The organism is Nonomuraea sp. NPDC049141 (assembly GCF_040648415.1).
Classification (GTDB): domain Bacteria; phylum Actinomycetota; class Actinomycetes; order Streptosporangiales; family Streptosporangiaceae; genus Nonomuraea.
Map to the genome: position 1 here is coordinate 55584 of NZ_JBEZDR010000024.1, position 57043 is coordinate 112626.

Consider the following 57043-nt stretch of genomic DNA (forward strand, 5'->3'; position numbering starts at 1 on the left):
CATGGTCGAGGTCTGTGACAGCTTCGAGGCCGAACTGGTCGAGTTCAACGGCGAGGATGACCACGTAACGCCTGCATCGAACAACAGCGCCGACCAACATGACCGATCCAACTCCGCACCACGCGCTCTGGACTGCCTCACTTACCGGCGGGCCATCCCCTAACGGGGATCACATTCATCCCTGGTCATTAGAAGGCCGAGTCTTTCTGCGGACCTTCGGTAAGGTGCGGCCATGTTCGCCGTAACCGCCACACAGACCGATCCCGACAACCCTCTCGCCGGGCTGACGCTCGGCGAGCATCCGGAGCCGCAGGTCCCGGACGGCTGGACGACCGTCACGGTACGTGCGACCGCACTCAACCACCATGACCTGTGGACGCTCAAAGGCGTGGGCATCAGGCAGGACCGGCTGCCGATCGTGCTCGGCTGCGACGCGGCCGGGGTGGACGCCGACGGCAACGAGGTCATCGTGCACGCGGTGATCGGCTCCGGGGCCGACGAGACGCTCGACCCGAAGCGTTCGCTGCTGTCGGAGGTTCACGACGGCACGTTCGCCGAGCGGGTGGCCGTGCCGCGCCGCAACCTGGTGCCCAAGCCGGCCGCGCTCACCTTCGAGGAGGCCGCCTGCCTGCCCACGGCCTGGCTGACCGCTTACCGCATGCTGTTCGACAAGGCGGGTCTCGAGCCTGGTTCCACCGTGCTCGTGCAGGGGGCGGGCGGCGGGGTGGCCACCGCGCTGATCGCGCTCGGCCGCGCGGGCGGCTACCGGGTCTGGGCGACCAGCCGCTCGGCCGCCAAGCGGGAGCAGGCCGTGAAGCTCGGCGCCGACCAGGTCTTCGAGCCCGGCGCGCGGTTGCCCGAGCGGGTCGACGCCGTCATGGAGACCGTCGGCCAGGCCACCTGGGACCATTCGCTCAAGTCGCTCAAGCCCGGCGGGCGCATCGTGGTCTGCGGCGCCACCAGTGGCGCGGTCCCGCCCGCCGACCTGAACCGGGTGTTCTTCCTGCAGCTCTCGGTGATCGGCTCCACGATGGGCACGCGCGACCAGCTCCAGCGGCTGGCCGTGTTCCTGGAGCAGACCGGGCTGCGCCCGGTCATCGACAGGACGATGCCGCTGTCGGACGCCCGTGACGGCTTCGCCGCCCTGGCCGAGGGTGACATTTTCGGAAAAATCGTCTTTACCAGATGAATAAGTGAAGGGTTACTTATGTGCACCCGGGATGATACAAAGAAGGTGAGGTTGTATCACCCCGGGAGGCGCCGTCATGGACGTCGAGCCGTTCGGCCCAGGCTCGTTGCACTGGGAGACCGCCGGTGAATACCGCAACCTGCTCGTGGCGGGCAGCGCGCTGGTCCTCCAGACCATGCATCCGGCGGTGGGCGCGGCCGTCGCCCAGCACTCCGTCTACAGGCAGGACCCGTGGGGCCGGCTCAACCGCACGCTCGCCTCGATCCACACCTGGGTGTACGGCGGAGCGGACGGCCCTGCCGAGGGCGAGCGGCTGCGTGAGCTGCACAAGCCGATCAGCGGGGTGGACGAACAGGGCCGGTGCTACCACGCGCTGAACGGTGCGGCCTGGGCCTGGGTGCACCTGTCGCTGTTCGAGCGCTTCGTCACCCTCAACCGCTACTTCGGCACCCCCTACACCGAAGACGGTGAACGCCGGCTCTACGCGGAGACGCGGCAGCTCGGCGCGATCCTGCGGGTGCCGGAGCGGGAGATGCCGCCGACCGTCGAGGAGTTCTGGTCCTACTTCGACGAGATGGTGGCCGAGCGGCTGGAACCGCATCCGACAGCGCTCGACGTGCTCGCCGTCATGCGGGGGACCCCGATGCCGCCCGGGCTGCCCCGGCCGCTGCGGCGGCTCTGGGCGCCGGTGGGTGCCGGGTCGGGAGAGGTCAACTACTTCGTGACCGTGGGGACGCTGCCGCCCGCCGTACGGGAGAAGCTGGATCTACCCTGGTCGGCGCGGGACGAGCGGCGGCTGCGGCACCTCGGGCGGGCGGTGGCGATGCTCGTCCCACGCCTGCCGGAGCGGTTGAGGTATATGCCGATGCCCTATCACGCACGCAAGGCCGCCCGGAGCGTGCGGGGCCTGGAGCGGGCTCTTCGCCCGGCGTAGCGGCCGGCCCCACCTGGTCATGGCTTCAGAGAGTCGCGGATCTGTCGGCCCCGCCTGATCATGGCTTCAGGGAGTCGCGGATCTGCCGGGCGGCCTCGTCGAGCGTGGCGCGTACCTCGTCGATGGCCTTGCGGGTGAGCGGGGCGGCCGACGCCTCGCGGCGGACCTGGGCGACGAAGTCGGCCAGGCGTTCGCCCAGCTCGGCGTCCAGCTCGGCGCGGCTGGGCGAGGCACCGCCCAGCGTGCTCCAGACCTCGGACCAGATCCGGCGCCACTCGCCGCCGAGCCGCTCGCCGTGGTCCTGCCAGTGTGTGGCGTGCTCCATCCACTGGCGCTTCTGCTGCTCCTTGAGCCGCTTGAGGTTGGCCTTCTGCTGGTCCTTGAGGCCCCTGGGGTCGTCGACGGCGCCGGTGCGGACGTCCTTGGCCATCCTGGTGAGCTCGTCGCGCAGCGACTTGACCGTGTCGCGGACGTCCTCCTTCACCTCGCGGGCGATGTCGCGCACCGAGGCGGAGATCTCCTGCTCCAGGTCGTCGAGCTCGTCGAGGCGGGCGTTGAGCTCGTCGCGGCCCCTGTCGGTGATCGAGAACACCTTCTTTCCCTCGACCACCTCGTGCGTCACCAGCCCCTCCTCCTCCAGGCGGGCCAGCCGCGGGTAGATCGTGCCGGGGGAGGGCGAATAGACGCCGAGGAAGCGGTCCTGCAGCAGGCGGATGACCTCGTACCCGTGCCGAGGGCTCTCCTCCAGCAGCTTCAGCAGATACAGCCGGAGCCGGCCGTGACCGAAGACAGGGCTCATCGCTTCTCTCCCTTGAGCAGCGTGACCTCGCCGGAGACCGTAGTCGCCGACACCGAGGCCATGCCGCCACCCAGCCGCCCGGACATCGACTTGGCGCCCGGACCGCTCGCGTCTGACAGGTTTTCGAATGTGCTGACCAGCCTGCCGGAGGTGGACCTCATGCTGACGTCCGCCTCCACGTTCTCGGGCAGCCTGACCAGGATGTCACCGGACACGCTGTGGAAGGTCACATATCCGGTCGGGCGCAGCTCCAAGTCGGCGGTGATCCGCCCGGACACGGTGTTGGCCCTGAGCCGGCGCGGCGTACCGTCGGCGACGGTGAGCTCGCCCGAGACGCTGGTGAACGTCAGGTCGCCGTCCATCGCCCGGCACTCGACATCGCCGGAGACGGTGGTGGCGCTCACCTCACCGCTCACACCGTCGAGCACGATGTCCCCGGAGACGCCCCTGACCTGGGTCGTCTTCTCGAACCCGGCCACGACCGCCGAGGCGGAGACGACCCCCGCGTTGATCGTGCACCTCTTGGGCACGGTGAGCGTCAGGACGCTCTTGCGCCGGTCACGCCGCAGCCAGCCGAGTAACCCGTCCCAGGTGAGGTCCTTGTAGGCGACGCTCAACTCCCCGCTCTCCTCGTCGTAGGTCACGATCAGCGGCGCGGAGTCGATCTCGGCCACCTCCAGCGTCGGGGGCCCGTCGCTGGCCAGCACGTCCACCCGTCCCGCGACGATCCGCACGTCGAGCGCGGTCACCGAACCGAACGTCAGCTGCTCCGGCCCCTCGATCGTCCACTGCCGCATGATCCCCACCCCTTCTGCCGACACATCTGCACATGAGACACGATATGTCGCGTCTGTCGAAAACTCAAGATGTATCGCGTCTGTCGGGCGATGAGTATGTCGCGTCAGTCGTCCTCGTCGTCGAGCCGGGCCAGCCAGGTGGCCAGGCGCTCGATCGGGGTCTCGAACTCGGGGTTCAGATCGACGAACTCACGCAGCCGCTCACCCAGCCACAGCAGGCTGACCTCTTCCTCGCCACGCCGCTCGACCAGCTCCTCGATCCCCCGGTCGGTGAAGTACATCGTGCTCCCATTCATTGATGACGCAGCCGCGACGTCAGGTCGTCGGCTGGGATCCAGGCGTCGGCACGCCCACGTCTGACTTTAGTCAGGAGTCCGCGCTGCTCGAGATCTCGTAGGTCGGTCCGGGCGGTCTGCAGGACGACCTGGTGGCTGGCCGCGTGGCCGGCGACGGTGTACTCGGCCACGGGGTGGCTGCTGGCATGAGTCAGCAGGGCGATCTGGCGGCCGTTGAAGGCCCCGGTCCGCCCTCTGGCCAGACTCGCCCGCACCTCACGGGCCTGCTCGGCCTTCCTGCCGAGGTAAGCGTGAAGATCGTCGACGGCCCGTCTCAGCACGCCGAGCTGGCCCAGGACGAAGTAGGTGAGGTCGTTCTCGTCCTGCTCGACGTGGAGGAAGCTGCGCCCGTAGCGGGCGGGGGCGTTCTTCAGGATGCGCGAGATGGAGATGAACTCGGTCAGCCAGTAGTCCTGATTGAGCATCGACCAGTAGAACAGGGCCCTCGCGGTCCTGCCGTTCCCGTCCTCGAACGGGTGGTCGTAGGCAAGCATGAAGTGCACGGCGATCGCCCTGATCACCGGCGGGATGTAAGCCGCCTGCGACACGCCGTTGGCGAAGTCGCAGAGCCGGCCCACCCGCTCGGGCAGTTGCTCGGCCGGCGGAGGCGTGTGGAGGACCTCGCCGTAGGTGTCGGCGACGACCACGCGCTCCTCGCCCGGGAGCTGGAAGCGCCCGGCCGCCGCCGGGTTGCGCAGGGTGCCTTCGGTGACAATCCGCTGGATCTCGCAGATCAGGGCGGGGGTGAGCGGTTCGTCGCGCAGCTCGCCGATCCGGCGCATGGCGACGTAGTTGTTGCGGATCATGGTCTCGTCGACGGTCTGGGGCTTCCGGCCGCTGCGGAGCATGTCCTTGGCCACCAGGTAGGTGGTCGCCGCGCCTTCCAGCTGACTGGAGGTGATGGCCTCCTCGATCAGCGAGCTGACCAGGTAGCGGTCGCGCGTCAGCGGGTCGGTGACCGGTTCGGGGATGCCGATGCGGCCGCTCAGGTCCCGGTTGAGCGCTTCGACTCCGCGAAGGACCTCATCGGGCAGCGCGTACGTGAACGACAGGCCGCCCGAGTCGACCAGCGGCAGGCCGCGGCGCATGCCCAGCCGGGCCATCTTGAGGCCGAGCCACCACTGCTCGTGCGTGAGTCCCGCTGGCGGAGTGCGCCGCCGGACCTCGTCCCAGGGGAGGTAGCGCTCCGCCGAGTCGACCGCCGAGAGCAGCCAGAGACTGTCGGCTTCGAGCCAGAGTTTTCGCCAGGGAGGCGGATCCTGTGGCCGCCGCATCGTTCCTGCCAAATTTAGTAGTTACTAGCAGCTAATTAGCTGCTAGTAACTGCCAATTTTAGCAGTGAGCCCCCACCAACGGCGGGGGCTCACTGGGGGATGCCTGATCTAGCCGAACAGCTCGCTCAGGATGTCCTCAAGCTCATTGTCGTGACTGGCGTGCGAGCCGGTCGCGGGTGAGCTGTTGGGCGTCCGCGAGACGCGGCGCAGCGAGCGGCCGCTCAGCAGGCCGGGGTCCTCGGCCAGCTTGAGCGTGAGGTAGGGCCACGGCCCCATGTTGACCGGCTCGTCCTGTGCCCACACCAGCTCGACCTGCGAGCCGTAGCGGGAGAGCTCGGCGGCGAGCTCCTCCGCCGGGAACGGGTAGAGCCGCTCCAGGCGGACCAGGGCGACGTCGTCGCGGCCCGACTTCTCGCGCCGGTCGAGCAGGTCGTAGTAGATCTTGCCCGAGGAGAGCACGACCTTGGTGACCTTGCCCGGGTCCACCGTGGTGTCGCCGATGACCGGCTGGAAGGTGCCCGTGGTGAAGTCGGACGCCTTCGAGGTGGCCCGCTTGTGCCGCAGCAGCGACTTGGGGGTGAAGACGACCATCGGCTTGCACCTGCCCGACTCGACCTGCCACCTCAGAAGGTGGAAGTAGTTGGCCGGGGTGGAGGGCTGCGCGACCGTCATGTTGTCGAGCGCGCAGACCTGCAGGAACCGTTCGATGCGGCCAGAGGAGTGGTCAGGACCCTGGCCCTCCATGCCGTGCGGCAGCAGCAGCACGACACCCGACTTCTGGCCCCACTTCTGCTCACCGGACGAGATGAACTCGTCGATGATCGTCTGGGCGCCGTTGACGAAGTCGCCGAACTGAGCCTCCCAAGCCACCAGGGCATCGGGGCGCACGACGCTGTAGCCGTACTCGAAGCCCAACGCCGCGAACTCGCTGAGCAGCGAGTCGTAGATGTAGAACTTCGTGGTGCCCTGGTTGAAGACCTTGAGCGGGGTGTGGTCCTCGCCGGTCACCCGGTCGACCAGCACGGCGTGGCGCTGGGTGAACGTGCCCCGACGGGTGTCCTGGCCGACCACGCGGACCGGATGGCCGTCGATGAGCAGCGAGCCGAAGGCCAGCGTCTCACCCATGCTCCAGTCGATCGCGTCCTGCTCGACCGCCTGACCGCGACGCTGCAGCACCGGCGCCAGGCGCGGGTGCGGCGTGAAGCCCTCAGGCAGGTTGAGCTGGGTGTCGACGATCCGCTTGAGCGTCTCGTCGGTGATCGCGGTCGGCGTCTCGTCGTGCGACCACTTGATCACCTCGGCGGGCGGCACCCGCATCGCGCCCGCCTCCAGCGGCTTCTTCACCGCTTCACGGGTCTCGGTGAACGCCTGCTCCAGCTTGGCCTGGTAGTCGCGGAGCGCCTGCTCGGCCTCCTCCACCGTGATGTCGCCCCGGCCGATCAGCGCCTCGGTGTAGAGCTTACGAGTGGAGCGCTTGGCGTCGATCAGGTCGTACATCAGCGGCTGGGTGAAGGCCGGGTTGTCGGTCTCGTTGTGGCCGCGGCGGCGGTAGCAGATGAGGTCGATCACGACGTCCTTGCGGAACGTCTGGCGGTATTCGTACGCCAGCTCGCCCACACGGACCACGGCCTCGGGGTCGTCGCCGTTGACGTGGAAGATCGGCGCCTGGATCATCCGGGCCACGTCGGTCGCGTAGACGCTCGACCTTGACGAAGCCGGAGATGTCGTGAAGCCGACCTGGTTGTTGACCACCACGTGCACGGTGCCGCCGGTGCGGTAGCCGCGCAGCTGCGACAGGTTGAGCGTCTCGGCCACGACGCCCTGGCCGGCGAAGGCCGCGTCGCCGTGGATGAGCACCGGCAGGACCGTGAAGCCCTCCTCGCCGCGCTCCAGCAGGTCCTGCTTGGCACGGACGACGCCTTCGAGCACCGGGTCGACCGCTTCCAGGTGGGACGGGTTGGCCACCACGGAGGCGGCGATCGTCTTGCCGCTGGGAGCGGTGAACGTGCCCGACGCGCCCAGGTGGTACTTCACGTCACCCGAGCCGTGCGCGGTGCGCGGGTCGATGTTGCCCTCGAACTCGCCGAAGATCTGCCCGTAGGACTTGCCGACGATGTTGGCGAGCACGTTGAGCCGGCCGCGGTGGGCCATGCCGATGACGACCTCGTCGAGGTCCTCGTCGGCCGCGTCGCTGATCACCGAGTCGAGCAGCGGGATCAGGGACTCGCCGCCCTCCAGCGAGAAGCGCTTCTGCCCGACGAACTTCGTCTGCAGGAACGTCTCGAAGGCCTCGGCCGTGTTGAGCCTGCTCAGGATGTTGAGCTGCTCGTCACGAGCCGGGGAGGCGTGCGGCTTCTCGACCCGCGCCTGGATCCAGGACCGCTCCTCGGGGTTCTGGATGTGCATGTACTCGATGCCGACCGTGCGGCAGTAAGAGTCGCGTAGCACGCCCAGGATCTCGCGGAGCTTCATCAGCGGCCGGCCGCCGAAGCCGCCGGTGGCGAACTCGCGCTCCAGGTCCCACAGCGTCAAACCGTGTGACTGGATGTCGAGGTCGGGGTGCTTACGCTGCTTGTACTCCAGCGGGTCGGTCTCGGCCATGAGGTGGCCGCGTACGCGGTAGGCGTGGATCAGCTCGATCACCCGAGCGGACTTGGCCACGTCGTCGTCGTGCGAGGTCGAGATGTCCTGGACCCAGCGGACCGGCTCGTAGGGGATCCGCAGCGCCTCGAAGATCTCGTCGTAGAAGCCGTCCTCGCCGAGCAGCTGCCGGTGGATCGTGCGCAGGAAGTCGCCCGACTGGGCGCCCTGGATGATCCGGTGGTCATAGGTGCTGGTCAGCGTCATGACCTTGGAGACGGCCAGGCGCGAGAGCGTGTCGGGTGCGGCGCCCTGGTATTCGGCCGGGTATTCCATCGCGCCGACGCCGATGATCGTGCCCTGGCCGGGCATCAGTCGCGGCACCGAGTGGACGGTGCCGATGGTGCCGGGGTTGGTCAGCGAGATCGTGGTGCCCGTGAAGTCGTCGACCCCGAGCTTGCCCGAGCGAGCCTTGCGGACGATCTCCTCATAGGCCATCCAGAACTGCCGGAAGTCCATGTCCTCGGCGCCCTTGATGGAAGGCACCAGGAGCTGTCGCTCGCCGTTGCTCTTCTGGACGTCGATGGCCAGGCCGAGAGCCACGTGCTCCGGCTTGACCAGGGTCGGCTTGCCGTCGACCTCGGTGTAGGAGTAGTTCATCTCCGGCATGGCCCGCAGCGCCTTGACGACGGCATAGCCGATCAGATGCGTGAAGGAGACCTTGCCGCCGCGACCCCGCTTGAGGTGATTGTTGATCACGATGCGGTTGTCGATGAGCAGCTTGGCCGGGATGGCCCGGACGCTGGTCGCGCTCGGGATGACGAGCGAGGCGTCCATGTTGGCGGCGGTGCGTGCGGCGGCACCGCGCAGTTTGACCTCCTCGGCACCCGCGGGCACCGGGGCCGCGGGCTGCTTCGGCTTGGCAACGGGGACCGGAGCTGTCGGCGCAGCCTTCGCAGGAGCCGCCGTCGGAGCAGGGGCGGTCACAGTGCCGTTCCCCGCCTCCTTGGCGGGCATTCTGCCCGGTCCGTAGTCAGGGTTGTAGTCAGCGAAGAAGTTCCACCAAGCCTTGTCAACAGACTCTGGATCTTGGAGATACTTCTGGTACAGCTCGTCGACAAGCCACTCGTTCTGTCCAAAGCTTGCCAGCGGGTTTGTCCGCGACGACTCAGACGACACGGCGGAAATCGCCCTCTTCCGCAGATCGGCGTTGATGTTAGAGAACCTGTCCAAGGTTACTCGTCTTGCTCGGTGGCGCGCGCAGGAGAGGCCATGCTGCCTCGTCTGATCCTCTCAGGAGAGTCCGAAGAGGTCACGACCCCCTAGTCAATCCAGGTGGTCTCGCAATTATCACCGTTTGGTATCAACAGTGGGGCAGCAGGTTTATTTCCCCCCAGACACCATTCTGCTGGCGATCCGCACCTCAGGGGACAGCTCGGTCAGCAGGTCCGCCAGCTCCTCGCCCGCCTCCTTGAGCTCCTCCAGGGACATGGGCTCCAGCCGCTCCAGGAGGAAGATCGCGTTGGTGGTCTCCTCGGTGAGCCGGGTGCGCGCGACCTGGCGCCAGTTCCACCTGCGGCAGGTGACGCCGAGGTCGTCGCGCCAGATCACCTCGCCGGGCTCCGGCTGCCCGAGCGCCTCTTCCGACTCCTCGCCGCCGCCGGCCCTGACCAGCCGCGCCGGGCCCACGTAGCGGTCGAGGTCCTCGCCGCCGATCGGCAGCGCGTGCTTCACGCTGATCGAGTTGTACGCGTCCACGGCCTGGTTGATCTCCGGCAGTGGAAGCCTGCGGGTCAGGGCGTCGACGGAGGGCCTGGTCTTCTGCGGCTTGGCGCCGAACGCGCGGTAGGCGTCCTTCCACGCGTCGATCTTCTCGGCCTGTACGGGCTGCTCCGCGGCCGCCGCGAGCCAGGCGCGGGAACGGTCGTCGGTCGGCCCGTTGCGCAGGTCGTACGCCGTCATGACCAGCACCGCGAAGTCGGGACGCAGGGCGAAGACCGCCTCGTCCACCCAGATGTCGTCAAGCATGCGTCCCAGCTTATTCGCTCCAGGAGATCGCAAAATTCCCTTTGCAAAATTGCCTTTGCGGTTTAGCCTTCAAGAATGGAAGAGAAGTTCAAGATCAGCGATCCTCGGGTGCTCAAGGTGGTGGCGCACCCCCTGCGGGTGCGGCTGCTCGGCCTGCTGCGCGCCGAGGGGCCCGCGACGGCCAGCGAGCTGGGCCGCGAGGTGGGAGAGAGCTCCGGCTCGACCAGCTATCACCTGCGCGAGCTGGCCAAGTACGGCTTCATCGAGGAGGACCCGGAGCGCCGCGACGGCCGGGAACGCCGCTGGCGGGCCCGCCACCGCTACACCTCCTGGGACAACCTGGAGATGGCGGCCACGCCCGAGGGGCAGGAGGCCGTCCGGATCATGCACCTGCGCCAGCTGGAGGCGTTGGGGCGGGCGTTCGAGGCGTTCGAGGCGGGGGAGTGGCCCGCTGAGCTGGTCGAGGTCTCCGGGATGAGCGACCATCTGGTGCGGCTGCCCGCGACGGCCGTCCGTGAGTTCAGTGAGCGCGTCGACGAGCTGGTGCGGGAGCTCGGCGACCGTTACGCGGACGACCCCGGCGCCGTGCCGATGAGCGTCTGGTCGGCGGTCTTCCCGCGCACGCCACAGGAAGAGCGGGAGAACTGATGACGCCCAGGTCCGCGCTGCGCCGCTACTTACTGGTCAGTTTCCTGACCTGGCTGCCCATTGGCCTGACGATGGCCGTCACGGTGCTGCTGATGACCGAAAGAGGTCTCAGCCTGGCCGAAGTCGGGCTCGCCACCACCGTGTTCTCGATGGTCACCCTCGGCCTCGAACTGCCCACCGGCGGCCTGGCCGACGTGATCGGCCGCCGGACGGTCCTGGCGATCTCGGCCGCGTTCACCGTCGTCTCGCTCGCGTTGATGGCGGTGTCGACCACGTTCTGGATGTTCCTGGCCACCTGGGTGCTCAAGGGCATCGGCCGCGCCCTGTCCAGCGGCCCCGCCACCGCCTGGTACGTCGACACGCTGCACGACCTCGAAGGCCCGGGCGCCGACCTCAAGCCGGGGTTGGCGCGCGGCGGCGCGATGGAGTCGTTGGCGCTGTGCCTGGGCGCCCTGGTGGGAGGGTTCGTGCCGCTCGCGGTGCCGCCGGGGGTGATGACGCCTCTTGCGGTGCCGCCGCTCCTGGGCGCGACGGCCGGGCTCGTGCTCCTGATGACGGTGCTCTTCGCACTCCCCGAGCCATCGCACGCGCGGCAGCCGGCCGGGGCGTCGAGCGCTCGGTGGTCATTGGGGCGGGTTCTCCGGGACGTGCCCGTGACCGTCGCGGGCGGAGTGCGGCTGGTGGCGGGTGCCGCTGTGCTGCGCCGCCTGATGCTGGCCGCCGCCGCTTCGGGCGTCGCGCTGGCCGCCGTCGAACTGCTCACCCCCGGCCGGTTGGCGGCGCTGGCGGGTACGGCGGAGCTGGGCAGCACCGGTTACGCCATCGTGGCGGCGCTCGGGTTCGCGGGCAGCGCGGTGGGCAGTGCGATCGCGCCCCGGGTGGCCGGGTTGGCCGGCGGTTCGGTACGCGGAGCGGTCGCGGGCGCCGTCCTGACCGCGCTGGCCATCGCCGCCCTGGCGGCCACGGCCGGTTTGGACGGGCCGCTCGGTTTCGCGGCCACCGGGCTGGCCTATGTCGTCATGTTCTCGGGGCTGGCGATGGCGGGGCTGCTGTGCCTGGAGATGACGCACAACGCCGTCACGGCCGCCCAGCGCACGACGGTGACCTCGACGAGCTCCCTGTCACTGCAGGCGGGGGCGGGGTTGTCCAATGTGATGTTCGGCACACTGGCCGGCCACGCCGGTCTCTCGGCCACCTGGTCGCTCGCCGCCGCGGTGGTGCTGGCCTCGGCGCTGCTGTTCGTGCGCATGCCCCCGTTGACCGAACCCCACCGGCTCACGAAGGGGGGCGCTCCGGTCAAGGATGCGCACGTCGCGGCGCCCAGCCCGGTGAACCGGAGGAGCGTGCCCCTGGAGGGAGACCAGCCCCGCACAGAGGGTGGGGCCGGCCACTGCCAGCCGTAAAAGGAGATGGGTTCTAGGGGAGAGCGGGCACCGACGGCGCGGCGTCGGTCCAGCCGACCTGGAACAGGGTCTCGGTGTAGGTCTTGTTCACGAAGAGCTTGCCGTTGAGCTTGGTCGTCTGGTTCTGGGCCAGCTGCACCATCTCGTCCGTGTCGACGATCATCTCGGTTCTGACCGAGTCCTCGTCGCGGGTCTGCTCCTGGTCGATGGAGACCTTCACGCCGGTCCTGCCCAGGCTGTCCTTGGCCGTCCCCAGGGAGCGGACGCCGGGCATCGTCAGCAACGCCTGGTAAGCAGCGGTGCGAACCTCCTTCGGCGCGGGAAGGTCGCGCAGCAGAGTGGGCAGCGCCTCTCTCACATTGCCCTCGACCCGATCTTCCGGAACCCTTGAGACTCGCGCGGCCTTCGCGAGCCAGGTCTTCAGCCCGCTCGGGTCTGCGGGCAGCCTCTGGACCTCCTCGAACGTCAGCTGCTGCCCGTCAAGGAAGAACGTGCCCGGCCCCTTCACGGCGCCGACGCGGCCCTTGTCCGGCTTGGTGGACAGGGACACGGTCCTGCCATCAGCCGTGCGGCTCCACTTGGTCGGCGAGCTGTCGCGGCGCCATGCCTTCTCGTCGGCCGCGCTCTTCGGACGTGTCCCCAGCGTCCGGAACCCGAACCAGGCCTTTCCATCGCGCGAGGTCCACAACTCCTGGAGTCGCTGCTCCTCCACCCAGTAGCGGTTCGAGCCGCTCCCGAGCTGCCGGGGATGGGTGGTCTTCCACAGGGTTTTCGTATGCCAGTAAGTGCCTTCCGCTGGAGTTGTCACAGTGGCGGTGAGCCGCAGGTCCGGCGCGTCCAGGAGGCCGGGCGCCGCCGGCGGGCCCAGCAGAGCGATGGCGCTCACCGCGGTCAGTCCGGTCCCGACGGCGATCATCGCCCGGATCGGGGTGGTCACGAGTTTCATCACGACTCCCTATACGCCTGGGCGAGCCGCGGGGTTGCCTGTGAGACAGCCGTTTGGCGCCAGGCAACGCCTGGCGCGGCCCAGGCGTATTAGAAGGCGTGAAATCGGACGGACAGGCGTGAGCGGCGCCGAGGAACAGGAATTCGCCGCGTTCGTGGCCGCACGCGGCACGAGCCTGCTGCGGGTCGCCTACCTCACCTGCGGCAACGAGGCTGAGGCGGAAGACCTGCTGCAGACGGCGCTGGAGCGCACATACCGAAACTGGGACCGGGTGCGGTACGCCAACCCCGAGCCCTACATCCGACGCGTGATCGTCAACACCGCCATCAGCCGGGCCCGGCGCCGGGCGATCCTGCACATCATCCCGGTGCACACTCCGCCGGAGTCGGCGGCGCCGGAGACCGACATCGACCTGCGCCGCATGCTCATGGACGCCCTGCGCGCCCTGCCTCCCCGGCAGCGCGCGGTGATCGTCCTGCGGTACTGGGAGGACCTCGGCGAGACACAGACGGCCGAGATCCTCGGCTGCTCGGTGGGCACGGTGAAAAGTCAGGCGTCGAAGGCGATGGCCAAGCTCCGTACGGCGCTCGGCGACGGAACAGTGGAAGGAGTGATCAGGAATGTCCACGCTTGAGGACCACCTTCGCCAGATCATGGCGGACGAGACCGCGAGGTTGCGGGCCGCGCCCGACCTCGTGGACCGGGTACTCCGGTCCACGAGGAGGAAGAAGCAGCGGGTCAGGCTCGCCGCCCTGGTCACGTCGGCGGCGGTCGCCGCTGCCGTGGTGCCCGCCTACCTGGTCCTCGGCCCGGGCTCCGTAGCGGTGCAGGGACCGGTACCCGGCCCCGGCGACCCGGCCGTGGCCTCTGAGACGTCGCAGCCGGACGTCCCCGCCATCGACGACACCCCACCCCTCCCGACCCCGACTCGCGATCTCGGGGACCTGGGCGACGGAAGGGCCTTCGGGCGCGTCAAAGTGGGTTACCTGCCCGATGGGCTGCAGTGGGGCCACTGGTCGCTGGATCACGGTGACAGCTACACGACTTCATGGAACTACGACGGTGACAAGCACGGTTTCTACTGCGTCCAGATCTTCGTGTACGAAGGCCAGGCCGTCCAGGAGGTCGATGAACGCACGCAGGAGTACCGCGACGAGAAGAAGGGCCAAGAGGTGGCCATCGGCGACCGGACCGGCTACCTGATCGTGCAATGGGTCGGCGAGGACGGTGGGAAGGGAACCCCGACTCTCTTCCTCAACATGGGCGAGGGGCGGCGGGCCGAGGTGATGATCAGCCCGGTCTACGCCAAGAAGCTCGGGGCCGCCAAGACGACCAGTGAGCTGAAGAAGATCGCCGCAGGGCTCACGGCCGACTGAGATCAGGCTCGTTCCAGTCGAGCAGCGGGCCCACCGGGACGATCTGGCTGGGGTTGATGTTCGTCTGCGTGACGTAGTAATGGCGCTTGATGTGGTCGAAGTTCGTGGTCTCGGCGAAGGCCGGGATCGCGTACAGCCTCCGCGCGTACGCCCACAGCGCCGGATAGTCGGTCAGCCGCCTGATCGAGCACTTGAAATGCCCGTAGTACACCGCGTCGAACCTGGCCAGGGTGGTGTACAGGCGGACGTCGCTCTCGGTCAGCGTGTCGAAGAGGTACGCCGACCCCGCCAGCCGGGCCTCCAGGAAGTCGAGGGTCGCGAAGACCCGCGACACCGCCTCCTCGTACGCCCCCTGGTCACGGGCGAATCCCGCCTCGTAGACGGCGTTGTTGAGCCCGTGGTAGAGCCGGTCGTTCATCGCGTCGATGTCGGCTCTGAGGTGTCGTGGGTAGAGGTCGGGGGAGGTGGACCACGACATTTCAAGATCTAGCGTGATCTGCGGGAAGTCGTTGGTGACGAGGCGCTTGTCCACGGTGTCCCAGACGCAGGGGACGGTGTAGCGGCCCGCGTATTCGGGGTCGGTGGCCAGGTAAAGCTCCGACAGGTACTCGCCGCCGGGCACCCGCCAGCCCTTCTCGTCACGGATCGGGTCCACGATCGTCACGTCCAGCAGGTCCTCCAGACCGAGGAGCTTGCGGACGATCAGCACCCGCTGCGCCCATGGGCAGGCGTAGGAGGCGTAGAGCCGGTAGCGGCCCGGCTCCGGCGGGCCCAGGCGGTCGGTGAAACGGTTCGGCTGCCGGACAAAACGCCCGTCACCGGCGATTTCTCGTGCCAGCTTCATCTCTTCAGTAGAACATGGTTCGGGCACAATGCTCTGCATGGCGAAGTTCGTGGTGACTCCATCCAGCGAGACCCAGCGCGCGGCGTGGCTCGGCGGAACGATTCCCGAGGTCGAGCGGGTGCGGCCCGGACTGTGGTCGGTCCCGGTGCCGATCCCGGTGAACCCCCTGCGTTACGTGCTGGTCTACGTTCTGGAACTACCGGACGGGGTCGCCATCGTCGATGCCGGATGGAACACCGACGAGGCCTACGAGGCGCTCGTCGCGGGACTGCGGGTCGCCGGGTACGCGATCACCGATGTCAAGGGCGTGCTGGTCACCCACATCCACCCCGATCACTACGGCCTGGCCGGGCGGGTCCGGGAGATGTCGGGCGCGTGGATCGCCCTGCACCCCGCCGACGCGCGCCTGGTCCACGAGCGGTATGACGACAGCGCCATCGACTCGCTGGTCCAGCGCGAACGGGCACTGCTCGTCCGGTCGGGGGTGCCCGAGCTGACCCTGGACGAGTTGGCCGGCGCCTCGATGATGATCAGGCACATGGTGTCGATGGCCAAGCCCGACCGGCTGATCGAGGACGGGGACCGGCTGGACCTGCCCGGCTGGGACCTGCGGGCGGTCTGGACTCCAGGGCACTCGCCCGGCCATCTCTGCTTCGTGTCGCCGTCCAGGAAGCTGCTGTTCTCCGGCGATCACGTGCTGGCCAAGATCACGCCGATGGTGGCCGTGCACCCGCAGTCCGCGCCCAACCCGCTGGCCGACTACCTCGACGCGCTGGCCGCCGTACGGAAGCTGGACGTGGAGGAGGTGCTGCCCGCGCACGAGTACCGGTTCCTGGAACTGGCCGAACGCGTCGACTACGTGATCGCGCATCACGAGGAGCGGCTGGGGGAGATCGAGCGGGCGATCGGGGCCGCCTCCGGCGGGGTCTGCTGCTGGGACATCGCGACCGGCCTGACCTGGGCGCGGCCCTGGGAGACGATCCCGCCGTTCATGCGGCGGGCGGCCAACAACGAGACGCTGGCGCACCTGGTGTGGCTGGAGTCGCGGGGGCGGGCGCGGCACGTTCCGGGCGAACCGGACCTGTGGTTCGCGGGCGCCTGACCTGCGGGCTCAGTAATTTCATGTAAACCCAGTAGGAAATGTTGACTTCTAGCGCGAGCCTGCGTAGCGTCGTCTGCATGAGCCCGGATCTGACCCGGCGCGCGCATGTCGACTTCTGCCGCGTCGTCAGCGCACAGTGTCACTGATCACGACTTAGTCCCTGTCCCCCCTTATTTGAGGACATCTCGTGATCAGACCTCTTTCCCTCGTCCCCATCCTCCTTGCCGTAACGGCCGTCACGGCGTGCGGCACCGCCCAGGGCTCCACCGAAACCCAGGAGCTGCGTTACCAGGGCAGTGTCGGCGCCGTCACCTTCCCCGAGCTGGCCGAGGAGCTCGGCTATCTCAAACCCGTCAAGCTCAAGTGGATCGGCAACACGACCAGCGGACCACAGGACATCCAGACGGCCGCCACGGGACAGAGCGACTTCGGCGGCGCGTTCAACGGCGCCGTGGTCAAGCTCGTCGCCGCCAAGGCCCCGATCAAGGCGGTCGTCAGCTACTACGGCAGCGACCAGTACTCCTACCAGGGCTTCTTCACCCTCCAGGACAGCCCGATCCACAGCGCCCGCGACCTGATCGGCAAGAAGGTCGGCATGAACACCCTGGGCGCCCACGCCGAAGCCGTGCTGAAGGAATACCTCAAGCGCGGCGGCCTGACCCCGGCCGAGGTCAAGCAGGTCGAACTGGTCGCCGTGCCGCCCGTCAGCACCGAGCAGTCGCTGCGCCAGAAACAGATCGACGTCGCCGTGCTCGGCGGCCTCCTGCGTGACAAGGCGCTGGAGCGCGGCGGTCTCAAGGCCCTGTTCAAGGACGTCGACCTGTTCGGCAACTTCTCGGCCGGGACGTACGTGCTCACCGACCGCTTCATCAAGCAGAACCCGAACACGACCAGGAAGTTCGTCGAGGCCACTGCCAAGGCCATCCAGTGGACCCAGACGCACAGCCGGGACGAGGTCGTGGCCGAGTTCAAGAAGATCATCGCCAAGCGCGGCAGGAACGAGGACGCCACCGCCGTCGGCTTCTGGAAGAGCAGCGGCGTCGCAACCAAGGGCGGGGTGATCGAGCCGCAGGAGTTCCAGCGGTGGATCTCCTGGCTGGAGGACGCCGGCGAGATCAAGCCCGGCCAGGTCAAGGCCCAGGACGTCTACACCAACACCTACAACCCGTTCGCCTCGGGAGGATCCCGATGAAGATCGAGTTCGTGTCCGTGACCAAGGAGTTCGCCGTGCGCGGCTCCGACCGGCCCTTCGCCGCCGTGTCCGACGTCTCGCTGGACGTGGCGGAAGGGGAGTTCCTCACCCTCGTCGGCCCCAGCGGGTGCGGCAAGTCCACCCTCCTCGACCTGCTCAGCGGCCTGACCCTGCCCACGCGCGGCGAGATCCGCATCAACGGCGTGCCCGTCTCGGGTCCGGGACTCGATCGGGGCATCGTCTTCCAGCAGTACGCGCTGTTCCCGTGGCGGACCGCGGTGGCGAACGTGGAGTTCGGGCTGGAGGCCAAGGGGGTGCCGCGGCGCGAACGCCGTGAGCGCGCCCGCGGCTACCTCGACCTGGTCGGGCTGCGCGGCTTCGACGAGCGCTACCCGCACGAGCTCTCGGGCGGCATGAGGCAGCGGGTCGCCATCGCCCGCAGCCTCGCCTACGACCCGGACATCCTGCTCATGGACGAGCCCTTCGCCGCCCTGGACGCCCAGACCCGCGAGTCCCTCCAGGAAGAACTGCTCCGCATCTGGAACAAGACCGGCAAGACCATCGTGTTCATCACCCACGGCATCGACGAGGCGGTCTATCTGGGGCAGCGGGTCGCCGTCATGACGCCCAGCCCCGGCCGTATCCGGGCCGTGGTGCCGGTCTCGTTCGCCTCCCGTGAAGGGGACCTGCGGGCGGATCCGGTGTTCGGCGAGTACCGGCACGCGATCTGGACGCTGCTGCGCGAGGAGGTGAGCTCCGTTGGCCAGACCCTCACTCAGCACGGCCGGCCTCTCGGCCTCCCCGCTTGACGACGATCACCTCCACCCGTCCGCCGTCACGACTCTCACGCCGGTCCCTCAGCCCGTGACGGGTCGGCGCCGCAGCCCCTGGGGCGTCGCCCGCCGGGTGTTCAACGCGTCCGCCGCGATCATCGTGCTGGCCGCCGTCTGGGAGATCCTTCCCAGGGCCCAGGTGGTGGACCCCACCTTCCTGCCGCCGCTGAGCGACGTCCTGGCCGCCTGGTACGACCTGCTCCGAGGGGGCGAGCTGGTGGACCACGCCCAAGCCTCCCTGGTCAGGTCGCTGGCGGGGTTCGGGCTGGCCATCCTGACCGCCACCCCGCTGGGCCTGCTGATCGGCTGGTATCGCCCGGTGGCCGACTTCCTGAACCCGGTCCTGGAGCTCTTCCGCAACACCGCCGCCCTGGCCCTGCTGCCGGTGTTCGTGCTGGTCCTGGGCCTGGGGGAGACGTCCAAGATCTCGATCATCCTGTACGCCTGCGCCTGGCCGATCCTGCTCAACACGATCGCGGGCGTCAAAGGGGTCGACCCGCTCCTGATCAAGTCGGCGAGGTCTCTGGGGCTCGGGCCGTTCCGGTTGTTCCAGAAGGTCATCCTGCCCGCGGCGGTGCCCACCATCTTCACCGGCATCCGCCTGGCCGGGGCGTACTCGATCCTCGTGCTGGTCGCCGCCGAGATGGTCGGCGCCAAGGCGGGGCTCGGCTACCTCATCAACTACGCGCAGTACAACTTCCGGGTGCCCGACATGTATGCGGGGATCATCACGATCTCGGTGCTCGGCCTGCTGTTCAACCTGCTCCTCGTGCGCCTGGAGCGCCGCTTCTCCACCTGGAGGACCACGTGACCATGCACCTGAACGCCTTCCTGATGGGCGTCGGACACCACGAGGCCGCGTGGCGGCACCCGCTGACCGAGCCGAGCCGCATCACCGACATCCGCCACTACCAGGAACTGGCCCGGATCGCCGAACGCGGCAAGCTGGACTCGGTGTTCCTCGCCGACGGCCTCGCCCTATGGGGAAATGTCCGGCACAACGCGCTGGGCGGGCTGGAGCCCCTCACCCTCCTCGCCGCCCTGGCCGCCGTCACCGACCACATCGGCCTGATCGCCACCGTGTCCACGACGTACAACGAGCCGTTCCACGTGGCGCGCAAGTTCGCCTCGCTGGACCACATCAGCGGCGGCCGGGCGGGCTGGAACATCGTCACCTCCGCCGGCGAGGCCGAGGCCCGCAACTTCGGCATCGAACGCCCCCCGCACGGCGAGCGCTACCGCCGGGCCGAGGAGTTCCTGGAGGTGGCGAACGCGCTCTGGGAGAGCTGGGCGGAGGGGGCGGTCGTCGGCGACCGGCGAAGCGGCGTCTACGCCGACGTCTCGCGGATCAAGCCGATCGACCACGTGGGCACGCACTTCAAGGTGCAGGGCCCGCTGAACATCCAGCGCTCACCCCAGGGCCGCCCCCTCCTCGTCCAGGCCGGGTCGTCGGAGGACGGCAAGGAGTTCGCGGCGAGGTTCGCGGAGGCGGTGTTCACCGCGCAGCAGACCCTCGAAGACGCCCAGGAGTTCTACGCCGACCTCAAGGGCAGGCTCCCCGCGTATGGGCGGTCGCCGTACCAGCTCAAGATCCTGCCCGGTATCTCGCCCATCATCGGCTCGACCGAGCGTGAGGCGCTGCGGCTGGAGAAGGAGCTGGAGGACCTCATCGTCCCGGCGTACGGCGTGCAGCAGCTCTCGAACATCCTTGGCGTGGACCTCACCGGCTACCCGTTGGATGGCCCATTGCCCGACATTCCTCCCAACCCGGACGGCCAGCAGAGCCGCATCAAGCTGATCAAGGACCTGGCGGGCCGCGGCGACCTGTCGATCCGCGAGATCATCAACAAGCTCGCCGGCGGCCGCGGCCACCGGGTCGTCGCGGGCACCCCTGAGCAGATCGCCGACCAGCTCCAGGAGTGGTACGAGAACGGCGCGGCCGACGGCTTCAACATCATGCCCCCGTACCTGCCCGGCGGCCTCGCGGACTTCGTCGACCAGGTGGTCCCCGAGCTGCAGATCCGCGGCCTGTTCCGCAAGGACTACGAGGCCCGCACCCTCCGCGACCACTACGGACTGGGAGCTGCCTCGAAGAACATCGTGACGTCAGGAGTGTCCGCATGAGCATCGTCACCGTCGTCGGCAACCCGCGTCCCGGGTCTCGCACGCTGGGGGCGGCGGTCGCGGCCACCGACGCCATCGCCGCCCGGCTCGGTCACACGGGCGCGAGGGACGTCATCGACCTGTCGGCCCTCGCCCCGACGCTGCTCCAGCCGGAGGCCGACGCGAGCGTGGAGCTCGCCCTCGAACTCCTCACCAGCGCCTCGGTGGCCGTCGTGGCCAGCCCCACCTACAAGGCGACCTACACGGGCCTGCTCAAGGCCTTCCTGGACCGGCTGCCGCCGAACGCCCTGGCCGGCACGGCGGCCCTGCCGATCCTCGTCATGGGCCACCCCAAGCACGCGCTGGCGGTGGAGGTCCACTTCCGTCCCCTCCTGGTGGAACTGGGCGCCTTCGTCCCCACCCCGGGTCTGGCACTGCTGGAGTCGGAACTCCCAGAGCTGGATGCGGCTGACGGGCCTCTGGCCCGCTGGGCGGATCAGGTCGTGCCGCAGACAGCGGATCACGTCGTGCCGCGGACAGCCGCCAGGGAAGGAGCTCTGAGATGACCATTTCCCTGGACACCGACCAATTCCGCACGGCCCTGGCCCAGCACGCCGCCGGCGTGGTGATCGTGACGGCCAGGCCGGAAGGCGTCCCGGTGGGCCTCACGGCGACCTCGTTCTCCTCGGTCAGCCTCGACCCGCCGCTGGTGTCCTTCTATGTCGACCAGTCGTCCACCACGTGGCCCTGGCTCCGGCTGGCCGACCACTTCGCGGTGAACGTCCTGGCCGGCCACCAGCACGACCTGGCCACCCGCTTCGCCCGCCGAGGCATCGACCGCTTCGCCGCACCCACGCGGTGGCGTCCCGGCCCGCACGAGACACCGTTGCTGGAGGACGTCTCGGCGCACCTCATCTGCATCCCGCACACAACCGTGGAAATAGGCGACCACACGCTAGTGGTGGGTCTCGTCACCGCCGCCTCCACCACTCCGGCCCGTCCCCTCCTTTATCACCGCGGCCAGTACGGGCGATTTCTTCCGCACAACTAACTTCTAAAACCGACATTCATTTCTTTTATTACGGCCGGCAGTGGCCAGCCCCACCCGCCGCACGGGCCTGGTCTCTGTCCAGGGGCACGCTCCTCCGGTGGAGCGGGCTGGCCGCCGTGACGTGCGCACGGTTGACCAGGGCTGCCGTCATTCGTGAGCAGGCGTCCTCGGCCATTCGTGGGCAGGTCCCCTCGGCCATTCGTGAGCAGGTGACTCCAGCCATTCGTGAGCGCGTGTCTCCGGCTCGACAACGCGGGAGACAGTGAGTCTCTTGTCCCGGAGGGAGGTGGGTTTTGCTTGGGGGTGGCCGTGGTCTCACCGTCTCGTCGCGGTGGCCGGCCCCGCACACCTCAGGAGCGTATCCCTGGACAGGGCCAAGCCCCGTGCAGTGGGTGGGGCTGGCCACTGCCGGCCGTAAAAGAAAAAGAAAGGAATACTCGCGCGTGACGCACCGATCGCGAGAGAGAAAAAATCATCTCTCTCTTCTATTTCGTGCGGACCCTGGCACGGGCGGTGGGAAGCGGGAGATCGAGGATGGTGCAGATGCCGGGCGGGGCGGCGCAGACGGCGGGGATGGCGTTGATGGCGTGGGCGGCTGCGGCGGCGAGGCCGTGGGAGACCTCGTCGATGGCCATCGTCATGTGCGGCACCCCCTCGATGTGGATCGCGAAGCCCGGGTCCGGCCAGCGATCCACCTTTCGGGCGTCGGCCTTGTAGATCACCTCGACCGTCATGAACGGCCGCCCCCGCACCAGGCCCGAGAACACCCAGCGCGACGCGCACACCGCGCCCTCCTCGACCACGCCGGACGCGATCTCGAACGCCTGCCCGGCCACCTCGAACTCGTCCCGCTCCTCCACCTCGTCGAGGTGCACGTCGAGCGCGTCGGCCACGAGTTGCACGCTCTCGGCGAAGAGGGCGCGCTGGAACGTCCGGAACGGCCGGACCGCCGCCGTGTAGTCCTTGGCCGTGCGGGTGAACCCGATCAGGTCCACGACGACCTGGCGGGACGGGTGGCCGCGGAAGTCCGATGATTCGCGCACGTAGATGTGGTCGACCCGGTCGGCCAGTCCGGTCAGGGCCAGCGGCAGGAAGTCGCTCATGAAGCCCGGGTTGATGCCGGTGCCGTGGAGCGTGGTGCCGCCCTTGGCGCAGGCGGTCTCGATGCGCTCCACCACCCGCGGGCCATACGACTTGGGGTAGACGAAGCCGGTGGTCGTGATGACGTTCTTGCCCGAGGCGAGCAGCGCGCAGATGGTCTCCAGGTCGAGGGTCCGGTCCGGGCCGAAGAAGGAGGCCGGCAGCGGCATGTGCAGGACGCAGTCGGCGTCGATGGCCATGACGCGTTCGGGGTCGGCCGTGCAGCACACGCCCGTATAAGGCAGGCCGACCAGTTCGCCGGCGTCCTTGCCGATCTTGTCGGGGTCATAGACCAGGACTCCCGTGAGCTCCAGCCCCGGCCTGCTGAGCACGCTGCGCAGCGCGTAGCGGCCGACGGCTCCGGTGGCCCACTGAACCACGCGAATGGGCGTGTTTACCGGCATGTCCGGCCTCCCAGGCCCGGTGGAGGGCGGACGGGTGCTGGAGGGCGCCGCCCGTGCGGAGCCCAGAACTCTAGCAGAAAATGAACTGTTCGATCACTATCCGCAACGATCAGTCACGGTGCAGCGGACTCGGGTTATTGTGCCATTACTAGAACGTTGTTCTCCTGCGCTGGAGGTTCGATGCTTCGGTTCGATGACAGGGTCGCGATCATTACGGGAGCCGGGCACGGTCTCGGCAGGTCGCACGCGCTCCTGCTGGCCGAGCGGGGTGCCAAGGTCGTCGTGAACGACCTCGGTGGCGCGCTCGACGGCACCGGCGCCTCCGCGGGTCCCGCCGCCGAGGTGGTCGAGCTCATCACCAAGAACGGTGGCCAGGCCATCGCCAACGCCGACAATGTGGCCACGCCGGACGGGGCCAGGGCGATCGCGCAGGCCGCGATCGACGCCTTCGGCAAGATCGACATCGTCGTCAACAATGCGGGCATCCTGCGCGACAGGTCGTTCGGGAAGATGTCGGTCGAGGATTTCGACGGGGTGCTGGCCGTGCACGTGCGCGGCTCCTACCTGGTCTCCCAGGCCGCCTACCCGTACATGAAGGAGGCCGGCTACGGCCGCATCGTCAACACCTCCAGCCCGGCGGGTCTGTTCGGCAACTTCGGCCAGGCCAACTACTCCACCGCCAAGATGGGGCTGGTCGGCCTGACCAAGACGCTCGGCATCGAGGGCGCCCGCAGTGGCATCAAGGCCAACGCCATCGCGCCGATCGCCTGGACGCGGATGACCGAGTCGCTGCTGCCGGCCGAGTTCGAGGCCAAGTTCACGCCCGAGCGGGTCAGCGCGCTGGTGGCGTACCTGGTTCACGAGTCGTGCGCGCCGAGCGGCGAGGTGTTCAGCGTCGGCGGCGGCCGGGTGGCGCGGGTGTTCGTGGCCGAGGGGCCCGGCTGGAAGTCCGACGACCTCACGCCGGAGTCGCTCGCGGACAACTGGGACGCGGTCATGGCCGAGCAGCCCTACGTGCTGTCGGCCACCGACTCGATGAAGGCCATGCTCTAGCGACGCCGGGGGCTACCTGCTCGACGGCGGGTAGCCCCCTGAGGGTCCGTCACAGCCGCTCGACGTTGGGACCCCGGCAGCGGTTGCGCGTGTCGAAGACGAAGGTGAGCGCCCAGCTTGCGCATAGTCCTGGCCACCTCGATCGCGGGGACTCGCGGCAGCCTCCCGCGTTCGTCTTGCAGGAGTCCGAGCACGACCACCCGGCTGCCCTTGATCGACCTGGAGCGCTGGTTCAGCGCGAGGGCCAGCCAGGTGTATGACGTGGTCCGGCGACGGAAAACCCCTGCCAAGGGTCGGTAAGCAACATCGCCGTATTCAGACACCAGGCGGTTGCCGCCGTCAGGCTTGCGCGCATGGCCGAAGCCCCACCCTTTCAGCGTTCCGCGTCGCTTCCTCTGGATTCCCCGCCGGGGCTCGGCCCGGCCGGCTCACCGCCCCAGGAGGATCACGCCGCTGGACGTCGGCTGCCGACGCGCCTCTCCGTCTGGCTGCCGGCGACCGCCGTAGTCGCGTCCGTCGGAGCCGTGCTGGGCTGGTACGGCGTCTCCCTCTCGGACCTGGGGTTGTTCAGCCTCTACGTCGTGTTCTGCTGCGCCCTTCCTGGCGTGTTGTGGATTCGGGCTCTGTACCGGCGTGCGCACACGTTGCCCGAGGAGATCGCGCTCGGCGTGACGCTGGGTTACGCGCTGGAGGCGCTCGCTCACATGCCGGCCCGCGCTATCGGGGCACCCCTGCTCGTCGTGGCATGGCCGATCGGCACGTACGTGCTCTTCCTCGCTGTCCCCCGGCTGCGTGGCCGCTGGAGGAGCGAGTCCCGCACGGGCGGGACGCCGCTGTGGTGGTCATGGTCCGTCGCGGTGATCGTGATCTGCCTGATCCTGTGGACCGCCATCGACTTCTTCGGAACCCAGGCCCTCACCCGGCCCGCCATCACGACCTCGTCCGTCGACACGCACGCGCATCTCGCGGCGGCCGGCTGGATCACCGAGATGGAGCCACTCGTCCTCCTCTCCCGCCTTGCCGCGCTGGTCGTTCTGCTCGGGGCGGTCGGCCGCCGCATCACGGGCTCGCGCGGGGGAGCGCTGGCCGCCCTCGCCGGTACGGTCTTCGTCGCGGCGCCCGGCCTGTACGCGGGCACTGGCGCCGGGCCAGTGCGGCCATGGATGAGCCCGTCCCAGGCCTTCGGCGCCCTGCTGTTCGCCCCGATCGTCCTGCTTCTCCTTGACCTTCTCGGTGACCGGCGGCGGTCGCGGGGCCACTGGGTGCTCCTGGCCGTCATGCTGCTGGCAGTGGTGGGGGCGAAGGCCATCTACCTGCCTCTGCTCGCGGCGGGCCTGGCGGCGGTCGTGATGGTCGAGACGGCCAGGCGGTTCTGGCTGCCCCGGCGCGCCCTCGCCGCGCTCGGGATGACTGTGGGGTTCCTGGTGTTCGCGCGATTGGTGCCGTTCGGTGGTGCGCGCCAGGGGGCCGATCCGCTGTCGATCAGGCATGGGGCGTGGGGGGACCGGGTCGGCGTGAGTGAAGCGGCGGAGCTCCCGTGGGCTTTCCCGCCGGGGGTCACGCTGCTGGGCGGGCTGATCACCTGGTGCGGGATGCTCGGCCTGTTGCACCGGCCACGGCTGTTCCTGCGGTCCTCGGTGGTGCTGGTGCTCGGCATGAGCGCGGCGGTGCTCGGGTTCGGCCACTCGGGCCTGTCGCAGGGGGACTTCCTCCAGACGGGCCGTCCCTACCTGGCGATGGTCACGGTCGCCGGGCTGGCCGCCATCGTCCGGCGGGCGGGCGTGACGGTCGGAGCGGTGGTGTGCGCGGTGGTCACCGGGGTGGCGGCCGTCCTCGCCATCCGGCTGCTCTGCGACGTCAGGGTTCCCCTGGCGCCGGGCCAGGACGACATCGTGCTGTATGTGCCGTACGTGGCGCTGCTGGGTGTGGCCCTGCTGGCTGTTGCCGTACTGCGCGTCGCACGCCAGAGCCGGCTCCGTACGATGGCTCTGGTGCTCTGCCTGGTCACGGCCGCCGGAACACCTGCCGCCTGGTTCGCCCGCGTCCTGCCCGGTACGTCCGGAAGTCCGGAGGCCGGCGTGCGGCTTTCGAACGGGACCGCCCCCTCGTCCGCACAAAGTCTGGCTATGACAATGCTCAAGCCGGATGTCGCTGGGGGATGCCCGCCGACCACGTGGTCAGACTTGCGGGCATGACCAAGAACCTGCCTACGTCATGGTTGGCCGCAGTGGTCGTGGGTGCCCTCGCGATGGGGATGTTCACCGGGGAACCGCGCAAGGCGAGCGCGCGGCAGGCTACCAGCGTGGCTCTCGGCGACGCCTATGACTGTGTGGCGATGGCAGGAACCAGGATCACCAGCACACAGCTCACCACGCTCACCGGGGATATCGCCGTGACTCCCGGGGACGTGGTGACGGGCTTCCCTCCGGGAGAGGTCCGCGGAGAGGTCGAAATAGACAACGCGGAGGCGCGATGGATGAAGAGGGACGCGGTGGCCGCCTACCAGGAGGCGGCCGCGCTACCACCCGACTCCATCGTGCCGTCGGAACTGGGCGGCAAGACCATCCCTCCTGGCGTCCACAAGAGCGCGGACGGCGCCCTCCGCATCAACGGAACGCTCACGCTCGACGCCAAGGGGAAGCCGGACGCGAACTTCGTCTTCCAGACGGACTCCTTGGACACAGCGCGGGTCAGCAACATCAACCTGCTGAACGGCGCCCAGGCCGACCATGTCATCTGGCAGGTCGGCGTCGACGCGACCCTGGGTAAGTGGTCCACTTTCCGGGGAACCGTTCTGGCGTGGAACGCGATCGACATCGAGTACGGCGCAGCGGTCTATGGGCGCACCATGGCCCTCCACGAGGAGCTCAACATCGAGGGCAGCACCTATCTGCCCGCCACGCGGGTCACCTTGCCCTACAACCCACCCACCACGACGACCCTCACCTCGTCGCCGAACCCCTCCCGTGACGGGCAACCGGTCACCTTCACCGCCAAGGTCGACGGCGACGTCAGCGGGATCGGACCTACCGGCACGGTGCTCTTCAAAGAAGGCTCCACCGTCATCGGTTCTGCCTACGCGGATGCGACGGGGATCGCGACATTCACGACTTCCGGCCTCACCAGAGGCGTGCACGAGATCACCGCCGTCTATGTGAACGGGGGCACCGCGGTTTACGAGGCCTGGGTGTATTTCGCACCGAGCGAATCACCGGTACTCCTTCATCAAGTGCTCAGCCGCCGGTGATGAGGCCATATATCGGGACACAAAGAATTCCTTTATTTCGGGATGTCGGCTGTTTGCCGCTTGCGTAATACCAGTCAGGCGTCGGCGCTTCATCGCCTGGGTATCTCCCGCTCGCGCCGCCTGAAAGCGGCGACGTTCTTCGTCATAAGGGAGGCTGAGTGATTCCTCGCCGGGGTATATCGGTCGTCGCATTGATAATGGCCTGTGGCGCATTGGCCCTGCCGGGTCCGGGAACGGCTCGGGCGAGCGCGACCGCTGAAACGACGAAAAGGACTCTTTCCGGCCGGCAGGTGAGCGAGGGACATGCCGCCGTCGCCGCCCGCTCGCATTGCCACAGGAGACGTTGTGGCCCGTGCTGGAGTCATGGGTGCGCGCGTGTTTTTCGCGGGCCGCGGGGCTGGCGTGGGAAACCAGGAGTGGCCGGCCCGGCGGGCTCGCGCGGCGAGCGAGGACTTCCCGGTCCGGCAGGCCCGCAAGGCCCGGAAGGCCGGCGCGGCCCGCAAGGCCCGGAAGGCCGGCGCGGCCCGGAAGGCCCCCAGGGTCCTAGGGGGCCGCAAGGTGAGTCCTCGACGAAATCCAGTGTCGATACGACGCTTCTTTCCCTGACATTCCCGCCGTTCGACACGGACTTCACCGCGTACGTCTCTGACGAGATCACCTGGATCCGGGATCCCCGGACGCCTTCGGAGGGCGCGTGGCACAGTCTCGCGTCGGTGCCGGGCTATCCCGGCGGCGTGGTCGCTGTCTCGTTGGCCGAAGCCGCCGTGCCCCTCAGCAGCCTCCTGATCACGGTGCTGACCGCGAAGGGCGCTCTGTCCCAGACGAAGTGCATTCTCACCGCCGGACCGCCGCCCGCGGGACCGGCCTGGGGGACCACCTATTGCGATGGATTCACCGCTATTGACCTGCCTCTCAATCAGCGGTGAATCCATCGGTGCCACGGGCTTACGACGACGCCAGCCGCTACGGCGAGACGAACACGGGGTCGACCCAGTAGTTGCTGGCGTTGTAGGTGCTGGTGGGGAAGGTGTTGGTCGCGCCATAGGCGTAGACGCCGTTGCCGCCTTGGAAGCCGTCTTCGAAAGCGGTGAGCGGACCGCGCGTGTGTTTGTCGGTGAAGTAGGGCCTGGTGTAGGAGTACAGCCCGGTCGGTGTGTGGTAGGACGCGATGTAGGTGGTGTTGGCGGTGATGGCGACAGGTGTGGAGAAGGTCATCTTCTGCCAGCCGGTGGCTGTTTCACCGCTGAAGCTGCCGCTTGCGAGGAGTGTTCCGCCGGTGGTCCAGATGCTTCCGGTGTGGGTTCCGGTGTTGCCGGTGCCTTTGTAGAACCGGATGCCATGGACGAGCCCGTTCGAGGATGACTTGAATTTCACGCCGAGCGTGACGGCCCTGTCGTCCGTGGACTGGCCCGCCGGCGTCGCCGAGGCGCCCCAGAGACTGTCCGACGGTGTGAACAAGACGTCGACCCAGTAGTTCCTGGAGTTGTAGGTGCTGGTGGGGAAGGTGTTGGTCGCGGCATAGGTGTAGACGCCGTTGCCGCCTTCCGCGCCGTCCGCGAGGGCGGTGAGCGGGTCGTTCGAGAATGGCGTGGTGAAGTATTGATTGGTGTAGGAGTACAGCCCGGTCGGTGTGTGGTAGGACGCGATGTAGGTGGTGTTGGGGGTGATGGCGACAGGTGTGGAGAAGGTCATCTTCTGCCAGCCGGTGGCTGTTTCACCGCTGAAGCTGCCGCTTGCGAGGAGTGTTCCGCCGGTGGTCCAGATGCTTCCGGTGTGGGTTCCGGTGTTGCCGGTGCCTTTGTAGAACCGGATGCCATGGACGAGCCCGTTCGAGGATGACTTGAATTTCACGCCGAGCGTGACGGCCCTGTCATCCGTGGACTGGCCCGCCGGCGTCGCCGAGGCGCTCCAGAGGGAAGCCGTCACGTTCTGTACGAGCACGGGGGACTTGCTGGGGGCGAAGTAGATGGGATCCTCACCGTCGAACGTGACGCCGCCCAGGAATACGGCGGTCATGTGGTGCTGGCCCGCGCCGAAGTTGGAGACGGTTAGCGTGGCGGGGCCATCTTCGCCGTGGTGGTCTGTGCCGAGGATGGTCGAGCCGTCCTTGAAGACCACGTCACCCTCGGGGACCAGCGACCCTACGTCGCCGTCGACCGTGGCGGTGAAGGTGACCGAGGTCCCCACGGGGGAGGGGTTGAGCGACGAGGTCAGCGCCGTGGTGGTCGGTGGGTCGTCAGGAACGGTGATGCGGGTCGCCGGAATGCCCTCCGTACCCTGCAGCGTGACCCCGTTGTTGACCGAGAAGAGGCGGCCGAAGACCGCCGCGCCGGTGCTGACCGTGACTCCGCCCGACGCGAGGATGTTCCCCCGGAAGGTGCAGTACGTGCCAAGGGTCGCGGAGCCGCTGAGCTGCCAGAAGACATTGTCCGCCTGGGCACCGCCGACCAGGTTGATGTTGCTGACGTTCGAGGTCGTGAGGCTGGCCGCCTTGAAGATGAAGATCGCGTCCGGGTCGCTCTCGGCGTCGAGCGTCAGCGTGCCGCTGATGCCGAAGGTCCCGTTGGTGGAGTTGTAGACGCCTGGGGTCTTGGTCGTCCCGCCGAGTGCGGAAGCCACGGTGGCGTCCGGCGTCCGGTCGCTGATGTCGTCGTAGGCGTCCACCAGGTCCGCCTTGGCGGCGATCGCGGTGGCGTCGTTGACGTGGGTGCTTCCGCTCACCGTGCCGGGAGGGAAACCGATCACCGTGGTGCCGGGGCTCACGCCGAGATCGCCGGTGATCGCGGTGCTGTTGGTGTTGGTCACCGCCGAACTGGCCAGTGTGCCGAAGGGCGCGGCGTCGCCGATGCTCACCGGTGGCTCGTCCGCGGCTGCGGCGCGTGGTGTCGCGACGATCACGCCCATCGCAAGGATGGCGGCCAGCGGCAGCGCGAGCCGGCGGCGGACGTGGTGAACGGTTTTGTGGGGGTGCTCGGGTGCGCCTTTGTGAGGCTGAGATTTGCGCATGGTACTCGACTTCTCGCTGATCTCACGAACATCTGACATTGGTTTTTACGTGGGGTCCGCCCGTAAAGATTGAAACCGCTGTTCCGTCCTGTTTATGACCCCATTTGAAGGCCTGATGGGAGGGTGCTGTAATAGCTCTTACCCCTGGTTCGCTCTCTGTTAATCGCCAGGCAAAGCGATCTTTACTATCTGGCACGACGCCGTCCGGAAGTCTATTTTGTGCTATTTGATAATTTGCGCGGAGATGCCGTCCGAGGGGCTGTAAACGGCGTGCCACGAACAGCTCGAGGTAACCAATCACGACACGCCCTTCCCGTTCCAATTCGGGCGACTCGGAGATGTTTTCTCTGAATAAGATCGTCGTCGTCCACTGACTTTTATGGAGGCGCTGCGTGCGGCATCGCCGGAATCGGGTCGATGTCGCGGCCCGATCCGGCGCCGGTCCGCCGCATGTGCGATGTGATGAGATCAGCCCGTGTACAGCGGGGACGAGCGGCCCCTCGCCATCTGTACCGGGATCGTCCTTCGCCGGCGACGTCGCGCCGTTGCTACCCCGATGGGGCGTGGTGGGCACCGCGCCGGCGTCCACCGTGACCTAAATCCTCATGGCTCTGGGTGAAATGTAACGATTCACCCGGTCGACGGGGTTGCCGATGCGGTACGGCAACCCGGATGAATCGCTGTGTCGTTGTGGACGGCAAGGCCCAGGTAATGGCTCGATCAGAAAAGGCGGCGGCGCGTGTCGGATGGGTTGTGCACGTTTCGCCTCGGCGTTAGATATAACTCGCCTATCTGGGCGTTCTCGACCGCCGCACGCAGCAAGGGTCTGACGATGCATCCTGTTGATCGATATTTGCCCTGCCTGTCTCCGGAAAGCGCGGATACAAGGGCGGACCGGATCATGATCAATGATCTCGGCCGGCACGCGTCCTCGACGGAGCCCGCTGTGCGCACCGCCGTCGAACGGGTGCTGAGAAGCGGGTGGTACATCTTGGGCAAGGATGGGGAGGCCTTCGAGCGGGATTTCGCCGAATACTGCGGCACAGCCCATTGCGTGGGTGTGGCCAACGGCACCGACGCGATCGAGCTCGGGCTCCGCGCCCTCGGCATCGGCGCCGGGAACCGGGTCGCCACGGTCGCGAACGCCGGCACGTACACCACGACCGCCCTGATGGCCATCGGCGCGCATCCCGTGTTCGTCGACGTGGACCGAGGCACGAAACTGATGGACCTCGCCCATCTCGAGCGGATCGTCGGCGGTGACGAGCTCGACGCCGTCGTGGTGACGCATCTCTTCGGGCTCATGCATGACATGGAAGCGATCCTGGGCATCACCGGCCACCTCCCTGTGTTCGAGGACTGCGCGCAGGCCCATGGCGCCCGGCGCGGCGGACGGCGCGCCGGCAGTTTCGGTGCCGCGGCCGGTTTCAGCTTCTACCCGACGAAGAATCTCGGGGCACTCGGCGACGGGGGCGCCGTGGTCACCGGCGACGCGGAGGTTGCCGAGAGGGTGCGGCGGCTGCGGCAGTACGGGTGGACGTCGAAGTATCGCGCCGGCCTACGCGGTGGACGCAACAGCCGCCTCGACGAGATACAGGCCGCCGTCCTTCGCGTCAAGCTTCCCCACCTGGACGACTGGAACAGGCGGCGCCGCGACATCGCGACCCGCTACTCGCGGGAGATCGTCCATCGGCGGGTCCAATGCCCCCCGGCGCATGGTGAGGAATTCGTCAGCCACCTCTATGTCATCGTCAGCGACGATCGCGAGGCGCTGCGCGCCCGGCTCGCCTCGGCCTCCATCGTGACCGATGTGCACTATCCCGTTCCGGACTACCGCCAGCCGTCGCTCGCCGGACTCGGAGACTGGACGGGACTCTCGGTGACGGACGATCTGGTGGATTCGATCCTGACGCTTCCCTGCTATCCCGAGCTCTCCGACGACGAGGTCACGCGCGTGATCTCGTGTATCAACACCTGGTGAGGCCATGTTCTCCGTGATCGTCCCCGTGTATCGCAACGCGGAATTCGTGCCACAACTGATCGCGGAATTCACCGGTATCAGTGAAACCGTGGCCGAGCGCCATGGGCTGCCCGTGGAGTTCGTCTTCGTCGTCGACGGCAGTCCGGACGACAGCCACCGACTCCTCAAGGCGGCTCTGCCGCAGGCGCCGTTCAGATCGCAGCTGCTCCTGCACGCACGCAACTTCGGATCCTTCGCGGCCATCCGCACCGGCCTCCGCGCCGCCAAGGGCGACTTCTTCGCGGTGATGGCCGCGGACCTCCAGGAACCGCCGGAACTCCTGCTCGAGTTCATCGACAGACTCGTGAGCGATCACTCGGACATCGTGGTGGGAGTACGCGAAGGCCGCGATGACCCGGGGATGACCCGGCTGTCGGCCAACCTCTTCTGGGCCCTCTATCGCCGTTTCGTGGTGCCCGAGATCCCCGCCGGCGGGGTCGATGTCTTCGGCTGCAACCAGCGCATCCGTGATGAGCTCCTGCAGCTGGAGGAGGCCAACAGTTCCTTGGTGGGGCTCGTGTACTGGCTCGGCTTCCGGCGCAGTGAAGTGCCGTACCAGCGGCGCGAACGGGCGCACGGCAAAAGCACGTGGACACTCGGCAAGAAGATCGACTACCTCATGGACAGCGTCTTCGCCTTCACGGACCTGCCCATCCGCATTCTCACGGTCATCGGCCTGCTCGGGTTCGTGGTCGCCGGGTGCCTCGCGATCTTGGTGATCATCATGCGGCTCACGGGCCAGATCGAGGCGGCCGGCTATGCCGCCACGATCGTGGTCATCACATTCTTCGGGGCGCTCAACACCTTGGGTGTCGGCTTCATCGGGTCCTATGCGTGGCGGAGCTACGAGAACACGAAGAAGCGCCCCCTCGCCCTCGTCCGTACGGTCAGCACTTTCGAGGGGTCGTCCGAAGCCCCTGCCGACCTTCTCTACACCGGTAGGCGCGCATGAACCAGACCTTCATCCATCCGCAGGCCCTGTGCGAGAGCCAGGCCATCGGCGACGGCACCCGTGTCTGGGCCTTCGCGCACGTCCTTCCGGGCGCCCGGATCGGGCGCGACTGCAATATCTGCGATGGAGTGTTCGTCGAGAACGACGTCGTCCTCGGAAACCGCGTGACCGTGAAGTGCGGCGTCCAGATCTGGAACGGGATCACCGTCGAGGACGATGTCTTCATCGGCCCCAACGCGACATTCACCAACGACCCGATGCCGCGCAGCAAGGCGTATCCCAAAGCGGTCACACGCACCCTGATCCGCTCCGGTGCCTCCATCGGCGCGAACAGCACGATCCTGCCGGGAGTCGAGATCGGCACCGGTGCGATGGTCGGCGCAGGTGCGGTGGTGACGCGCTCCGTCCCGCCGAACGCGATCGTGATCGGCAATCCCGCCCGCATCAACGGGTACGTCGCCGATACGGAGGATCCCAGCATTCCCTTGCGGGTCGCCGACACGCGGGCGCCCGGTCGAACGGGGCTCGGCGTAGGGGCAGCCGGCCTTCACGAACTGCGGATCGCGAAGGACCTCCGGGGAGAGCTGTCGGTGGGGGAGTTCGAGCGCGAACTCCCGTTCACCCCTGTTCGCTACTTCCTCGTGTTCAACGTTCCCAGCCAGGAGGTCCGGGGCGAGCACGCGCACAGGCTCTGCGAACAGTTCCTGATCTGCGTACGCGGATCGTGCCGCGTCCTCCTGGACGACGGCCGCAACCGGCGGGAGGTCATTCTGGACCGCCCCAGCCGCGGCGTCCACATGCCGGCCATGATCTGGGGAACGCAGTACCGGTATTCGCCGGATGCCGTGCTCCTGGTGTTCGCCTCCCACTACTACGATCCGCAGGACTACATTCGCTCGTACGACGAATTCCAGCAGCTCGTCTCCAGGGAACCGGTGCGGGCGTGAGAGCACTCCGCCCCCGGTTCGCCCGGTTCATCGTCGGCGGCGCCGCGAATACCGCGGCGACCCACGGGCTCTTCGTGGTCCTGTCGTGGTCGATTCCGCCGTCACTGGCCTATTCGATCGCCTATCTCTCGGGGATCGTGCTGGCCTACGTCATCAATACCACCTTCGTATTCCGCACCCGGGCCTCGATCAGGACCGCCGCGCGTTTTCCGGCCGTGTACGTGGTCTCGTACCTCGTCGGCCTGTCGTTGATCGTGCTGTTGACGGAAGCGGGGATGACTCCCTGGCTCGCGATGCTGGGCGTGATAGCCGTCAACGTTCCGCTTACGTTCGTGATGGTCCGGTACGTTCTCAAAGGCCCGAACTCTCTAGCGTTGGCAACATGTCGCAAGCCCTTCAGCAAAGGGTAAGGACGGCGTACGCCCCGCCAAATCGCGCTTCACCTAAATTCAGGGGCACAGATACTCCACTCGATCCTGCGTTCTTCACGGAAGGACTCAAAGAGCGGTGAAGGCACTCGTTCTGGCGGGCGGTAAGGGGACGAGGCTGCGCCCGCTCACCCATACCTCGGCCAAGCAGCTGGTCCCCATAGCCAACAAGCCGGTGCTCTATTACGGACTCGAAGCGATTCTCAACGCGGGCATCACCAGCGTCGGAATCATCGTCGGCGACACGGCCGTCGAGGTCATGGCAGCCGTGGGCGACGGTTCGCGGTTCGGCCTCGACGTCACCTACATTCCCCAGGAAGAGCCCCTGGGGCTGGCACACTGTGTGCTGATCGCTCAGGAGTTCCTCGCCGATGAGCCGTTCGTGATGTACCTCGGCGACAACTTCCTGGTGGACGGCATCGCCGATCTGGTGGACGCGTTCCGCGAGGCCGACCATGACGCCCAGATCCTGCTCACCAAGGTCGCCGAGCCGCAGTTCTACGGGGTCGCCGAGCTCGGGCCGGACGGCGAGATCATCGGTCTGGAGGAGAAGCCGGAGCACCCGCGCAGCGATCTCGCGATCGTCGGTGTGTACACCTTCTCTCCCGCCATTCACGACGCGGTCCGGGCGATCAGCCCGTCCCCGCGGGGCGAACTGGAGATCACGGACGCGATCCGGTGGCTGGTCGACAATGGCTATCGTGTCCACTCGCACCTGGTCAGCGGCTATTGGAAGGACACCGGGCGGTTGCAGGACATGCTGGAGTGCAACCGGATCGTCCTGGAGGCCATCGAGCGGGACATCAGGGGCACTGTGGACGGGTTCTCCGAGATAACGGGACGTGTCGTCATCGAGCCTGGAGCCATCGTCGAGAACTCGGTGATCCGCGGGCCGGCGGTCCTCGGCGCCAACACCAAGATCAGTGGTTCCTACATCGGCCCCTACACGTCGATCGGTGAGAGCTGCGTGCTGCAGGACTCCGAGGTGGGATACAGCATCATCCTCGGAGAGTCCTCCATAACGGGAGTTTCCGGGCTCACCTACTCCCTGATCGGCCGGAACGTCGAGGTCACTCGGGCCACGGGGATACCTAACATGAACCAACTCGTGGTCGGCGACCACAGCAAGATCCAGGTGAGGGCATGAGAATTCTGATTCCCGGCGGCGCCGGCTTCATCGGAAGCTGCTACGTGCGAGCGCTGCTGTCCGGCGGTTATGCCGGCTACGAAGACGTCCAGGTGACCGTGCTGGACAAGCTCACGTACGCGGGCAACCCGGCGAACCTCGACCCGGTCGCGCGGCACCCGCGATACGCCTTCGTCCACGGTGACATCACCGACGGTGAACTGCTCGCCGACGTGGTGCCGGGCCACGACGTCATCGTGAACTTCGCCGCCGAGACGCACGTCGACCGGTCGATAACCGGCCCTGGCGACTTCGTCCTCACCAACGTGTACGGCACGCAGCGGTTGCTGCAGGCAGCACTCGAGGCGGAGGTGCCCACCGTCGTCCAGGTCTCGACCGACGAGGTGTACGGGTCGATCGACGCGGGCTCCTGGACCGAAACGGAGCCGCTACTCCCCAACTCACCCTACTCGGCCGCCAAAGCGGGCTCCGACCTGCTGTGCCGTGCCTACCACCAGACCTACGGGCTGGACGTGCGGGTGACCCGGTGCACCAACAACTACGGCCCGTACCAGTATCCCGAGAAGGTGATCCCGCTCTTCATCACCAATCTGATCGACGGGCTCCCCGTACCCCTGTACGGGGACGGCGGCAACGTCCGCGAGTGGCTGCACGTCGAGGACCACTGCCGGGGCGTCCAGCTCGTGCTGGACAAAGGCTCGGCGGGGGAGGTCTACAACATCGGCGGCGGCCTCGACCTGACCAACCGGGAGCTCACGCAGGCGCTGCTCGATGCCTTGGGCGTCGGTTGGGAGATGGTCGTGCAGGTGGAGGACAGGCTCGGGCACGACCGGCGCTACTCCGTCGACAGCGGCAAGATCCAGGCCCTCGGCTACGAGCCCCGGATCGGCTTCGACGAAGGGCTGGCGCAGGTCGTGCGGTGGTATCAGGAGAACCAGTCGTGGTGGCGCCCGTTGAAGGGGACGATCCCTACGAACTGACCGCACCCGCTCACCGACGAAGCACCCGTGTTCACGCTGTGATGAACACGGGTGCTTCGTCGTGTGCGAGCTTGCCCCCGGACGACCGCCCAGGTCAGGGAGCGAACAACAGATCGACCCAGTAGTTACTGGACTGGAAGCCGGTGGTGGGTAAGGTGTTCGTCGCCCCGTAGGTGTAGACGCCGTTCGCGCCTTCCGCCCCGTCCCTGAGGGCGGTGAGCGGTCCGTTGGTGTACGGCGTGGTGAAGTACGGCCGGTTGAAGGAGAAGAATCCGGTTGGAGTGTGGTAGGAGGCGATATAGGTGGTGTTGGCGGCGATGACGACCGGAGTGGGAAAGGTCACCTGTTGCCAGCCTGAGGCGGTTTCGTTGGTGAAGGTGGCGCTGGCGAGGAGCTGCCCGTCGGCGGTCCAGAGGCTTCCGATGTGGGTGCCGGTGTTCTGGGAGCCCTTGTAGAAGCGGATGCCCTGGACGGCCCCGCCGGTGTTCGCCCTGAACTTCACGCCGAGCGTGACCGCTCTGTTGTCCGTCGACTGGCTGGCCGGGACCGTCGACTGGTCCCAGAGGCTGTTCGACGGGACGAACATGACGTCCGCCCAGTAGTTGGTTTCGCTGATGGCGCTGGACGGGAACGTGTTCGTCGCGTTGTAGGTGTAGACGCCGTTGCCTCCCGAGGATACGGACGCGAGGGCGGTGAGTGGGCCGTTCGCATAGCTCGACGTGAAGTATCGCCGTGATGCCGCGTAACGCCCCGATGGAGAGTGGTAGGAGGCGACATAGGTGGTGTTGGCGGCGATGACGACCGGAGTGGAGAAGGTCACCTGTTGCCAGCCTGAGGCGGTTTCGTTGGTGAAGGTGGCGCTGGCGAGGAGCTGCCCGTCGGCGGTCCAGAGGCTTCCGATGTGGGTGCCGGTGTTCTGGGAGCCCTTGTAGAAGCGGATGCCCTGGACGGTCCCGCCGGTGTTCGCCCTGAACTTCACGCCGAGCGTTACGGCCTGGGTGTCGCTGGATATGGGCGGCGAGATCGTGGAGTTGTCCCAGAGACTGTTCGACGGGACGAACACGACGTCCACCCAGTAGTTGGTGGCGCTGATGCTACTGGTCGGGAACGTGCTCGTCGCGCTGTAGGTGTAGACGCCGTTGCCTCCTGAGGCTCCGGACGCGAGGGCGGTGAGCGGGCCGTTCGTGTAGGCCGCGAGGAAATAGTTGCGATTCACTGCGTAGTGACCGGTCGGGGCGTAATAAGAGGCGACGTAGGTGGTACCCGGTATGACGGCCACCGGCGTGGAGAACTCCACCTGCTGCCATCCGCTCGCTGTTTCGTTGGTGAACGTGGCCGTCGCCAGTTGCTGTCCCGTGGAACTCCACAGGCTGCCGGTGTGCGTCCCCGTGTTGGTCGTTCCCTTGTAGAACCTGATGCCCCTGATGAAGCCCTGGCTCGTGGCGCGGAACTTCACGCCGAGTTCGACCGCCTTGTTGTCGGTGTTGGCGGCGGTGGCCGGCACGGTCTCCGGTGTCCACAGCGTGCACGGTGGGCAGTCCTTGGCTACGGTGACCGTTCTCTGCGTTGGGACCACCTGGATGTTGCCGATGTCGTCGACAGCCCGAGTCTTGATCGTCACCGTGCCGGCGGTGGCGGGCGTCGTCCAGCTGTACTGCCAGTTGGTGCGGCCTGTCGCCTGGAACCATCGGGTGCCGCCGTCCAGCGAGACCTCCACCCCGCCGACCACCCCGCCTCCCGTGTCGGCCGCCGTGCCCTGGATCTGGACGACCGCTCCCGTCGACACGACGCCTGCGCTCGCCGGGTTGGTGATCGCTGATGTCGGGGGAGCGGTGTCCGTCGACGCGGTCGTCGGAACCAGTCCTGGCTGGATGCTGGCCGGTTGAGCGTGCATGTCGGCAAGAAGGTTGACGGTCGCCTGTTGCATCCGGATATCCGTGGGTGTACCTGGATTGTCGTGGACCGCGTCGAGTCCCCACGCCCACTGGACGGTTCCCGCGCCGAAGACGAGCGCCCCGCTCGAGTTTCGGTAGAGGGACAAGCTGTGTGTCGCGGTCCCAGCGCCGTACGTGCTACCGAAGTCGAGCAGGAATTTCGACGAGTTGGTCAGGGTCGTTCTGGAGTACTTCACCAGTCCAGGTTGCGCGACTCCGTTGTCGGGAGACTCATCCCACTCGTAGCCGAGCGTTCCCGTCGGAAAGGTCGCTGTCTGCCCGGGCTGCAGGCTGGCGATGGACGTGTTGCGCCACAGTCGCATGTCGCTGAACTCGGCCGGCACGGTTATGGCGTCGCTGACGCGGCCGTTGATCCTGAACAGTGTCCCAGTGAGGGCGTTCTCCGGCCGGCCACCGTCCGATGGGGGAGAGAAACGGGGATCGCGCCACGTTCCCGTCCACTGCGGACTGGGATCGATCTTGGCGTTGGCGAGAGTCTCCTTGTAGCAGACCAATGTCCGGAAGGGCGTGCCCTGTCCGTCGATGCTGCTCTCCCACCTGGTCTTCCAGAAGACCTCGTTTCCGGCGAAGAAGATGAGATTGACGCTACCGTTCCGCGCGCTCTCGATGTTGTCCCGCATCTCGTTGGACCAGTACTCGTCATGGCCGGACGAAACGAAAATGTCGTGGTCGAGCAGTTCGGCGGCCCGGCTGGCCGTATCCACATTGCTGGTGTAACTGACGTCGTACCCATTGGCCTCGATCCATCTGACCATGGGGTACTCGTCGTTGAAGAACCTGCTGCGGGAGACGAAGGGACGGTTGTAGCTCACCTTGAATGCCCGGTTCGCCGGCATGCCGCTGTAGAGGCTGTTGCCGCCATAGCTGTTGTACGCCTGCCAGGTGGCGTCAGAGGTCTGTAGCAGGATTTCCGAATCACGGGTGTCATCCCGGACGACGAACATCATCTGGCTCTTGCCGGCCATGCCGTCTTCGCGGATCAAATTCGCGACGTAGACGCCGGAAACAACGGTGTCAGGCACCGCCCAGGAGGCCGACAACGCCCAGTTGCCGCAATCTATCAGGCCGGTCGTCGCGTCGTTGAGGCACGCGGGCTGAGCCTGCGGCAGCGCTGCCGAAGGGTTGATCGTCGCTATCAGCCGGGCGCCCATTCCGCCGTAGTATCCGAGCCGGAAAATCTCTATGCGATAGTCCTGCGCGCTGGTGTTCACCTTGAACTGGATGGTCTGCCCCTTGTTCACGCTGATCTGCGTGGGGTAACCAGGGATTCCGCCCTGTGCGGGCACGTCCCACTGGCTGGGCGGGTTGCCCGGCAAGCTGTTCTCTATACAGATGACAGATGTCGGCGGGCATTCGGCTCGCGCCTTGCGGGCTCGGGAAGTCGCGCCCTCAACCTTCTGGCGGAAGGCCTTGCTAAGGGCCTTTCGCTTCCCCGGCGGCAGGTCGGTGAAGGGGATGGGCTCGGGGCCCTCCGATTCCCTCAGCGGGGGTGGGACCGGGCTCGCCTTGTGGCTGGCCGGCATCACAACGGCGGGCAATGGCATCGACGGTGTGGACATTGTGGACGGTGTGGACGGCGTGTCGGTGCCCATCATGCTCATCATGGTGATCACGCCGCCGCCGAATCCGACAAGCGCTGTCCGGAGCAGTCGCCTTGACCGGAAACCCATTTTCTGCCAGCCGTGCCACATGTAGCCTCCGGTCGCCCGCAGAAAGCTCTTGTCAGATGCCGTCAAGCTAGGCGATGGTGCTTGATAAGGCCGTCAGGGATGTCCGCACACTTCGGTGTCTTTGCGCTTACTTTCTTAGGTCTAAACCATCAGGCTGTTTGATGCCCTATTTCCGGACTTGGCGCGTTCGCGGAACTTGCGCTCATGGCCCGCATGAAGGAGTGGCAGGAACTCTGCTGGGCGACTGGTGCGGAGCGGCATTCCGCTCTCCGGGAGATATGGCGGCGCGTCTTCTCGTGGCTGGCCGCGGCGTTCACGGTGGGATTTGTCGCGGCTGTGCTGAATCTCTAGGGCGTTTCCGGTTTGGATTTGGTAAGCATTCATTGGCTCTGTGACGCTGTGTGATGCTCGGTGGTCAGTCGACCAGGGCGATCGGGGGCGTCCGGAGATGGCGGGTGAAGGCGCGGCGGATCGAGTCAAGGGCGTTCAGGCCGTGCTTGCGGGTCGAGTCGAGGTAGGAGCGGACTGCCGGCACCTGTGCAGGTCTCCAGTAGCTCACGATCTGCATTGCCCGTGACTCGTAGTCGAGGTTGTCGCCGCCATATTCGATGACGCCCGCCCGTACCACAAGGACGTGGACGGCGAGGCGCGCCCGAACGCGATGAGCAGCACCGGAGGCAGCTCCGATTCCCAGGAGCGCAACTGAGCCGCCGGCGGGCAACTCGGCGACGACGACGCTAGGGCCGGAACCGTGCGATATCACTTCCTGAAGACGTCCATGGCCTGCTGGTTACCCCCCTTTGCGGATTCTTTCCGATAAGGCGTTTTCTCGGTGAGCTGCCGGTTCCCGGCGGGATAGCAACTCTTAGGGAGGGTAAGCGGCGACTGCCCGACGATCACGCCCAGGTAGGGAGCGAGAAAACATTTCACCACTCACCGCGACGCCATGCGGCGAACTGACCGATTCCATAGCTAGCTTCGCGGACGTGAGCCAGGCCTTTCATCGAGGAGCCGTATGAAGCCGGACAGTCGGATTCGCGTCATGGAAATCATCGCCCGGACAAACGTAGGCGGCCTGACGGCTTCGTTCGATGTGGACCGCCTCGTCTCGGACACCGAGGCCCTCTACCGATCGCTGGGCGGGCTTCGCCGGGATCGGCTGGTCATGACAGGAGAGATGAACAAGTGAAAGTCCTGGTAACCGGCGGGGCCGGCTTCATCGGCGCGAACCTGTGCCGGGCGCTCGCATCGCGGCCCGAGATCGAGAAGATCACGGTGCTCGACGACCTGAGCAGCGGAGATCTCGCCAACCTCGACGGTGTCAGGGTGGATTTCGTGCGGGGCAGCATTTTGGACTCGGATCTGCTGACCGGTCTTGTCGCGGATGCCACAACTGTCGTCCACCTCGCCGCACGTCCGTCGGTGCCCCGATCGCTGGCGGACCCTCTGGCCTCGCACGGCGTCAACGCCACTGGCACCCTCCACATCCTGGAGGCGTGCCGGGCCACGAAACCGCACGTGATCCTGGCCTCGTCGTCCTCGGTGTACGGGAACTGCGCGGAGCCGTACAAGCACGAAGACCTCGCGACCAGGCCGCTCAGCCCGTACGGCGTGAGCAAGCTGGCGACCGAGGCCTACGCGCTGGCGTACGCCTCGAGCTTCGGCCTGCCGGTCCTGCCCTTTCGCTTCTTCAATGTCTACGGCCCGCTGCAGGCCGCTGATCACGCCTACGCGGCGGTCATCCCGGCGTTCGTGTCGAAAGTCTTGGCGGCCGACCCGGTTCCGATCTACGGAGACGGGCTCCAGACGCGGGACTTCACCTATGTGGGAACGGTGACGGAGGTCCTCTGCGACGCGGCCGTACGCCGGGTGACGAGCACGAAGCCGGTCAATCTCGCCTTCGGCACGCGCGTCTCGCTCCTGGAGCTGAAGGATGTCCTCGGCTCGATCCTGGACAAGCCGGTCGAGGCCGCCTTCCTCCCGCCTCGGACCGGCGACATCCGGGAATCGCGGGCTTCTTCCAGCCTGCTGCGCGAACTGTTTGCCGGTGTGCGCCCGGTTCCGCTCGAGGACGGGCTCCGGATGACGGTGGCCTGGTTCGAGAAGGCGGTGATCATGAACCCCGGTGTGCATGCCTGACTTGCCGCTATCTCCAGTTCAACGCATTCATAGGGAAACCCGTGAGCAAAGCATCGAAGTGCACTTACCTGATAACGGGCGGCAGCGGATTCGTCGGATCGCATCTGACCGACGCGTTGATCGCCCGCGGTGACTCCGTCGTGATTCTCGACAACCTGTCGACTGGGCGGCTCGCCAACCTGCGGCCGCATCCCGATCTGCGCTTCATCCAGGGGTCCGTTCTGGACGAGCTCGTGGTCGACGAGCTCGTTCATCAGTGCGACGTCGTCGTCCATCTCGCCGCCGCGGTGGGGGTCAAGCTGATCGTCGAGCAGCCGCTCCGATCCTTGACGACCAACATTCGCGGCTCGGAGATCGTCGTCGAGGCCGCGCATCGGTACCGGAAGAAGATCCTGATCACCAGTACGAGCGAGATCTACGGCAAGAACTCGGCGGGACCGCTGAAGGAAGACGCCGACCGCATCCTCGGCAGCCCGTCCGTGGTGAGATGGGCCTACAGCACGGCGAAGGCCGTCGACGAGATCCTCGCCAACGCCTATCACCGCGAGCGCGGCCTGCCGACGATCGTCGTCAGGCTGTTCAACACCGTGGGGCCACGGCAGAGCCCGGCCTACGGAATGGTCATCCCGCGCCTCGTCCAGCAGGCGGTCAGCGGTGCACCCCTCACGGTCTTCGGTGACGGAAGCCAGACCCGCTGCTTCGCGCACGTCGCGGACGTCGTCGACGCGTTGCTCCGGCTCCTCGACCTCGAGGCGGCGGTCGGGCAGACCTTCAACATCGGCTCCGCGGACGAGGTGAGCATCCTGGACCTGGCAAAGCTGATCATCGATCACACCGGGTCCATCTCCGAAATCGACCTCATCCCGTATCACCAGGCCTATCAGCAGGGTTTCGAGGACATGACCCGCCGGGTCCCCGACACCACCAGGATCCGCGAGCTCACCGGCTGGGCTCCACGGCACACTCTCGACGAGATCCTCGTCGAGGTTGTCAAGCAGGTTCGCGAAGAGCTCCCGGCGTCCATCCGGTGAACGGGACGATCGCCCTTGCCACAGGCGTGGCCGCGTTCCTGATCAGCTGTATGGCGATCGTGCCGTTGAAGCGCCTGGCGCTGGACTGGGAACTGACCGATCGCCCCAGTGAGCAGAAGGCCCACGCCCGCCCGACCCCTTACCTCGGTGGCATCGCGATCACGTTCGGTACGGTCGTACCCGTGATCGCCGTGATCGGCTTCGCCGATCTCCAGATCATGGCGATCCTCCTGGCGGGCACCGCGGTGTCACTGGTCGGCCTGATCGACGACGTCGGCCCGCTGCGCCCGATCACCAGGCTGGTCGTGGAGACCGGGGCGGCAAGCGGGGTCGTGCTCTCCGGTGTCCACCTCACCACGCCGGCCGATGGATGGCTGGATGCACTGCTCACGGTCGTGTGGATCGTCGTGATGCTCAACTCCTTCAACCTGCTGGACAACATGGACGGCGCGCTGGGAGCCGTCACCACCGTCACGGGCGCCCTCCTCGGTGGAACGGCCTTCGTGACCGGCCAGCCGGCGTTGGGACTGCTCCTGATCGCGCTCGCCGGCACCAGCCTCGGCTTCCTGCCGCACAACTGGGCGCCCGCGAGGATATTCATGGGTGACTCCGGATCCCTGTTCATCGGATTCGTGCTCACCTGCTCGGCTGTCTACCTGGTGATGGGGCAGGGCCCCGGCAAGGTGATCGCCGGGTTGCTCCTGCCGACCTTCGTCGCCACCGTCGACACCGGTGTCGTGTTCATCTCGCGGATGCGGGCGGGTCGCTCGCCGCTGGCAGGTGGTACCGACCACGTGTCACACCGGCTCCGCCGGATGGGGCTCAGCACCCGGACGGTCGCCGCGACGCTCGGCGCGATCGCGGCCGTCGGCGGCGGCTGCTGCCTGATGGTGGCTCTGAGCTGGATATCGCCCCTTGTCACGACAATAGTCGCGGGCGGAACCGCCATCGTTCTCATCGTCTTGCTGCAGGGTGTGCGCGTCTACGCGCCGATCGAACACCTCAAGGCTCCTCCAAGAATCCGTGAAAGGCGGCGTTGATCCATGGATCTGCTCTACTACATGCGGCTCGTGTACAGGAACTGGTTGCTTATCCTGGTCTCGTTGGTCATCGGGGTAGGTGCGGCGGTCATGGTCACCGCGAACACGCCGCCGAAGTACATCGCGACGATCTCCATGTTGGTCTCCGGCCAAGACAGGGAAGGCAGCCTTTCCACCGCGTACCAAGCGGGAATGCTGTCGGCGCAGAGGGTGCAGTCCTATGCCACCCTGTTGTCCAGTCGCCGGGTGGTCAGCCAGATCACCACGCCCGAGGACATCCGGCGTGTCCAGGAGAGCATCGCGGCGGAAGTCGTCCCCGGTACCGTCCTACTCCGTGCGACTGTCACGAACAGCGACCCCACCCGCGCCGCCCAGCTGGCCAACGCCCTGGGATCGCGGTTCACGCAGCTGATCGACCAGATCGAGCGGGTCGCTCCGGCCAGCCGTCCCACGATCAAGATCACGGTGGTGGACCATGCGGAGATCCCCCAGGTGCCGGTCAGCCCCAGGCCGCTGGTCAACATAGCGCTCGCCGTACTGATCGCGCTGCTCGTCGCCGTCGCCGCGCTGGCGCTCCGTGACCGCCTGGACACGACGATCAAGTCCTCCGATGTGCTGCAGCGGACCTCGAAGAGCTCGACTCTCGGCATCATCGGGTACGAAAAGGACGCGCGACGTCACCCGCTGATCGTGCGGAGCAGGGGCCGATCGTCCAGGTCGGAGGCGTTCCGCTCGCTGCGTACGAACCTGCAGTTCATCGGCGTGGACCGGCAGCCCAAATCACTGGTCATCACCAGCTGCCTGCCGAACGAGGGCAAGTCCTCGACCTCCTCCAACCTGGCGATCACCCTGGCCCAGGCGGGCTGGCGGGTGCTCCTGGTCGACGGTGACCTTCGTCGTCCGCGCATCCCGACCTACCTCGGCATCGAGGGGGCGGTCGGCCTGACGGACGTGCTGATCGGCCGGGCGCGGCTGGAACAGGTGATCCAGCCCTGGGGAGAGCCGCGCCTGTTCGTGTTGCCGAGCGGCCAGATCCCGCCGAACCCGAGTGAGTTGCTCGGCTCACGAGGGATGCGCAATCTGCTCGACCAGGTAGTGAGTGAATACGACATCGTGATCATCGACGCGCCGCCGCTGCTACCGGTCACCGACGCCGCGACACTCTCGGCGATCTGCGACGGAGTACTGCTCGTCGCCCGGTACGGCAAGACCCGGCAGGAGCACATCCTGCGGGGCACGGAACTGCTGTCGTCGATCAGCGCTCGCATCGTGGGTACGGTCATGAACTTCGTTCCGGCCAAGGCCAGCCGGTACGACGGCTACGGCTACGGCTACGGGTACGAGACGACCGAGACCGACGTCAAGGCGGAGGCCAAGACACCGGCTGCTGTGTGAGGAGCTGGAGCGGGGCGGCGAGCGATCTGGCGATCCTCCGTCCCGCCATCCGGTGGTGCCACCGGGTGCCACCGATGGGATCGAAGATGTCGGGCCGGTCCACCGGGACCAGGCCGCGTAGCGTTCGCACCTCGTCGACCAGCGCGTGAGCCCGCCGTACGACATCGTGATGACACGTGATCGCCGTGGGTGCGACGGCTCGGGTCAGGGTGCCGAACTCGACGATGGTGAAGGTACGCCCGGCCGCCGGGAGGTGCATCGTCACCGCTTCGGCACGGTGTGCGGAGGTGGCCGTCAGCACCAGGTCGGCCGCGGCCATCACCTCGGTGGTCAGCGGGCGGGAGACGAAGCCGCCGGGATCGCCGCCGAGGCGGAGCAGCGTCCGCCGCGTGTGTTCGTTCATCTCGATGCCCGGCTCGGCGTGGGTGCCCGCGCTGCTCACCTGGAACGACGGTCCGAGGGCCGAACGGGCCAGCCGTTCCGCCAGAGGGGAGCGGCAGATGTTGCCCGTACACACGAACAGGATGTGGAAATCCCTCGTACCTTCCATGAGCGCGACGGTAGAGCGCCCTGGTCAGGCAGCCGTTGGCGGCGCGCCGGTCTTTAACCCGCGCTATCGATCACTTGGGACTCCGGACCGCAGCCGGTGCGGTCCTGGGTGATCCGGGTCTGCTGGGGATGGGCCAGCGGCTGCACGGGAACCAGCGGCGGCGCGGCCGAGGCGGGCTCCAGCAGAAGGAACTCCAGCGTCTTCGACTGTCCGGGAGCGAGCTCCAGCATGGTGGAGTAGACGGGATGGGATCGTTCGACCTCTTTGATGACCTTCACCAGCTTGCCGTTGATCCGCACGCCACCGTTCTGCGCTCCGGCCCCGGTGTACATCGACACCCAGAGCAGGTTGGACCCGACGGCATGCGGGCGGTCGGGGGAGTCGAGGCGGCTGGTGACATACGCGGGCAGCTTCCGGTGCGGCACATCGTTGGTGAGACGGACCCGTACCTTCGTGACGCGCTGCCCGTCGGCGCGGCAGGAGCCCAGGTCGTACCGGAGCGAGCGCTTGAGGTAGTAGTCGAGCTTGTTGCCGCCGGAGTTGTTGATCACCAGACCGGCGAACGGTCCCGGTTTCTCCGGTAGCACGCCGCTCAGCGGCGTCGTCTCCAGATGTTGCTCCTCGGTGTCCCTGCGGCTCCAGACCTGGATCCGCCGCTCCTCGACCAGCTGCGACAAGGTGGAGATCAACGTGAGGGGATCCGGACGGGACCGGGTCAGCGCCTCGCTGACGGCGCCGGCGATCGTGATGAGGAACTTCTTACGCTCGTCCGGGTTCGGATACCGGACGTAGGCTTCCTGCTCGGTGAGGTCGATGACGTTCTGGGCGGTCACCGTCTCGCCACCCGGGAGGGTGACCGGCCCGATGAGCCTCAGCAGGTAGGAGAGACCGACCGGGTCGGTCGCGAGGGCGCCATCCAACTGCTGGCCGGTCTGCCGTTCCCACATCGCGGTCCAGGTATTCGCGGCGTACGGGAAATGTGGGGAAAGATTGGAATTGGAGAGCAGGGACAGCGCGCTCGGCCCATAACGCGCGCGAAATTCCGGCCCGTAGTCGGCGACCGGAGCGGAACTCGGTGAGAGGCGGTTGTTGGCGGAGAGCCGCTCTATGTCGAGCTTGCCGCGACCGGCTTTCAGAATGCCGAAGGCGCCGACCAGGCCACCGGTTCCGCGCGCTTCGGCATTTGTCTGGAATGCCAGGAAATAGCGGCGGGGACCGTCGTGGCCCAGCATCGGCGGCACCAGAGTGGCGGCGTCGGACGCGGCACCGAGCCAGCCGCGCAGCCGATCGACTTCGCGCAGGGTCGTGCTGCGTGCCTCGTCCACCGCGCTCACGCCCGTGTCCGCCGGGGTAACGGACAGGCGTGAGCGCGCCAGGGCGACTCGGTCGGCGGCGGCGTCCAGGACCGGTGCCGCCGAATCGAGGACGGACAGCAGTTGTCGCACGTTGGCCATGGAAGGCCGGCTGTCCGTGGCGGGCCGGTCGTCCGTGGCGGGCTCGACGTCCATGATCAGCTGCGCGGTGGCCCGGTGCACGTCAGCCAGGGCGGTGGTCAGCTCCGCGACCGTCTCCGCCAGCCCGCGAATGGTCGTCGCGCCGTCTCCCACCACGGGAGCGTGGGCGATCAACGACCAGTCCGGGCCGGAGGTGAGCCGGCGGGCCTCGGACGCGTGCCATCGCGCGTCCGCGAGCGTCCCGGCCAGCCGGCCGGGGTCGCTCGCGCGCAGTAGGACCAGTGCGTCCCTGGTCGCCTGCAGGTGGTCTCGCACGCTCAGACCGAGGTACGCGGACCAACTCCCGGCCAGCGTGAGACCTGCGGCCGGAGCCAGCAGGCTGACGATGACGATTCGGCGTGTCTTAATTCGCACTGGCAGAACGGCGACGCCGAATAGCGATCATTGTGCCGGCGGTTCCCACCAGCAGCAAGCCCGCACCCGCCGCTGCCAGGGCCTTCACGGGCGCTCCTGTCATCGGCAGTTCCTTGTGACCGTGATGGCAATGGCCGCCGCAGCCCCAGTTGTTGTGGTGATGCCAGTTACCTCTGGGATCGTCGATGTCGACGTGCACGTCGACGTGCGACGACGAGGTGGAGGTGACCCTCGGCGGGTAGGGCGTCGGGCTGGCTGTCACGGTCCTCGTGGACGTGGGTGTCGGCCTGGGGGTCACGGTCCTCGTGCTCGTGGGTGTCGGCCTGGGGGTCACGGTCCTCGTGACGGACGGGCTCGGGGTGGGGAAGGACTCGGCCGCCGCGAATCCGGCGGTTCCAAACGCGATCCCACCTCCGGCGGCCATCGCCACGAAAATAGGTATCGTGATTTTTTCTCTCATTTCGGACTCCCCGTGTGGATGGCGGTGCGGGTCATGGGACATTTCGCCCGGAATACCAGCGAAGTGTTCATCACAGAACCCGTTATATGTGCCCTATTAATGGGCGCTCCGTCCGCCGCACGGTTCTTACCGAATGACCACTGATGGTTCTCCATATGTTGACGATCCGGACGGCCCGGCCGGGCCGTCCGGCGTGCTGATCTCGCGGCGAGGCCGGCCCGGGACGCCGACGTGTACGGGCGGGTCGCGAGGGCCGACCCCTGGCGTCCCGAGCGCCCGCCCGGCATGTCGGAGTGCCGGAGCGCGTCGGTGGCAATTGGGGTCAAACAGCCCTTATGTCCGAATCCAGAGGGCTTTGTTTGATTATCGGCGTAAGTTGGGCGGGTTTGGGCGGCTTGCACTCTTGATTTGCCGCATGTGTGATCTTATTGTCGCCGCATGACCTCCGCTCCGGGCTCGCCCGGTGACGTTCTCACCCTCATCAGCGCCGGTTCCGCGACCACCCGCTCGGACCTCGCCAGACTCACCGGTCTGGCCAGGTCCACGATCAGCCAGCGGGTCGACGCGCTGATCGAGCGCGGCCTGGTGTCGGAGACCGGAAGCGGTGAGTCCACCGGCGGGCGTCCGCCACGGCAACTCCGCCTGCACACCGAGGACCACGCCTTCGCCGGCGTCGACCTGGGCGCCACGCACTGCAGGATCGCGCTGATGGACATCTCGGGCAACGTCCTGGCCGAGTGCGAAGACCCGCTGCTGATCGCCGAGGGCCCGGAGACGGTCCTGGCGCACGTCGACAGGCGGCTGGAACGGTTGCTCACCGAGGCGGGACGCCCGCGGGCCGCGCTCAAGGCGATCGGGATGGGGGTGCCGGGGCCGGTGGAGTTCGCCACGGGCCGGCCCAACAACCCGCCGATCATGCCCGGCTGGAACGACTACCCGATCCCCGAGCACTTCGCGGGCTGCGCCGTACTCGTCGACAACGACGTGAACGTCATGGCGCTCGGCGAGCACCGCAACGCCTACCCCGACGCCGGCCACCTGCTGTTCGTCAAGATCGGCACCGGCATCGGGTGCGGCATCGTGGCCGAGGGCAAGCTGCACCGCGGCGCCCAGGGGTCGGCCGGCGACATCGGCCACATCCGGGTCTCCGGCCACGAGGACGCCGGCTGCCGCTGCGGCAACAGCGCCTGCCTGGAGGCGGTCGCCGGTGGCGCGGCCGTCGCCAGGAGGCTGACCGAGCTGGGCACCCCCGCCGAGACGGGGGCCGACGTGGTGGCGCTCGTACAGGCGGGCAACACGCAGGCGCTCCGGCTGGTCAGAGAGGCGGGCAGGCTCATCGGCGAGGTGCTGGCCAGCCTGGTCAACTTCTTCAACCCCGAGGTGATCGTCATCGGCGGCGCCCTGTCCCGGGTCCACGAGCACCTGCTCGCGGGCATCAAGGAGACGGTCTACCGCAGGTCGCTGCCGCTGGCCACGCATCACCTCTCGATCGTGCCGAGCCGTACCGGGATCAACGCCGCCGCGCTGGGCGCCGGGATCCTGGCGATCGAGCACTACCTGTCACCCGAGAACATCAACCGCATCGTCAACGCCTGAAAGGGACCCCGATGCTTGTCATGAGGGGTATCGTCAAGCAGTTCCCCGGTGTGCGCGCGCTCGACGGGGTGGACCTCGACGTGCGGGCCGGCGAGGTGCACTGCCTGCTCGGCCAGAACGGCGCCGGCAAGTCGACGCTCATCAAGGTGCTGGCGGGCGTCCACCAGCCCGACGAGGGCACGATCGAGTTCAACGGCGCGCAGGTCAGGGCGGGCAGCCCGATCGACGCCATCAGGCTCGGCTTCGCCACCATCTACCAGGAACTCGACCTGGTCGACGGGCTCAGCGTCGCGGAGAACATCTTCCTCGGCCACGAGCACGCCCGCGCCGGCTTCGTGAACAGGGGAGCGGTCAACCGGGCCGCCGGCGCCGTGCTGGCCAGGCTGGGCCACCCGGAGATCCGGCCGAAGGCCGAGGTCGGCCGCCTGTCACCGGCCGCCAAACAGGTCGTCTCGATGGCCCGCGCGCTCTCGCACGAAGCCCGTCTGATCATCATGGACGAGCCGTCGGCCGCGCTGGCCCACGACGAGGTGGCGAACTTGTTCCGCATCATCCGCGAACTCACCGCCCAGGGCGTCGCCGTCGTCTACATCTCGCACCGGCTGGAGGAGATCCGCGAGATCGGCGACCGGGTCACCGTGCTCAAGGACGGCCGTACGGTCGCCGTCGGCCTGCCCGCCCGCGACACCCCGACCTCCGAGATCGTCTCGCTGATGACCGGCCGCACCGTCGAGTACGTCTTCCCACCCCGCGCCGCGGAGTCCCCGGGCGACGAGGTGCTGCGTGTCGAGGGGCTCAGCTCGCCGGGCGCGTTCGCCGACGTGTCGTTCTCGGTGCGCGCCGGTGAGATCGTCGGGCTGGCCGGGCTGGTCGGCTCGGGCCGTTCGGAGATCCTGGAGGCGGTCTACGGCGCGCGGCGCGCCTCCGGCCGCGTCGTGCTCTCGGGCAAGCCCGTACGGCGGGGCGACATCGTCGGCACCGTACGGCGAGGCATGGGCCTGGCCCCGGAAGAGCGCAAGGCCCAAGCCCTCCTGCTCGACCAGAGTGTCACCGCCAACATCACCCTGGGCAGCCTGCCAGGGTTCGCCAGGTTCGGCTGGATGGACCGGGCCCGTGAGAAGGCCGAGGCGCAGCGGCTGGTCGAGGCGCTCGACATCCGCCCGCCCGACCCCGAACGGCCGATCAAGACGCTGTCCGGCGGCAACCAGCAGAAGGCCGTACTGGCCCGCTGGCTGCTCGGCAGCCGCAAGCTGCTCCTGCTCGACGAGCCGACCAGGGGCGTGGACGTGGGCGCCAGGGCCGAGCTGTATGCGGTGATCCGCGGACTGGCCGACCAGGGCATCGGCGTGCTGCTGGTGTCCAGCGAGGTGCCGGAGGTGCTCGGCCTGTCCGACCGCGTGCTGGTGCTGCGCGAGGGGACGGTCATCCACCAGGGCGATGCCCAAGAGCTCGACGAGCACCGCGTGCTCGACATGATCATGGATGGGAGAGCCGCCTGATGAGCAACCCCGCAGAAGCGGGCCCGCACGACCGTTTCGCCGTACGGGCGCCCGGCCCGCTGGCCTGGCTCGGGGAGACCCGGCACCTGGGCCTGGTGATCGCGCTGGTGCTGCTCGCGATCGTCGGCCTGGTCACCAAACCCGAGAACTTCGCCACCACCTCCAACCTGGTCAGCATCCTGTCGCTGGCCGCCACCATCGGTGTCATCACGGTCGGCGCCACGTTCGTCATCATCGGCGGCGGCATCGACCTGTCCGTGGGCGCCACCATGGCCCTGGCCTCCGTCTGGGCCACCACGCTGGCCACGCAGGCGTACGGGCCGGCCGTGATGGCGATCTGCGCGATCCTCGTCGGCACCGGCACGGGGCTGGTCAACGGGCTGCTCATCGCGTACGGGCGGTTAGTGCCGTTCATCGCCACCCTCGCCATGCTGGTCGCGGCCCGCGGGCTGGCCCAGCGCATGTCCGACCGCAAGACACAGATCATCCAGTCCGACAACAGCGCGATCGTGGACCTGTCGACCACGCGGCTGCTCGGCGTGCCGCTGCTCGTCTACATCTTCGCGCTGGTCGTGGCGCTCGGCTGGATCGTGCTCAACCGCACCACGTTCGGCCGCCGCACGTACGCGGTCGGCGGCAACCCCGAGGCGGCCCGGCTCGCCGGCATCAACGTCCGCCGGCACACGATGCTCCTGTACGCCCTGTCCGGGCTGTGCTGCGGCATCGCCGCCATCCTCATCATGGCCCGCACCACCACGGGCTCCTCCACACACGGCGACCTGTACGAGCTCGACGCCATCGCCGCCGTCATCATCGGCGGCACCCTGCTCACGGGCGGCCGAGGCACGATCATCGGCTCGATCCTGGGGCTGCTGATCTTCACTCTCATCACGAACCTGTTCATCCTCAACGGGCTCAACACCAGCGACCAGCTGATCGCCAAGGGCCTGATCATCGTCGTCGCCGTCCTTCTCCAGCGACGGAACCTGAAGGAGAGAGCACCATGAGCAACAACGTCGCGCGCAGGGGTTTCCTTGTCGGCGGAGCCGTACTGTTAGCGGCCGGCTGCACCAGCAACGAGCCGGCGGCCGCGCCCTCCACGGCGGCGCCCGCCCCCGTTCCCGCGGCCAGCGGCAACGACCAGCCCGGCACCAAGGTCGTCATCGGCTTCTCCGCGCCCGCGGCCGACCATGGCTGGATCGCGGCCATCGCGAAGAACGCCGAGTCCGCCGCCAAGCAGTATTCGGACGTCGACTTCAAGCCCGTCGAGCCGACGAACGACATCAACCAGCAGATCTCCGCCGTCGAGTCGTTGATCGCGGCCAAGGTGAGCGCGCTGGTGATCCTGCCGAACGACGGTCAGCAGCTCAACCAGGTCGCGCTCCAGGCCACCCAGGCCGGGATCCCGGTCATCAACCTCGACCGGGTCTTCCCCGACAAGCTGGCGTACCGCACCTGGATCGGCGGCGACAACTACGGCATGGGCGTCGCGGCCGGTCAGTTCATCGGCAAGCAGCTCAAGGACAAGGGCGTCTCGAACCCGGTGATCGTCGAGATCCAGGGCATCGCGACACTCCCGCTGACCCAGGACCGCAGCAAGGGCTTCGCCGACGCGTTGAAGACGTTCGGCTTCAGCGTCACGGCCAAGCAGGACGCCAAGTTCACCGTGGAGACGGGCAACTCGGTGGCCGCCAGCCTGCTGCAGGCGCACAAGAAGATCGACGCCATGTGGAACCACGACGACGACCAGGGCGTGGGCGTACTCGCCGCGATCAAGGAGGCTGGGCGCAACGAGTTCTTCATGGTCGGCGGCGCCGGCTCCCTGAACGCCATGAAGGAGATCCAGTCGGGTACGTCGGTGCTGAAGGCCACCGTCACCTACAGCCCCACGATGGCCGCCTCGGCCATCAAACTGGCCAGGTTGATCGCGCAGGAGAAGGGCATGAGCGACCTGGTGGAGAACCAGGTCCCACAGTCGATCACACTCGCGTCAGAGACTATTACCAAGGAGAACGTCGAGAAATACTTGCCACTCGGCTTCGAATCCTGATCGGGGGTTGCATGTCAGACCAAACCACCGTCGGCGTGGGCATGATCGGCTACGCGTTCATGGGCCGCGTCCACTCCCAGGCCTGGCGGAGCGTCGGCGCCTTCTTCGACCTGCCGCTGGCACCCCGGATGGCGGTGCTGGCCGGTAGGTCCAAGGAGCACACCGCCGCCGCTGCCGCCCGGCTCGGCTGGGCCGACTTCGAGACCGACTGGAGGGAAGTGGTCAGGCGCGACGACGTGCAGATCGTCGACATCTGCACGCCGGGCGACTCCCACGCCGAGATCGCCATCGCCGCCCTGGCGGCCGGCAAGCACGTGATCTGCGAGAAGCCGCTGGCCAACAGCGTGGCCGAGGCGGAGGCCATGGTACGGGCCGCGGTCTCGTCGTCCGGCAAGAACATGGTGGCCTTCAACTACCGGCGGGTGCCGGCGGTGGCACTGGCCCGGCGCTACGTCGAGGAGGGCCGGCTCGGCGAGATCCGGCACGTACGAGCCCAATACCTGCAGGACTGGATCGTCGACCCGAAGTTCCCGCTGGTGTGGCGGCTGCAGAAGGACAAGGCGGGTTCCGGTTCGCTCGGCGACATCGGGGCGCACATCATCGACACCGCCCAGTTCATCACCGGCCAGAACGTGGTGGGCGTCTCGGCGCTCACCGAGACGTTCGTCAAGGAACGCCCGCTTTCGTCGGGCTCGTCGGAGACCGGGCCCGTCACCGTGGACGACGCCGCGCTCTTCATCGGCCGGCTCTCCGGCGGGGCGGTGGCCTCCTTCGAGGCCACCCGGTTCGCCACCGGACGCAAGAACGCCCTGCGCATCGAGCTCAACGGCTCGCTCGGCAGCCTCGCCTTCGACTTCGAGGCCATGAACGAGCTGTGGGTCAGCGAGGGCGACGGCGGCTTCAAACGCATCCTGGTCACCGAGCCCGACCACCCCTATGCGGCGGCGTGGTGGCCGCCCGGGCATGGACTCGGCTACGAGCACACCTTCACCCACGAGATCAAGGACTTCCTGGAGGCCATAGCCACGAACGACGACCCGGCGCCGTCGTTCGCCGACGGCCTCCGGGTGCAACGCGTGCTCGCCGCGGTCGAGCGCAGCGCGGCTGACTCCAGCCGCTTCACAGTCGTGGAGGACGTATGAGACCGGTCACATTGTTCACTGGCCAGTGGGCTGACCTGCCGTTCGAGGAGGTCTGCCGGCTCGCCGCCGAATGGGGCTACGACGGCCTCGAGATCGCCTGCTCCGGCGACCACTTCGACGTGGCGCAGGCGATCGCGGACCCGTCGTACGTCTCGGCGAAGCAGGCGCAGCTCGAAAAGCATGGCCTCAAGGTGTGGACCATCTCCAACCACCTTGTCGGCCAGGCCGTCTGCGACCACCCCATTGACGAGCGCCACAAGGCGATCCTGCCGGCCCGCATCTGGGGCTCGGGCGATCCCGAGTCCGTACGCCAGGCGGCCGCCGAGGACATGAAGAACACGGCGCGAGCCGCGGCCCTGCTGGGTGTCGACACGGTGGTCGGCTTCACCGGATCGTCGATCTGGCACACGGTGGCCATGTTCCCGCCGGTGCCGGCCTCGATGGTGGAGGCGGGCTACCAGGACTTCGCGGACCGCTGGAACCCCATCCTCGACGTCTTCGACGAGGTCGGTGTCCGGTTCGCCCACGAGATCCACCCCAGCGAGATCGCCTACGACTACGTGACGACCCAGCGCACGCTGGAGGCCATCGGCCACCGTCCCGCGTTCGGCCTCAACTGGGACCCGTCCCACATGGTCTGGCAGGACCTCGACCCGGTGGCGTTCATCCTGGACTTCGCCGACCGGATCTACCACGTGGACTGCAAGGACACCCGCGTCCGCATCGGCGACGGCCGCCGCGGCCGCCTCTCCTCCCACCTGCCGTGGGCGGACATGAGGCGCGGCTGGGACTTCGTCTCCACCGGGCGCGGAGACGTGGCCTGGGAGGACTGCTTCCGGGCGCTCAACTCGATCGGGTACAGCGGGCCCATCTCGATCGAGTGGGAGGACGCGGGGATGGATCGGCTGGACGGGGCACGGGAGGCGTTGGGCTACATCCGCGGCCTCAACTCCATCACCCCACCGACCACCGCTTTCGACGCGGCCTTCTCCACCACCTGACGCCTCCTCGCCGGGGGCTCACAACCGTGGGCCTCCCGGTGGGGCAGGTGGCGTGCTGCCCAGGGGGCTTCGCCCCCTTCGACCCCCGACAAGCGAGGTCCTCCCGGTGGGGCGCGCTTCGCGCGAATGACGCTCAGGCGTGCTTCTTCGGGGGCTTCGCCCCCGAACGAGGGGCTCCCGCCCCTCGCGCACCCCGGCCTTGCCCGGCGGAAGGACTGGCTGGCTTCTGAGCCGATTCGACCTTCGAGCCGGAGGTGTCTGAACTGGCCAGTCCGTCCGGCCCGGCAACAGAGGCGAAAGAGCTATCGAGGCCCGAGCCCCGTCTTTCCATCAAGCAGTTCGCGGGCGACGTCGAGGTGGCCCGCATGGCGGGCGGTCTCCTCGATCATGTGCAGGACGATCCGCCGCAGGTCGGTGACCTCGTCCCCGAGCGGACCCGGGTGACGTCCCCGCGGGGGCGTCGACAGGGGAGTCGCGGCAAGGACGGCGTTGGACCGCTCGCACTGGGCGCGGTAGAACGCGAAGACCACAGACGGTGGGCGCGGTGTGCTCAGCGGCGTGTGCTCGTCGGGCCAGGGCAGTGGCTCGGCGGATCCGGTGGCGATCTCCTGGAACCAATGCCGCTCGGCGTAGCCGAGGTGCTCCACGAGACCCAGCACCGTCCATCCCGAGGGCAGGATCGCGGTTGACAACGCTTCGACGTCGAGGCCGTCCACGATCGCGAGAACGCTGGCGCGCTGCGCCTCCAGGAACATCAGCAGCGTGCTCTTCTCGTCGTCATCCACCCGGGTCCACGCCCTCTCTGATCAGACGATGAAGAACTGCCGGGAGAGCTCGTGCAGGATCACTACCGGCGAGTGCCGCACGCTAGCAAACGGAACCGACATTC

Annotated in this window: 50 protein-coding genes and 1 pseudogene (1 of these 51 running past the window's edge); 35 read left to right on the top strand and 16 right to left on the bottom strand. The window is 67.5% G+C overall.

Annotated features, from left to right (window positions below; translation table 11 throughout):
• The 3 genes and pseudogenes from AB0B91_RS49505 to AB0B91_RS49515 all read left to right on the top strand — a co-directional run.
• Positions 1-67 (top strand): annotated as a pseudogene (locus tag AB0B91_RS49505) (transposase); its annotated part reaches 80 nt to the left of the window's first position; the annotation flags it as partial.
• Positions 68-232: 165 nt separating this feature from the next.
• Positions 233-1189 (top strand): zinc-binding dehydrogenase, encoded by a 957-nt coding sequence (locus tag AB0B91_RS49510; protein WP_214640131.1) that lies wholly within the window; start codon positions 233-235, stop codon positions 1187-1189.
• Positions 1190-1265: 76 nt separating this feature from the next.
• On the top strand, positions 1266-2123 hold the full coding sequence (locus tag AB0B91_RS49515; RefSeq protein ID WP_358336770.1) for an oxygenase MpaB family protein: 858 nt from the start codon (positions 1266-1268) through the stop codon (positions 2121-2123).
• 58 nt (positions 2124-2181) lie between these two features.
• On the opposite strand, the gene AB0B91_RS49520 is transcribed toward AB0B91_RS49515, so the two are convergent.
• From AB0B91_RS49520 to AB0B91_RS49545, 6 genes are all read right to left on the bottom strand, one after another.
• Positions 2182-2922 (bottom strand): PadR family transcriptional regulator, encoded by a 741-nt coding sequence (locus tag AB0B91_RS49520; RefSeq protein ID WP_358336773.1) that lies wholly within the window; start codon positions 2920-2922, stop codon positions 2182-2184.
• Positions 2919-3719, bottom strand: coding sequence for a DUF4097 family beta strand repeat-containing protein (locus AB0B91_RS49525; RefSeq protein WP_358336776.1), 801 nt, complete (start codon positions 3717-3719; stop codon positions 2919-2921). Before AB0B91_RS49525 ends, AB0B91_RS49520 begins: the two co-directional genes overlap by 4 nt.
• Positions 3720-3823: 104 nt before the next feature.
• Positions 3824-4000 (bottom strand): DUF6104 family protein, encoded by a 177-nt coding sequence (locus AB0B91_RS49530; protein ID WP_181308704.1) that lies wholly within the window; start codon positions 3998-4000, stop codon positions 3824-3826.
• 11 nt (positions 4001-4011) lie between these two features.
• Positions 4012-5328, bottom strand: a complete 1317-nt coding sequence (locus AB0B91_RS49535) for a Fic family protein (protein WP_358336779.1) — start codon at positions 5326-5328, stop codon at positions 4012-4014.
• 108 nt (positions 5329-5436) lie between these two features.
• Positions 5437-9087, bottom strand: a complete 3651-nt coding sequence (locus tag AB0B91_RS49540) for a multifunctional oxoglutarate decarboxylase/oxoglutarate dehydrogenase thiamine pyrophosphate-binding subunit/dihydrolipoyllysine-residue succinyltransferase subunit (protein WP_358336782.1) — start codon at positions 9085-9087, stop codon at positions 5437-5439.
• Positions 9088-9291: 204 nt separating this feature from the next.
• Complete coding sequence (locus tag AB0B91_RS49545) at positions 9292-9936, bottom strand: phenylalanine--tRNA ligase beta subunit-related protein (RefSeq protein ID WP_358336785.1); 645 nt, start codon at positions 9934-9936, stop codon at positions 9292-9294.
• A 75-nt stretch (positions 9937-10011) separates the two neighbouring features.
• Between AB0B91_RS49545 and AB0B91_RS49550 the strand changes: the two genes are divergently transcribed.
• Both AB0B91_RS49550 and AB0B91_RS49555 read left to right on the top strand, forming a co-directional pair.
• Positions 10012-10584, top strand: coding sequence for a winged helix-turn-helix domain-containing protein (locus AB0B91_RS49550; RefSeq protein WP_358336788.1), 573 nt, complete (start codon positions 10012-10014; stop codon positions 10582-10584).
• A complete protein-coding gene (locus AB0B91_RS49555; protein WP_358336791.1) occupies positions 10584-11987 on the top strand; it encodes an MFS transporter in 1404 nt (467 codons plus the stop codon). Before AB0B91_RS49550 ends, AB0B91_RS49555 begins: the two co-directional genes overlap by 1 nt.
• A gap of 13 nt (positions 11988-12000) precedes the next feature.
• Here AB0B91_RS49555 and AB0B91_RS49560 read toward each other — a convergent pair whose 3' ends face one another.
• Entirely contained in the window at positions 12001-12933 is a 933-nt protein-coding gene (locus AB0B91_RS49560) for a hypothetical protein (RefSeq protein WP_358336794.1), read from the bottom strand.
• A 118-nt stretch (positions 12934-13051) separates the two neighbouring features.
• Between AB0B91_RS49560 and AB0B91_RS49565 the strand changes: the two genes are divergently transcribed.
• Both AB0B91_RS49565 and AB0B91_RS49570 read left to right on the top strand, forming a co-directional pair.
• Complete coding sequence (locus AB0B91_RS49565; protein ID WP_358336798.1) at positions 13052-13567, top strand: SigE family RNA polymerase sigma factor; 516 nt, start codon at positions 13052-13054, stop codon at positions 13565-13567.
• Positions 13554-14309 (top strand): hypothetical protein, encoded by a 756-nt coding sequence (locus AB0B91_RS49570; protein ID WP_358336801.1) that lies wholly within the window; start codon positions 13554-13556, stop codon positions 14307-14309. The genes AB0B91_RS49565 and AB0B91_RS49570 overlap by 14 nt, the downstream gene beginning before the upstream one ends.
• Here the strand turns inward: AB0B91_RS49570 and AB0B91_RS49575 are convergent.
• On the bottom strand, positions 14296-15153 hold the full coding sequence (locus tag AB0B91_RS49575) for a glutathione S-transferase C-terminal domain-containing protein (protein ID WP_358336804.1): 858 nt from the start codon (positions 15151-15153) through the stop codon (positions 14296-14298). The two genes, AB0B91_RS49570 and AB0B91_RS49575, sit on opposite strands and share 14 nt — an antisense overlap.
• Positions 15154-15190: 37 nt before the next feature.
• Between AB0B91_RS49575 and AB0B91_RS49580 the strand changes: the two genes are divergently transcribed.
• From AB0B91_RS49580 to AB0B91_RS49610, 7 genes are all read left to right on the top strand, one after another.
• Positions 15191-16255: an MBL fold metallo-hydrolase gene (locus AB0B91_RS49580; protein ID WP_358336807.1), complete on the top strand. Its 1065-nt coding sequence runs from the start codon at positions 15191-15193 to the stop codon at positions 16253-16255.
• A 187-nt stretch (positions 16256-16442) separates the two neighbouring features.
• On the top strand, positions 16443-17447 hold the full coding sequence (locus AB0B91_RS49585) for an ABC transporter substrate-binding protein (RefSeq protein WP_358336810.1): 1005 nt from the start codon (positions 16443-16445) through the stop codon (positions 17445-17447).
• Positions 17444-18256 carry an ABC transporter ATP-binding protein gene (locus AB0B91_RS49590; RefSeq protein ID WP_358336814.1) on the top strand — a complete coding sequence of 271 codons (813 nt, stop codon included), beginning with the start codon at positions 17444-17446 and terminating at the stop codon, positions 18254-18256. The genes AB0B91_RS49585 and AB0B91_RS49590 overlap by 4 nt, the downstream gene beginning before the upstream one ends.
• 55 nt (positions 18257-18311) lie before the next feature.
• Positions 18312-19091, top strand: a complete 780-nt coding sequence (locus AB0B91_RS49595; RefSeq protein ID WP_358336817.1) for an ABC transporter permease — start codon at positions 18312-18314, stop codon at positions 19089-19091.
• Between the two features lie 2 nt (positions 19092-19093).
• Positions 19094-20404, top strand: a complete 1311-nt coding sequence (locus AB0B91_RS49600) for an LLM class flavin-dependent oxidoreductase (protein ID WP_358337185.1) — start codon at positions 19094-19096, stop codon at positions 20402-20404.
• Complete coding sequence (locus AB0B91_RS49605) at positions 20401-20949, top strand: NAD(P)H-dependent oxidoreductase (RefSeq protein ID WP_358336820.1); 549 nt, start codon at positions 20401-20403, stop codon at positions 20947-20949. The genes AB0B91_RS49600 and AB0B91_RS49605 overlap by 4 nt, the downstream gene beginning before the upstream one ends.
• Complete coding sequence (locus tag AB0B91_RS49610; protein WP_358336823.1) at positions 20946-21434, top strand: flavin reductase family protein; 489 nt, start codon at positions 20946-20948, stop codon at positions 21432-21434. The genes AB0B91_RS49605 and AB0B91_RS49610 overlap by 4 nt, the downstream gene beginning before the upstream one ends.
• Positions 21435-21919: 485 nt before the next feature.
• On the opposite strand, the gene AB0B91_RS49615 is transcribed toward AB0B91_RS49610, so the two are convergent.
• Positions 21920-22978, bottom strand: coding sequence for a dihydrodipicolinate reductase (locus AB0B91_RS49615; RefSeq protein WP_358336826.1), 1059 nt, complete (start codon positions 22976-22978; stop codon positions 21920-21922).
• 180 nt (positions 22979-23158) lie between these two features.
• Between AB0B91_RS49615 and AB0B91_RS49620 the strand changes: the two genes are divergently transcribed.
• The 4 genes from AB0B91_RS49620 (at position 23159) to AB0B91_RS49635 (ending at position 28204) form a co-directional block, all read left to right on the top strand.
• Positions 23159-24031 carry an SDR family oxidoreductase gene (locus AB0B91_RS49620; RefSeq protein ID WP_358336829.1) on the top strand — a complete coding sequence of 291 codons (873 nt, stop codon included), beginning with the start codon at positions 23159-23161 and terminating at the stop codon, positions 24029-24031.
• 353 nt (positions 24032-24384) lie between these two features.
• A complete protein-coding gene (locus AB0B91_RS49625) occupies positions 24385-26226 on the top strand; it encodes a hypothetical protein (RefSeq protein ID WP_358336832.1) in 1842 nt (613 codons plus the stop codon).
• Positions 26223-27278 carry an ice-binding family protein gene (locus AB0B91_RS49630; protein ID WP_358336835.1) on the top strand — a complete coding sequence of 352 codons (1056 nt, stop codon included), beginning with the start codon at positions 26223-26225 and terminating at the stop codon, positions 27276-27278. Before AB0B91_RS49625 ends, AB0B91_RS49630 begins: the two co-directional genes overlap by 4 nt.
• A gap of 416 nt (positions 27279-27694) precedes the next feature.
• Positions 27695-28204: a hypothetical protein gene (locus tag AB0B91_RS49635; RefSeq protein ID WP_358336838.1), complete on the top strand. Its 510-nt coding sequence runs from the start codon at positions 27695-27697 to the stop codon at positions 28202-28204.
• Positions 28205-28241: 37 nt separating this feature from the next.
• Here the strand turns inward: AB0B91_RS49635 and AB0B91_RS49640 are convergent, their stop codons facing one another.
• Entirely contained in the window at positions 28242-30284 is a 2043-nt protein-coding gene (locus AB0B91_RS49640; protein ID WP_358336840.1) for a DUF4082 domain-containing protein, read from the bottom strand.
• Between the two features lie 946 nt (positions 30285-31230).
• Between AB0B91_RS49640 and AB0B91_RS49645 the strand changes: the two genes are divergently transcribed.
• The 6 genes from AB0B91_RS49645 (at position 31231) to rfbB (ending at position 36758) form a co-directional block, all read left to right on the top strand.
• Complete coding sequence (locus AB0B91_RS49645) at positions 31231-32265, top strand: DegT/DnrJ/EryC1/StrS family aminotransferase (RefSeq protein WP_358336843.1); 1035 nt, start codon at positions 31231-31233, stop codon at positions 32263-32265.
• A 4-nt stretch (positions 32266-32269) separates the two neighbouring features.
• Positions 32270-33256 (top strand): glycosyltransferase family 2 protein, encoded by a 987-nt coding sequence (locus AB0B91_RS49650; RefSeq protein ID WP_358336846.1) that lies wholly within the window; start codon positions 32270-32272, stop codon positions 33254-33256.
• Positions 33253-34203 carry a WxcM-like domain-containing protein gene (locus AB0B91_RS49655; RefSeq protein ID WP_358336849.1) on the top strand — a complete coding sequence of 317 codons (951 nt, stop codon included), beginning with the start codon at positions 33253-33255 and terminating at the stop codon, positions 34201-34203. The genes AB0B91_RS49650 and AB0B91_RS49655 overlap by 4 nt, the downstream gene beginning before the upstream one ends.
• Positions 34200-34613 (top strand): GtrA family protein, encoded by a 414-nt coding sequence (locus AB0B91_RS49660; protein ID WP_358336851.1) that lies wholly within the window; start codon positions 34200-34202, stop codon positions 34611-34613. The genes AB0B91_RS49655 and AB0B91_RS49660 overlap by 4 nt, the downstream gene beginning before the upstream one ends.
• A 97-nt stretch (positions 34614-34710) precedes the next feature.
• Positions 34711-35778 carry a glucose-1-phosphate thymidylyltransferase gene (locus tag AB0B91_RS49665; protein WP_358336854.1) on the top strand — a complete coding sequence of 356 codons (1068 nt, stop codon included), beginning with the start codon at positions 34711-34713 and terminating at the stop codon, positions 35776-35778.
• A complete protein-coding gene (gene rfbB, locus AB0B91_RS49670) occupies positions 35775-36758 on the top strand; it encodes a dTDP-glucose 4,6-dehydratase (protein WP_358336856.1) in 984 nt (327 codons plus the stop codon). The genes AB0B91_RS49665 and rfbB overlap by 4 nt, the downstream gene beginning before the upstream one ends.
• Before the next feature lie 94 nt (positions 36759-36852).
• On the opposite strand, the gene AB0B91_RS49675 is transcribed toward rfbB, so the two are convergent.
• The gene (locus AB0B91_RS49675) at positions 36853-40449 is read right to left on the bottom strand and encodes a DUF4082 domain-containing protein (RefSeq protein ID WP_358336859.1); all 3597 of its coding nucleotides are present in this window, start codon (positions 40447-40449) and stop codon (positions 36853-36855) included.
• A gap of 349 nt (positions 40450-40798) precedes the next feature.
• Entirely contained in the window at positions 40799-40942 is a 144-nt protein-coding gene (locus AB0B91_RS49680; protein ID WP_358336861.1) for a hypothetical protein, read from the bottom strand.
• A gap of 483 nt (positions 40943-41425) precedes the next feature.
• Between AB0B91_RS49680 and AB0B91_RS49685 the strand changes: the two genes are divergently transcribed.
• From AB0B91_RS49685 to AB0B91_RS49705, 5 genes are read left to right on the top strand one after another with little or no spacing between them, the layout of a single operon-like run.
• Complete coding sequence (locus tag AB0B91_RS49685) at positions 41426-41572, top strand: hypothetical protein (RefSeq protein WP_358336864.1); 147 nt, start codon at positions 41426-41428, stop codon at positions 41570-41572.
• Positions 41569-42522 carry an NAD-dependent epimerase/dehydratase family protein gene (locus AB0B91_RS49690; protein WP_358336867.1) on the top strand — a complete coding sequence of 318 codons (954 nt, stop codon included), beginning with the start codon at positions 41569-41571 and terminating at the stop codon, positions 42520-42522. Before AB0B91_RS49685 ends, AB0B91_RS49690 begins: the two co-directional genes overlap by 4 nt.
• Positions 42523-42563: 41 nt before the next feature.
• Positions 42564-43553, top strand: a complete 990-nt coding sequence (locus AB0B91_RS49695; protein WP_358336870.1) for a GDP-mannose 4,6-dehydratase — start codon at positions 42564-42566, stop codon at positions 43551-43553.
• Entirely contained in the window at positions 43550-44593 is a 1044-nt protein-coding gene (locus tag AB0B91_RS49700; protein ID WP_358336873.1) for an MraY family glycosyltransferase, read from the top strand. The genes AB0B91_RS49695 and AB0B91_RS49700 overlap by 4 nt, the downstream gene beginning before the upstream one ends.
• 21 nt (positions 44594-44614) lie before the next feature.
• Positions 44615-45988 (top strand): polysaccharide biosynthesis tyrosine autokinase, encoded by a 1374-nt coding sequence (locus AB0B91_RS49705; RefSeq protein WP_358337188.1) that lies wholly within the window; start codon positions 44615-44617, stop codon positions 45986-45988.
• Here the strand turns inward: AB0B91_RS49705 and AB0B91_RS49710 are convergent.
• The 3 genes from AB0B91_RS49710 to AB0B91_RS49720 are packed head-to-tail and all read right to left on the bottom strand — an operon-like array spanning position 45954 to position 48605.
• Positions 45954-46538, bottom strand: a complete 585-nt coding sequence (locus AB0B91_RS49710) for a hypothetical protein (protein WP_358336876.1) — start codon at positions 46536-46538, stop codon at positions 45954-45956. The two genes, AB0B91_RS49705 and AB0B91_RS49710, sit on opposite strands and share 35 nt — an antisense overlap.
• A gap of 53 nt (positions 46539-46591) precedes the next feature.
• Positions 46592-48406 carry a DUF4012 domain-containing protein gene (locus tag AB0B91_RS49715; protein WP_358336879.1) on the bottom strand — a complete coding sequence of 605 codons (1815 nt, stop codon included), beginning with the start codon at positions 48404-48406 and terminating at the stop codon, positions 46592-46594.
• Positions 48396-48605, bottom strand: coding sequence for an LPXTG cell wall anchor domain-containing protein (locus tag AB0B91_RS49720; protein WP_358336882.1), 210 nt, complete (start codon positions 48603-48605; stop codon positions 48396-48398). The genes AB0B91_RS49715 and AB0B91_RS49720 overlap by 11 nt, the downstream gene beginning before the upstream one ends.
• Before the next feature lie 699 nt (positions 48606-49304).
• Between AB0B91_RS49720 and AB0B91_RS49725 the strand changes: the two genes are divergently transcribed.
• Genes AB0B91_RS49725 through AB0B91_RS49750 form a run of 6 tightly spaced genes read left to right on the top strand, consistent with a single transcriptional unit; the run spans position 49305 to position 56154 of the window.
• A complete protein-coding gene (locus AB0B91_RS49725; RefSeq protein WP_358336886.1) occupies positions 49305-50462 on the top strand; it encodes an ROK family transcriptional regulator in 1158 nt (385 codons plus the stop codon).
• Between the two features lie 20 nt (positions 50463-50482).
• A complete protein-coding gene (locus tag AB0B91_RS49730) occupies positions 50483-51961 on the top strand; it encodes a sugar ABC transporter ATP-binding protein (protein WP_358336889.1) in 1479 nt (492 codons plus the stop codon).
• Entirely contained in the window at positions 51961-52968 is a 1008-nt protein-coding gene (locus tag AB0B91_RS49735) for an ABC transporter permease (protein WP_358336892.1), read from the top strand. The genes AB0B91_RS49730 and AB0B91_RS49735 overlap by 1 nt, the downstream gene beginning before the upstream one ends.
• Positions 52965-54011, top strand: a complete 1047-nt coding sequence (locus AB0B91_RS49740) for a substrate-binding domain-containing protein (protein WP_358336895.1) — start codon at positions 52965-52967, stop codon at positions 54009-54011. Before AB0B91_RS49735 ends, AB0B91_RS49740 begins: the two co-directional genes overlap by 4 nt.
• An 11-nt stretch (positions 54012-54022) precedes the next feature.
• The gene (locus tag AB0B91_RS49745) at positions 54023-55153 is read left to right on the top strand and encodes a Gfo/Idh/MocA family oxidoreductase (RefSeq protein ID WP_358336898.1); all 1131 of its coding nucleotides are present in this window, start codon (positions 54023-54025) and stop codon (positions 55151-55153) included.
• On the top strand, positions 55150-56154 hold the full coding sequence (locus AB0B91_RS49750; RefSeq protein ID WP_219533806.1) for a sugar phosphate isomerase/epimerase family protein: 1005 nt from the start codon (positions 55150-55152) through the stop codon (positions 56152-56154). Before AB0B91_RS49745 ends, AB0B91_RS49750 begins: the two co-directional genes overlap by 4 nt.
• 302 nt (positions 56155-56456) lie before the next feature.
• Here the strand turns inward: AB0B91_RS49750 and AB0B91_RS49755 are convergent, their stop codons facing one another.
• Entirely contained in the window at positions 56457-56939 is a 483-nt protein-coding gene (locus tag AB0B91_RS49755; protein WP_358336901.1) for a DinB family protein, read from the bottom strand.
• Between the last annotated feature and the right edge of the window lie 104 nt (positions 56940-57043).

Coding starts and splice junctions, on each gene's coding strand:
- AB0B91_RS49605 (WP_358336820.1), top strand. CDS start 20,401: ATGAGCATCGTCACCGTCGTCGGCAACCCGCGTCCCGGGTCTCGCACG.
- AB0B91_RS49615 (WP_358336826.1), bottom strand. CDS start 22,978: ATGCCGGTAAACACGCCCATTCGCGTGGTTCAGTGGGCCACCGGAGCC.
- AB0B91_RS49625 (WP_358336832.1), top strand. CDS start 24,385: ATGGCCGAAGCCCCACCCTTTCAGCGTTCCGCGTCGCTTCCTCTGGAT.
- AB0B91_RS49545 (WP_358336785.1), bottom strand. CDS start 9,936: ATGCTTGACGACATCTGGGTGGACGAGGCGGTCTTCGCCCTGCGTCCC.
- rfbB (WP_358336856.1), top strand. CDS start 35,775: ATGAGAATTCTGATTCCCGGCGGCGCCGGCTTCATCGGAAGCTGCTAC.
- AB0B91_RS49630 (WP_358336835.1), top strand. CDS start 26,223: ATGACCAAGAACCTGCCTACGTCATGGTTGGCCGCAGTGGTCGTGGGT.
- AB0B91_RS49575 (WP_358336804.1), bottom strand. CDS start 15,153: ATGAAGCTGGCACGAGAAATCGCCGGTGACGGGCGTTTTGTCCGGCAG.
- AB0B91_RS49570 (WP_358336801.1), top strand. CDS start 13,554: ATGTCCACGCTTGAGGACCACCTTCGCCAGATCATGGCGGACGAGACC.
- AB0B91_RS49655 (WP_358336849.1), top strand. CDS start 33,253: ATGAACCAGACCTTCATCCATCCGCAGGCCCTGTGCGAGAGCCAGGCC.
- AB0B91_RS49650 (WP_358336846.1), top strand. CDS start 32,270: ATGTTCTCCGTGATCGTCCCCGTGTATCGCAACGCGGAATTCGTGCCA.
- AB0B91_RS49745 (WP_358336898.1), top strand. CDS start 54,023: ATGTCAGACCAAACCACCGTCGGCGTGGGCATGATCGGCTACGCGTTC.
- AB0B91_RS49580 (WP_358336807.1), top strand. CDS start 15,191: ATGGCGAAGTTCGTGGTGACTCCATCCAGCGAGACCCAGCGCGCGGCG.
- AB0B91_RS49740 (WP_358336895.1), top strand. CDS start 52,965: ATGAGCAACAACGTCGCGCGCAGGGGTTTCCTTGTCGGCGGAGCCGTA.
- AB0B91_RS49525 (WP_358336776.1), bottom strand. CDS start 3,719: ATGCGGCAGTGGACGATCGAGGGGCCGGAGCAGCTGACGTTCGGTTCG.
- AB0B91_RS49730 (WP_358336889.1), top strand. CDS start 50,483: ATGAGGGGTATCGTCAAGCAGTTCCCCGGTGTGCGCGCGCTCGACGGG.
- AB0B91_RS49685 (WP_358336864.1), top strand. CDS start 41,426: ATGGAAATCATCGCCCGGACAAACGTAGGCGGCCTGACGGCTTCGTTC.
- AB0B91_RS49705 (WP_358337188.1), top strand. CDS start 44,615: ATGCGGCTCGTGTACAGGAACTGGTTGCTTATCCTGGTCTCGTTGGTC.
- AB0B91_RS49735 (WP_358336892.1), top strand. CDS start 51,961: ATGAGCAACCCCGCAGAAGCGGGCCCGCACGACCGTTTCGCCGTACGG.
- AB0B91_RS49725 (WP_358336886.1), top strand. CDS start 49,305: ATGACCTCCGCTCCGGGCTCGCCCGGTGACGTTCTCACCCTCATCAGC.
- AB0B91_RS49510 (WP_214640131.1), top strand. CDS start 233: ATGTTCGCCGTAACCGCCACACAGACCGATCCCGACAACCCTCTCGCC.
- AB0B91_RS49640 (WP_358336840.1), bottom strand. CDS start 30,284: ATGCGCAAATCTCAGCCTCACAAAGGCGCACCCGAGCACCCCCACAAA.
- AB0B91_RS49590 (WP_358336814.1), top strand. CDS start 17,444: ATGAAGATCGAGTTCGTGTCCGTGACCAAGGAGTTCGCCGTGCGCGGC.
- AB0B91_RS49555 (WP_358336791.1), top strand. CDS start 10,584: ATGACGCCCAGGTCCGCGCTGCGCCGCTACTTACTGGTCAGTTTCCTG.
- AB0B91_RS49600 (WP_358337185.1), top strand. CDS start 19,094: ATGCACCTGAACGCCTTCCTGATGGGCGTCGGACACCACGAGGCCGCG.
- AB0B91_RS49520 (WP_358336773.1), bottom strand. CDS start 2,922: ATGAGCCCTGTCTTCGGTCACGGCCGGCTCCGGCTGTATCTGCTGAAG.
- AB0B91_RS49515 (WP_358336770.1), top strand. CDS start 1,266: ATGGACGTCGAGCCGTTCGGCCCAGGCTCGTTGCACTGGGAGACCGCC.
- AB0B91_RS49530 (WP_181308704.1), bottom strand. CDS start 4,000: ATGTACTTCACCGACCGGGGGATCGAGGAGCTGGTCGAGCGGCGTGGC.
- AB0B91_RS49610 (WP_358336823.1), top strand. CDS start 20,946: ATGACCATTTCCCTGGACACCGACCAATTCCGCACGGCCCTGGCCCAG.
- AB0B91_RS49535 (WP_358336779.1), bottom strand. CDS start 5,328: ATGCGGCGGCCACAGGATCCGCCTCCCTGGCGAAAACTCTGGCTCGAA.
- AB0B91_RS49710 (WP_358336876.1), bottom strand. CDS start 46,538: ATGGAAGGTACGAGGGATTTCCACATCCTGTTCGTGTGTACGGGCAAC.
- AB0B91_RS49560 (WP_358336794.1), bottom strand. CDS start 12,933: ATGAAACTCGTGACCACCCCGATCCGGGCGATGATCGCCGTCGGGACC.
- AB0B91_RS49550 (WP_358336788.1), top strand. CDS start 10,012: ATGGAAGAGAAGTTCAAGATCAGCGATCCTCGGGTGCTCAAGGTGGTG.
- AB0B91_RS49750 (WP_219533806.1), top strand. CDS start 55,150: ATGAGACCGGTCACATTGTTCACTGGCCAGTGGGCTGACCTGCCGTTC.
- AB0B91_RS49620 (WP_358336829.1), top strand. CDS start 23,159: ATGCTTCGGTTCGATGACAGGGTCGCGATCATTACGGGAGCCGGGCAC.